Here is a 57,671-nt window from a genome sequence, read left to right on the forward strand (position 1 = left end):
ATCATAGTTGATGACAAGGGAGATATTTTCAATATCAATCCCGCGCGCGGCGACATCCGTCGCCACTAAGTAACGGTACTCGCCACGTTTAAATTCATTCATGACGTCGAATCGGTCTTCCTGAATCATTCCGCCGTGAATTTTATCGCATGGATATCCTAAGTCATCCAATTCATCGGTCAGCTGATTGACGTGCTCTTTCGTTCGGCAGAAAATGATGCAGCTGTCGGGATTCTCCGTCATCAGCACATCTTTCAGCAATGAAAATTTATTCTCTTCTCTTACTTGAATCACCGCATGTTCAATATTTCTTGTGGTAAGCCCGGCCGCTTTGATTTCGATATGCTCCGGGTTTTGCATATATTGACGGCTTAATTTCTCAATGTCCTCTGGCAGCGTCGCCGAAAACAGCATCGTTGTGCGCTCAGTCGGAAGATGCTTGATAATCGCCTCCACCTGCTCAATGAAGCCCATATTCAGCATCTCATCCGCTTCATCAATGACCAAATAAGAGAGACGATCCAACGGCAGCGTGCCTTTTTCGATATGATCCAGAACACGGCCCGGCGTGCCGACAACAATGTGGCTTTTTTGCTTAAGCTCAGCTTTTTGTTTATCAAAGGAGGATTTTCCAAATACGGCTGTCGCTTTGATCCGTTTAAATCGTCCGATGTTCGTGATATCTTCCTTTACTTGCACCGCAAGCTCACGGGTTGGAGTTAAAATAAGCGCCTGCGGCTTGTTTTCATCCCAATCCGCCAGCTCACAGAGAGGAATCCCGAACGAAGCCGTTTTCCCGCTTCCCGTCTGTGATTTGACGACAAGATCCTTTCGTTCAAGGGCAGCGGGGATCACGCTCTGCTGCACCTTGGTCGGTTCTGTATATCCCAGTCCTTCCAATGCTCGTAAAATGTCATGACTGATTTGATAGTTTTTAAAATGACTCATGTATAAACTCCTGTCTCTTGCAGATGTTCTCATTATACTCTAATTGACGAAGGCATATGTGTTTTGACGAAAAATGATGTATTAAAAGCCATCGATTCCCTGGCGTTTTAGCTCCTGAACAGCCAATCGCGCCAGTGCGTCGGCCCCAGCGCGGTTCGGATGCAGCGTATCTCCGTCCATATAAAGCGCGAGTGTTTTTTCCGGACCGATCGATGTAAAGTATGCCGAGCTGAGGACATTTAAGTCAATGAGATGTGTTTTTTCCTCTTCGGCCAAAGCTAAAATAGAGCCCCTGTACCATCTGTTTACAGACGAATGGATGCCTTCAGAAGTAAAATCGGTCGCCCGGCCCTGGGGCGTTGATAGGATGACGTCCGCTCCTTTCGCTTTCACCTGACGAATCATATCACGCATCACCTCTTTAAACTCCGCTTCAGATTCATTATGCTTCGGATTTGTGTCATTAATGCCGAGCTGCAATATAAAATAATCCCCCGGCTTGATGTACTTCAAGATCGCCTCAAGCTGTCCATCATTTCTGAACCCTCTCGCGATCTGCCCGCCAGACGCCATGTTTCTCACTTGAAAGGTGTGTTTATCGATATAGTGAGGCAGCATCTGCCCCCAGCCCGCCTGCTTGCTGCTGTTGAGCGGATAATAATTGCACACCGTCGAGTCGCCGCCGACATAAATGGTTCGGTTCGTCACCGGCTGATCAGACAATTTCTTTATTTTCAAGGCGCTAAGCGTAAAAGCGGTGCCAGCTTTCCCCTCTGTCACCAGCAGATTCAGCTGCCCGTCGGTGACAGGAATTTGGAACGTATCCTCCGCGCCATCCCCTGTCATATTAATGACCTGAAACACGCCCTCCGCCGCAACACTGGCCCTTGCCGTATTGCCAAGCGTCACCTTCACCTCATAAAGGCCATTCGGGAGATCCACATTAAACGTGTTATTGCTTTTCGTCCCATACGCTAAAAACTGAACCGCATCCCTTTTCACACCAGTCCCGGATGCCGCCACATCCCTCATATTCTCCGGTGTTTGAAAACCGTAGCCCTTTGAGCGGTCATACCGATCAGACGCCCTGACGCCAATATAACCAGGCTCCACCGAACCGCTTCCAAAGTCAAACTGATACACCATCTGCTCAGCTGCCTTCACACTCTCAATCCCGCCAAAACACATCATCAACATCATCACAAAAACCGTTGCCATCCATTTTTTCATCAAGACTCCCCCTCTATGAAAACGCATACATTAATGCATACTCGATGATTGTTTCTTTATGATGACTGAATGCAGAAAAAAATGGCGTTGAAAAATAAAATTGATGTGCCATATTTAAAAAGGGGGTCTCAAGCAAAAAAGGGGAAAATCAGTGTGACTTCTTGTCACACTTGATCACATCCCAACCTCCGCAATAGAAACTCATCTGATCTTCTTGATCATACACATAATAACGGAGTCTTTCCCATTGATCGTCAGTCGGTTCAATCTCCAACTCAACTGCATCGATGGATTCAAGGTCATCCAGCCTCGATGCACTAATGTCTTCAAACCACAAATGGATGTCACAGGTTTGAGCAGATAGTTTTCATTCAAACACAGGAATATGGATATAACGATCTTCTTCTTTCATATAGAAAGAAAACTCGTTTAATGTAAATGGACCTGTATCCTCATCAGAAAGATGTTTTTTCAATTTCTCGTATTGTGTGATATTCAAATGAATTCCCCGTATTTTTATGTTTCATCTAGATTTCTCACTTTCACTGCTTACTAAATTTGATGAGTCTACTTGTTAAGCATCCCCTTTTATAAGCTTTGATTATTTAACAGAAAAAGCTTATTATTATGATCAATTCCTGCAACCTTATCTTTATAGGAAGCTACTTGTGTAAAACATAGACTTTCTCCATTGTTTTCATTTGAAATTTCTTGTTCTACATAATTTTGCATGTCATTCGTCTTGAATGCTTTTTCAATATTGTAAGAGTCATCATCACGACGACTGAAAAGATAAATAGATGATCCATTTTTGATGCATGAACTACACTCTATTCCAACCTCAACTCTTTCTAATGTTTCTCCAAGTAAATTCAATTTTTGTAAATAATCTTCACCCATCGATCTGTAATACAAATAGATGGCATCCTCACTTACAAAAGTAGAATAATATTGGTCAATCACATAAGAACTAACACCGTGGGAATACAATTCATATTTCCCATTTTTAAAAACGAATTTATTAATCCCTCTCGTACTTATTTCCTGATCAACGCATGAAAATATACCCATTTCATCATAGCCGACCCATAAATTCTTATTTTGATCTATCATCATTGAATTAATGTACCGCCCCGCATAAAAAGATTGATGGAATCCTTCAATCGGATTCCACAAATATATATTGGGTTCAACGTCTCTAACACTATCCTCGTACTCTTTATCAATCAAAAACAAGAATGAATCATCAACTTTTTGTACATTTATGACTTGTTCGTTTGTTTGTATGCTAAAGCTATTTAAGAATCGTCCATCAGTGTTACAGTAGAGAACAATATGATTTATATATTTAGCACCATAATCGATTTCCTTTTTAGTCAATACAATTATTTCTGATTCAGTCATCGATAGTAATACTGTATCTTCCTCATTTACTTCGACATTCAAATCTCTAAATTTTAGTTCATGCATAGATGACATCCTTTCTATTTTTAAAAGGAAGAAAGAATCATCCCTCTTCCTTTTATTCACTTTTTAATAAGGGTAACTCGTTACAACATACCTTCCAGACTTAACAACCTTTACAGTATAAGTATGCCGACCATTCGTTTTTCTTCCAATAGGCTTTTTAAACTTCTTAAAGTGAACTGTTCTACCATCTTTCTGGACGTATGCCGGTCTAGTTCTTGCTGTTGCCTTAGTTGTTCTTCTTAAAGTTTTAGCACTTCTAAACTTGCTTTTTGGTTGCCCATTTGGCATTCGTGCCTTCGACTTAGGACCATGATCTTTTTTGATATGTTTCCAGTTGAAATTTTTACCTGATTTCGCAAACCTATAAACCCTTTTAGCACCCTTAAATATCTTCCCAGGCCCAAAGTTAGAAGCAGCTGCCCAAGCAGCACCTTTCCACCCTTTACCTGATTTATATGCCTTGTACCCATCATAGGCTGCAAATCCGGCATTTACCACAAGCCAAACCCAATGCCCATCCGGATCAACATTCATCACCGGGTTATTATTTCCATAAGCATACCCATTCTGATCCAGTGAATCTCCGTCACTGCCCGGGTCTGGGTCGAGCGATAGGAACACGCCGTTTCTTGGCTCGTAGTAGCGGGCCATGAGATAGTACAGGCCGGTTTCTTCGTCGTATTGGTAGCCTGCGTAGCGGTAGCGGTTGTCTTTCACTTCGTCGCTTGCTTCGGTTTTTGTTGGATTTCCCCATGCGTCGTACTGATATTTGGCAACCGTTTTTCCGGTGCTGTCTGAGATCGCGATGACGTCGCCGTGTGCGTTGTAGTGATAGAAATATTTCTTGCCATTTTCTGTGTAGGATAACAGCTGGCCGCTGTCCCCGTACGTGTACGATTTTGTGACGTTGTTGTCCGCGTCTGTTTCATACAAGACGTTCAAGCTGTCTCCGTCGTAGAAGTAGTTCGTGACTTTTCCGTTGACGGTTTTTTGGATTCTGTTTCCTTTTTCGTCATACTTATATGTTGCGAATGGCTTGTCTTCGCCTTTTTTGGTAACGGCGGTCAGGTTATCTTCTGCATCCCACGTATATGTGAATTTGCCGTCGGATGTGCGGTTGCCGTTTTTATCGTAAGAGATGCTTTCATCATTGACTTTTGTCAGCTGGTTCATGATGTTGAAGGAAGCGTTCACTGTTTTGCTTGAGCCGTCTTTTACAGTTGTAACGGTTTTCCGGTTCCCGAATCCATCATATGTGTATTCAATAACAGTACCGTCTTCATGGGTTTCTTTGACAAGCTGATTCAGCTTCCCATACTCATATTGCACCTTGCCGCTTGCTGAGCTGTTTATCGTTGTGCGATTGCCGTTGGCATCATATTCATAGCTTTCCGTCAGAATGTTTCCGCCGTTTTTGTCACCGATATGCAGCGAGCTTACAAGGTTTCTTTCGTCATATGAAAAACTTGTTCCACCGCCGTTGCCCGTAATAAAGGTTTGGACGTTGCCATTTTCATCATAATCAAATGAATAGGAAGATGTACTGTCTTTCATCTCAATCATTTGATCCAGCTTGTTATACGTAAATTGATTCGTTCCTTTTTGGTCCCCATGAGTCCACGAGAAGGTTTTCAGCTTATCGGAGTCACTAGGGTATGTCCAAGTTTGACTGCCGCCGCGGTCAGTCAATTCGGTTAAACGGTTTTTATTGTCAAATGTCCGTTTCTTTGTGGTGTTCTGCTCTTTATTAACGACCGACGTTTCATTTCCATTTTTGTCATACGTGAAATTGTACTTTTCTGTACCGTTATACGACTTTGATTTCACCCGGTCTGTTCCATCATAAGAAAGAGATACTTCGTTGCCATTCGGTGAAATGGTTTTGGTCAGATTGCTGTTGGCATCATATTCGCTTGCTAGCACATTGCCCAGAGGGTCAGTTGTTTTGACAAGCTTGCCCATCACATCATATTCGTATTTATAGGTTTGATCTGCTCCCGCCCGGATGGTTTTGCTTACCTCATTGCCTTCCTTATCATAGCTGTGAAGGATAGAAGTGCCGTTGGAGAGCGTCATGTTTGTCAGTTGGTCTGCCTGATCATACGTATAGGATGTTTTTTCACCTTTTGCATCCGTTTCAGACGTTTTCTTACCAGTTTCATCGTAATCAGTTGAAGTAGAGTATCCTAGTTCATCTTCTTCCTTGGTCACATAGTTACCATTACTGTCATACGTGCTTTTTGTCAGAAGGCTTCCTTCAATCAAACGGATATCATCAAACCACGCGGTTCCTGTTGCGCTCTTTTGGAACAGTATGCTAATATCGACTTTATTGATCGGCTTTGTTTTTGGTATAACAACAGCTGCGCGGTTCCATTCCTGTGTTCCAGAAGGGAATTTCGCATTGTATACGCCTGTGCTGCCGTCCGCGTAAGTGACATTAGCCTGCAGAGAATAGTCTTTTTCATCTGTGAACTTGACACTGCTTGCTTTCGACATGCCTGTCAGTGTGAGATAAACCGGTTTGTCATTTGCGCTTTGCCCTAAGACAACGGTTTGTTTTGATACTGATCCGGCTTGGGACGCACTGGTCCGGGCAACTTTTAATGATACTTCATCATTAAAGCCTTCTTCAGAATCAACGGATGCCCCGCTTACATTCCAGTTTTCCGTTGCTGATGTGAAGCTACTGTTTTGAACTGGGTTATAGCTCGATGATACTTCGCCTTTTTCCAGCTGGACTTCATCAAACCATGCTTTTCCTTTGCCATCTTTATCTTTATGATCGACTTCCATATACACAACGGCTTTTCCTGCATTCGCTGGAGTCGTAAAAGTGATTTGCCGTTTTGTCCAGTCATTTTTTCCGGCTAATGCACTGTATTCATTGTGAATCCATTGAATTCGTTTTTGATCTTTGTCTCGCAGATCAATGTTAAAGTAGGCTCTTGATTTCGCTAGATCCGTTTTGATTTTCCCGCTTAATGTATAGGTTGTATTCGGCTCCAGTTCAACTGTTTGAGTCGCTGAGGAATACCCGTGATCGGTTCCTGCAGACGTTGATTGGCTCAAGACTTCCAATGCCTTTGATCCGGAAAGAACTCCGCTTTTATCGGCGATGACTGAAATTTTGCCGCTGTCTTTAGAGGCAGTCAGATTCCAGCCAGATTTTTGCGCTTCAAAGCTTCCATCTTTCAAAATATTAGTTGAAGCTGATAAATCTTTGCTGGATTGAATCTGATTTCCGTATTTATCATAAACGGCTGCTGACGATGATTTTCCGCTCTGATCGGTTTCGGATACAGCATCCAGTCCGTCATAAGCAATATCCGTGACATTGCCCTCGGTATCCTTCATTTTTGTGACATCGTTGTTTTTGTTATATTCGTATGTCTCAGTTCCATATGCGTCTTTAACCGACGTAACGTTGCCATCTTTGTCATATTGATAGCTTTCCGTTGCTTTTCCGGTGCCCACGTCGTTTGGATCGACATCTTCTACGACATTGTTGCCTTCATATTTTGTATTCGTTGTAATTTTTAGCCCTTCAGCATCATCAATGACCTGAATCGGATTTCCCGCTTCATTATAGCCATACTGTACCTTCCGGCCATTTGGCTGTGTCATGAGAAGTGTCTTTTTATCAGCATCATAGCTGTAGACATATGTTTCTTTTTTAGCGTTGATCGCTTTTTCGAGACGGTGTCCGCTATACTGATATTCGGTAAAGACAGGCTTTGCTTCGGTACTGTTGGCTGAATACTGTTTGACAAGGCGCCCTTCACTATCGTAGTCATAGCTTGTGACAGTCCCGTCTGTATCTGTAACCTTCTTCAGCAAATCATTCTCATATGAGTAGGTGACTTTCTTATTCTTAGGTCCTGTGATGGACGTCACATGGCCGTTTTCATCATAGGTAAATGTAAGCTTGCGGCCTGATGCATCTGTAATGGCGGTCAGTTGATTTTTGTCATTGTAAGTATAGACAGTTGCATTGTTATGGCCATCCACTACCTTTTGGAGTTTGCCGCCTTTTTTATTGAAATAAGCGTTGGTTTGATCCTTTGTTTTTAATATGAACTGATCAGCTGTTTCTGTTAATTCAAGATATACACCGGTCGGCGGCTGAAACGTGCCATCGGCTTTTTTCGTGAATCGATGTGTCGTAGCGTCTTCATCGATATACATTGCCCCGCCATCCGTTGAGATGACAGATGTTTCTGCATCAGCATACCAGCCTTGTCCAAATAAGTGATCAGAGCTGTCAAGACTGTTGTAGGTTCTCGATAAGCCAAGTCCCGGACCGCGTCCGTCAATTGACAAATCTTCTTCATTCACAATGACATTGCCTGTCGCACCATTTAACTGGCCGCTTGGGATATCAATGATAGACCAGTATTCTTCTGTCCCAAGGAATTCTGCTCCTTCATGGAACGTTGGGTTAAAGGGCGCCGTTGGAATTGTTTCACCATTCGCATCATAAGCGACAAGCGTGAAAGAATAATTCTTCTTCCCTTTGTAATTCCCATTTGCATTGTTATAGACAGGTGATGGATCGAGGGCTAATTCCCCGCCTTTTCCATCTGTATGAAGCTTATAGCTTCCAGCTTTGATTTCCTCAGAAGTCGGCCAGATGTTTTTATTTTGGGTTGTCCAATGATCCGCGTCACCCACATCAAAGGATTGATATTCTTTACCGTTGTAAATGTTAACTTTATAGCCTTTCGCATTTTGAACCTTTTCCCATATCAAATTCACATAGCCCGTTTGACTCGATTTTGTATTTGTATACAAATAGCCAGTTAAATTCTTTGGCTTAGCGATATCAGGAAGTGCCGGGTTAGCAGCCGGTGATGCAATGGATTCGCCGTCTTTGTTGTATGCGATAATTTTAAACGAGTAATTTCTTTTGGCTCCATCTCCCCCGGCGTTTTTATAAGTTGGGCCGGGATTGATCGGCAGCTCTGCACCATTGCCGTCTTTCAGATGAAGAGCATATTTCCCAGCCTTAATTTCAGCACTTGTCGGCCAAATCTTTTTCCCTTTGGTGGTCCAAGACGTCTGATTTCCCAGATCAAGTGTCTCAAAGCCTTTCCCATTGAACACCTGAATCTTATAGCCGGTTGCACCAGATACAGCTTTCCAAGAAAGATCGAAATAACCTGTGGCATTCCCATTATTGTAGCCCTTTGCTGATGGTGCTTGTGCTTTTCCTACATTAGGGATAACGGGCTTTGCCGGTGCGGACATCGCTCCTTCACCTTGGTCAAATACTGCACTGACGCCAATCCAGTAGTTTTTGCTTGTAGCATAGCTTCCGCCGGAATTCTTATAGACCGGGGATGGATCTAATGCCAATTCAGCTCCACCCTTGCCGTCCAGATGCAGTTTATATCTCTTGGAGGCAATTTCTGCGCTCGTAGGCCAGATTTTTTTCCCTTTTGTGCTCCACGACGTGACGTTGCCTGCAGAAATCGCTTGATATTCCTTACCATTGTAGATCCATACCTTATATCCTTTTGCGCCTTCAACCTTTTTCCAGCTGATATCGAAATAACCTGTGGAATCGCCGTTGTGATAAGCTTTAATTGTAGGGGTGTTTCCCTTTGGTATGGTATACGTCACTTCAATATACGGTTTATTGGCGGAGTTCGCTGAAGAAATTAGTTTTTTCCAATATTCCTTGCCGTTTCCGTTTGTATGAAGCTTAAATCCATAGTTGGCCCCGCCGGAGTTCCATGACTTTACAGCAGCGGTCACATCATAACTCGCCCACTGTCCTTTATGGACGTCTGCTTTTCCGATATTTTTAGATGCCGGTTTGGTGTTCCATGTCACTTTTGCATTATCATAATTGCTGTTGACCGTATCCAGCCAAAGACCGGTTGCCTTTGTTCCATAATAGGAATGGGCTACGTATGTTTTTAATGTAGCTTTAGTGACAGTCATATTTTGAATTGGCTTTAGGTTGTTAAATTTCATGAACGCATAGTTTGTGCCTGTTGTTTTGTCATAATAGCCCGTTTTCAGTACATAGGCCTTTAAATTAGCATCCCATTTTTGTGAGGAGGCCGAATAGTTCGTCGTCGGGTAGGCACTCATGACAAACGTGTCCGATGAAACAGATAAAGAAGTTGACGGGTCGATAGATACTGGATATACGCGTTCTGGGTCTTTCAGCCAGTTCTCGTCTGCCGTAAGATGAAGCAAATACCCTTCTTCATTCTTTTCCAGCTTATAGCTGACTTTGTCTGACCGTTCAACCTCGCCGGAAAGCTCATCTAGTTTTGAATCCGTCATAAAAGGCTTAGGCACAGAAAAAACAACTTTGCCTTTTTCATCAGAAAAATCAATGGATCCATCCTCTTGTTCTTTAGCCTGCAAATCGGTTTTTAACTGAAATGTAAATGTGTTGTATCCATCATACTGATGAAGGACTAAATCTTCTTTTATGTTTTCATTGAATGTGAAAGTCTGAAGATCAATATTCGGAAAAACATCCGGATACACAATCTCATTACTGTCAGTCTTATAATCTGCTGAGGTATCTTTCGGAGTAAGTGAAGTTTTATTCAGGCCTTTCGCTTCTACAAGTGAATATGTAACCTTATGGTCATTATGCTCAAAAGTCGCATAAAGCCCGTTCTTCATTTGCTTTTGAAAATCTGAATTCAAAATAGCGTTCGCTGTCTCGACTTGTTTGCTTGTCGACTCTTTTAACTCAGGAGAAATGTCTTCCCAGTCGGCATCAGGTGTTTCCTTTGTATGAATAGGATCAAGGTATACTTCCTGTTTATAGACACCGTCACCTTCATAATAGAGTTTTGTATTTTCTGTTCTTTCAGAGGTGATCTCACCCTCTTTGTTTATATCTTTTGGATCAAAAGGTACAGCTTTCTCAGTTTGTTCTTTCTGAAGAGTTTCTTCTGGATCATCGGCAGCAATACGATTTCCATTCTCTTCTTCTGTGGATTTTGCCAGTACATCGGCTGGCACTAATGAAATTATTAAAGCCAACACTAAAAATGCTGCTATGAACCTTTTAAAGTTTCGCCTCTTTCTTTTTTTCATTTTCTCTCTCCTTTTGTAATAAAAGTAATATTTACTCAATAATCTTAACTAGACTGAAATATTATTACAATATTTTTCTAGAAAATTTATCTTATTTTAAGGATTAGCGAGAGTCAATTGACCTAAAACAAAAAAAAGGCCGCATAGGCCTTTTTACATTTTTTATTGTATTTGTTCAATCTCCGTACCCTCAGCTGTCACATTCGCCTTCCCCTGCCTCCTGACAAGCGTCAAGGCCATGCCCGCAAAGATCATTACGATGCCAAGCGTTTGATAGAGGTCAGGGCGGAAGCCTGTGAAGACGGTATCGAGCACGATCGCGACAGCGGGGTCGAGAAATACAATGATTGAAATAAATTTCGTTGATAAAAATCGCAAACTGTCAAAAAACAACAAATATACAATACCCGTATGGATGATGCCGGTAGATACCACCATAATCCAGTTTCCCTGAGATAGGTCAGCAAAAGCGCCAAAGTGAATAAACGGAATCAGGATGATAACCCCTAAACCCGTCTGCAAGAAGGTGGTCGTGTAAGGACTGAGATTGTGAATGCCTTTTCCCAATAAAGTGGTGAACGCATAAAACAGTGCGGCGAGAACTGCCCATATGATCCCTGATCCCATCAGCTGTGTCAATGAAGTGCTGCCGTTAATCCCGGAAATCAGCGCAGTTCCCAGAAAGCAGATGATAATGGAGCTGACGGAGATCACATTTAATTTCTCTCTGTAGAAGAAGCTCCCCAGAAGAAGAACAAGCACCGGCGCTAGATGATAAACGGAGATGGCAATTGTAACGGACGTTTCTTCAAAAGACTTAAATAAGAACACCCAGTTGAATACAAGAAAGAAACCGCACGCCAATGTTTGCAGCACGTCTCTCTTGCTCCATTTTTCAGTTTTATACTGGCCGGACGCCAGCCAGCAAAGGCCTAAAAACAGCGTCGCGCAAAGGCAGCGGACAAAGACCAATTCAAATGACGGCAGATTGGTATGCTCTGAGAAAAAGCCGATAGAACCGAAAATCACCATGGAGATGACCATTTTGATTACGGCTGTTGATTTTTGTTTTGACGATATGGAAAGATCCTGTTGCATCAAACGTATTCTACCTCCAGTACTGCATAGCATAAACTGTTTTTTATGAATTCAGAAATCTACACATAGAATTCCTCTTTTTTACATGTAGATATTATAACACTTCTATTCTAAATAAAAAAAAGCGCCCAAGGGCGCTTTTTTTACAAATCTATCGAACAATCAAAACCGGGCATGTTGATAATTGAGACACTTTATGGCTGACGCTTCCAAGCATCATTTCTTTCAGGCCGCTGATCCCCCGGCTGCCAACTACAATCAGGCTGACGCCTTTCTCTTTTGCGTGATTTAGTATCTCATACGCCGGCTCGCCATTCGCGTAAATGGTTTCAGCTTGAACGCCTTTTTCGGCTGCTTTTTCTTTTGCATTCTCAAGGATTTTCAGGCCCTCTTTTTTAACCTCGTTCCTGATTTCATCAATAAAGTGTTCAGGCACATAGACAATTCCCGTCAGAGAAGAAGTCGTGACGACGGCTTCTCTCCCCACATGAAGAATGCTTAGTTCCGCTTGTTGCTCTTTTGCCAAATGCACTGCGGCATCAAGCGCTTTTGCACTCATGTCTGATCCGTCAATCGCTACTAACATTTTGTTAAACATGCTCTTCCCGCCTTTCGGACTGTGGGTGGTTCATCTTTCTCTTTTATTGTCCGCCTGCATTTCGTTATTGTCAATTGAAGCGCATGAGTTTTCAAAAAATTGTCAGAGACTCTCTCCGTTTGTGGCGATAACCTGCTGATACCAGTTGAAGCTTTTTTTCTTGATACGGTTAAATGTTCCATGTCCTTCATTGTCCCGGTCCACATAAATGAAGCCGTAGCGTTTTTTCATTTCCGCAGTAGATGCGCTGACAAGGTCAATTGGCCCCCATGATGTGTATCCGATTAATTCAACGCCGTCCGCAATGGCTTCGCGCGCTTCAATTAAATGATCACGCAGATAGTTGATTCTGTAATCGTCCTGAATCGTGCCGTCCTCTTCAACCTTGTCTACAGCGCCAAGGCCGTTTTCAACGATGAACAGCGGCTTCTGATAACGGTCGTATAAGGTGTTGAGCGTGATGCGCAAGCCTTTCGGATCAATCTGCCAGCCCCATTCTGATGATTTGAGGTAAGGGTTTTTGACTCCGCCCAGCAGGTTGCCCCCTGATTTTGCAAGCTCTTCCGGATCTGTGCTCGCCGCCATCGACATGTAGTAGCTGAATCCAATATAATCCACCGTATGTTCTTTCAAGAGCTCTTCATCGCCTTCAGCCATTTCAATTTCAATATTGTTTTCTGCCAGATAGCGTTTCATATATCCCGGGTATGCGCCTCTTGCCTGAACATCTGAGAAGAAAAGTGTTTTGCGCTCATTCTCCATTGCCGCGAAGACATCCTCCGGCTTAGAAGTCATCGGATAGGTTGTCGTTGCCGCTATCATACAGCCGATTTTCGAATCAGGAATGATGTCGTGGCCCGCTTTGACAGCAAGAGCACTGGCCACAAATTGGTGGTGTGCCGCCTGGTACATCACGTTTAATTTGTTTTCTCCTTCTTCAAAAACAAGACCGCCCCCGGTAAATGGCGCATGGAGCACCACGTTAATTTCATTAAACGTCATCCAATACTTCACTTTGTGTTGATAGCGTTTGAAAACCGTTTTGGCATAGCGTTCATAAAACTCTATGACTTTACGATTCTTCCAGCCGCCATACTTTTTCACTAAACCGAGCGGCATTTCATAATGAGAAATGGTTACGACAGGCTCAATATGATGCTTTAACAGCTCATCAAACAGATCATCATAAAATCTGAGGCCGTCTTCATTGGGCTCCTCTTCATCGCCATTCGGAAAAATTCTCGTCCACGCAATCGATGTGCGGAACGCCTTAAATCCCATTTCTGCAAATAAGGCGATATCCTCTTTATAACGATGATAAAAGTCAATCCCGTTGTGATACAGATTCAAGGAAGTCATTGATTCATCAAATGGAGACATGATCCCGTTCGGCGATACGTCAGCTGTCGAAAGCCCCTTACCACCCTCGTTATAAGCACCCTCCACTTGGTTGGCAGCAACTGCGCCGCCCCATAAAAATCCTTCTGGAAATCGTTTTGCGTTTGAACTCATATAGATCACCCCATTAGTTTTTTCAAGATAAAGCAAGCAGCGCTTCTTTTGTCTGCACTTTACCGATCTCTTTTACCGGCGAAAATGAATATTGGTCTGTATTGGTCACGATCACCGGGGTAATGACGTCATATCCCGCGGCTTTGATTTGCTCCAGATCAAAGGACACGAGCGGATCTCCCGGTGCGACCTTGTCGCCTTCTTTGACGTGAGCCGTGAACCATTGTCCCTCCAGCTTCACCGTGTCCAATCCAATGTGTATGAGTATTTCAGCTCCCTGATCACTCGTAATGCCAATTGCGTGTTTTGTTTTAAAAATGGTGGTAACGCTTCCACGAACAGGCGACACAACTTCTCCTTCTTCAGGCTCAATGGCGAATCCTTTTCCCATGATCCCGGCAGAAAACACTCCGTCTTTGACTTCACTTAATGCTTTCACTTCTCCCTTAATCGGGCTGTGAATGATCTCTCTGCTGCCTTCATGCACTGCCGGCTGCTGGCTGCCGTCAGAAGGCACATCCTCGAATCCAAGCAAATACGCAGCTGCTGTTCCCGCCGCAAACGCAATCACAAGGCCGATCATCGCGTAAATAAACGTTGGGCCGATAAAGACAGGGATGCTCGGGAGACCTGCATTCCCCCCGACGATATAGGAAGCAACACCCGTCATGCCGTAAAACGCGCCACCGGCTGCACCGCCAATCAAAGCGGCCGCAAACGGCTTTTTCAATCGCATATTCACGCCGTACATCGCAGGTTCTGTAATCCCCATTAGCGCCGTGATGCTTGTGGTAAGCGCGAGTGATTTAAATTTTTTGTTTCTGGAGCGAAGGAAGACGGCAAATGATGCTCCCGCCTGCCCCATATTCGCCAAAAACATAGCCGGCAGTAAATAATCGTGGCCGTTTTGAGCGATGTTGTTGATCATGATCGGCACAAAGGCATAGTGCATGCCAGTCATAATGATTAAAGAGAATGTACCCGCCAGCAAAATCATCGCCAAAAGCCCTGCATGATCAAACAAATAATTGACCCCAGTAGACAAGTATTCTCCTAAAATAGCGCCAAGCGGACCGACTGTAATCAATGTCAGCGGGACGACAATCAATAGTGTGAATGTCGGAACCACAATCAATTTGAGAGACGCGTGTGTGAAACGGTCAATCCATTTTTCTACGTATGAAGCAATCCAAATCGCCAGCAAAATCGGGATGACCGTTGACGAATAAGTGGCAGCGGTTACAGGAAGCCCGATAAAGGAAATCGGTTTCCCCGCACCGAGCAGGGCTGTCAAATCCGGATGCAGAATCGCCGCCGCAATGGCTGCCGCTACATACGGATTGCTTCCGAATTTTCTCGCCGCACTCATCGCTAGCAGGAGCGGCAGGAAGTAGAACGCGCCGTCACCGACAGCCGTCAAAATGACATGAACCTGGCTCTTCTCCGCCATCCAGCCAAACGTAACTGCCAGCGCAACAAGCCCTTTGATCATTCCCGCCCCCGCAATCGCAGGCAGAATCGGGGTAAACACACCAGAAATCACATCAAAGACCGCACTCAGCACATTCTTTTTCTTAGAGGATGAACCAGCGCTCCTCTCATCACTGAGATTGCTCTGCCGCACAATCGCCTGATACACCTTCGGCACATCGTTTCCGATAATGATTTGAAACTGCTCGCCGCTGATATTGGTGCCCATCACTCCAGGCAGCTGCTCCAGCTGACTGCGATCCGCCTTCGAATTGTCATGAAGATTAAAACGCAGCCTCGTCATGCAGTGAATCACGCGCTGAACATTGTCTTCACCGCCTACGAGTTGTAATATGTCCTTCGATAATTTATCATAATCCATGTGTATACCTCCTTTTTATGGGGGGACTGCTGGAAGAAAGGTGGCCGCCTTTCACCAGCTTTTTTTGTATCAAATGCTGCATCACCTCCTAAAAGAGAATAAAAAAAACCTAAATGTCACAGATTGCGAGAGTCTCCTCCTGCACCTGCACCATTTAGGTTTTGCCTGCTTTCGCAGTAACAATCCTGACGGGTCGTTTTATTTGTTGTAGGTATACTTTAGCACTAGATTTGCGGGATGTCAACGCTTTCATTTTTGGTGTTGACTAAAGGGAATACTTATTGAGGACTGTTTTGTTATAGAGGGAAGCCATTTTGTATATTTTGTTTTATTTTTCCGAAAATACTATCAAATATATCAGCTGACTTAATATAAAAGTAAAAAACCTTGAAAGGCTATTTAGCCCATCAAGGTATATGTTTTATTTTTGACTATCCCTTTTCCATATACTTTCTCCGTCAGTTAAAAAAACTGCACTTGGCGGATCATCATAAAGTGAAATTTCAACTAATGAACCTTTCTTTTGTATTAACCAATTATATAAACTACTTTCTTCACTAGTAGGATGAGCTAAAATATCATTTACTTGAAATGTAACTGCATAATATTCGATAAAATTCACATCATCGTCATCCAACCCATTGTCTGTTTCAAAGAGTGTGTCTGGTTCACCAATAATCTTTAATCCACTATCCCACTCTATTATCAAGTCACTATCTTTATACTCTTTTAACGCTTTTATTAAAGGATCATATTCCATGTATATCCTCCTCTTATTACTTCTTTAATGGTTCTGAAGGCACTATATGCGCTCCGTCTTTTCCGTAATGAATCATTCCTCTAGTAGTTTCAATGTATTCACCAGTATCACGATCATAGTATTTTCCAATTGGTTTACCAAAGTCTACTCTTTCTTTTTTACCGTTTGGTAGTAGTTGACCTTTTCCTGCAAACTTATCAAGCAATTCCTGTGCTGTTTTATTATCACCATAGAAAATACTCTTGTTTTTACCATTTGCTATTTCTTGTTTGTAATTTGGCGTATTAGGAATATGTTTCTCTTGAGCACCTGGCTTTACTTTAACTGGGAATCCATGTACTTCTCTGTAAGGTCCTTTAGGTACTGACTTCTTTCCATAAGAAGGTACACCATTACCCGTATCCTTAGCAACGTTTTTAACTTCCGCAGCCTTCTTAGCCTTTTTCCCATCATTAATAAGTTTATTAATATCTATTAACTTTTCTAACTTAGCTATTTTGGCAAATGGTACTGAGTTTATGGAGGCAACAACACGGTCTTTCCCTGTGACTTTTTCGCCTGATACCGGATCTCTGCCCGTGGCTGCCTTAAAAAGATCATACACGCCGGTAAGTTCTACAGCTGTCTCTAAAATTTTCACATATCCATTCTCATCCACTTTAATGTCCGAAAGCGAGACGACAGGTTCAAGCTTCATGTCATTACCAGATATGTATACATTGTAAAGTGTATCATTATAAACGACTTGCTTAACCTCTGCATTTGAGAAATCAGTTTTTATATGTTCTCTATGTTCACTCGTATTATACACTTTACCATTGATAACGATGATATTTTTACTTACCTTTTTAGAATGACCCGTTTTGACAACTGAATCCACTTTAGACTTTTCATTCTCGGCTAATTTCTTCAGCATCATCTCCATCGGTGAATCATCCGGCTGCTTCATTTGAGAGTTAATGCCGCCGAAGGTTTGGTTGATGTTTTCTTCTTCCTGTGATTTCAAAATAGAGCCGGTTTTGTAGCCTGTGATTTCAATTTTCGGCCCTGTGTACATCGTTTCGAGCTGATCCATGTATTTTTTCATCGTTTGAAAATCTGATTTTGCGGTTTCTAGTGCTTGGGTTTGCTGGCCGTCAAATTGAAAGAGCTTATTCAGGGTGTCTGAAATCAGTCGCTCAGCCTGTTCTGTTTCCATTCGGAAAAAGGTATCATTGACTGCCGGCAAGCTGACGATGTGGCCGATGGCTGATGTCTGGCGATTGACTGCGTCAGTGAGCTGCTCTGTCACTTCTCGTGCATGCTTGACCCCATGTCTCGCATCGTGTGAGAGAAAAGCCTCTGCGATCATGCCGTGGGAGTCAGATTCTACAGAGGAAATCGCATGCTGTGTTTGTTTCAGCACTTTTTTGTATTCGTCGATAAACATGCCAAAGAAAAGGAGAAAAGGCTTGTGGCACTCCTCGTAAAAGGTCCGGATGGCATCTCCGCCTTTTCCTTTCAGCGCATCCTTCATGCCTGCCAGATGCTCAACGCTTTTTTCCAGCTTCTCCAGCTGTTGTTTTTGCTTGTCCAGTTTCTCAATCGTATGCTGAATGCCCTCGTGAAGAGCGTGGACATCTAATGTTTTCAATCCCTTGTCCTCCCGCGCTTCATTTCATGGAAGATGATATGTTTTCGTCCGTTTCCTTCATGGCGTTTACCGCGCTTTCCGTTTGTGCGATATGCTTGGCCAGAACAGACGCATATGCTTCAGTGAGCTCTTTGATGTCCTTATTTAATTGCTCGATGGACTTCACAACATTCAAATGGTTTCTGCCTGAGAGATGGCCGGGCAAGGAGGACTTGAGTTCAGCTGAATTCTTGAGCTGAGAAAGCCCTTGCTTCACTGTGCCATACACCATTTTAATTTCCTGTGCCATTTGTGCTCACCTCACTTTTTATGTTTTTCCTTCTCTATTTCATGCTCTATCCTCGTAATTTGGCGTCTTATGGAATAGACATCGCCCTCTAATGAGTGGATTTTTCCTTCTATGCTTTCGATGATTCCGCTGACTTGATCGCTTTTGATTTGCTGATATGCTTTGTTCATTCCTTCACGAATATCTTCAAACCGCTGAGCATGTGTTCCTCTCCATGCCTCCCGGTTAAGATGAGGCCGGTGAATGAGATGCTGGGCCTCGGAGAATTCGTGTTTGATTTGCCTAATTTCGTGCAGCACTCGTTTTAATTGATGGATCTGTTCCTGCTTTTCATGTAAGTCGGCTTTTACCGAATGTAACAACATTTCACTATGCATGCCGCAACACCTCGTGTTTCTATCAAACTGTGTCAATTCTTTACAATACAGACTATTTTCATATTACATGATGGGTCATATTGGATAAATAGGTAAAAGGATTGTCTTGAGGAACTTTATCCCGGTTCTAAATAGCTAAAAATTCAATTTCATAACTTTGTAAGAGGGAGAATCATCATAATGGGGACTTTTCGTTTAGGTCTTGAACCCCACTATCACTTCTGTTTTTTCTCTCGCTCAACCATTTCTTATAGTCAATAAAACTCATAAAAAAGCGCCTTCTCTAGAAGGCGCTTCTCCATCTTATTTAGATCCCCAAACAGCCTCACCGTTGCCATTCAACACACTAAACGTCATGACGTTCTTCTCTCTCACCGAATCCCACTGGCGTAAAAATACCCCGTTATACGTCTTGCCCGCTAACGTGATGTCGGCTGTATTTTTTCCGGTTTTCTTCCATGTTCCGGTCATTTCCCCGGAAATGGTGTGGTTTTTGTTGAGCTGGATGTTGATGGTTTGTTTGATGTCGGCTGAGATGTCTTTTCCGTGCTGGATGAGTTTGTATGTTCCTGTGATATCTTTTTGTTTTACTTCTTTCAGTGTTTCGCCCGCATAACGATATGGCGTTGCTACCGGCCAGCCGTCTTTGTTCATGAACAATTGGTGGACTCTGACTTCGTGTTCTTCACCCCTGCCCGGGAAGCGGGTGTGGAAGATTAAATAGGAACGCCCGGTTTTTTCGTCATAGTATGCGGAGTTGTGGCCTGGTGAAACGTACCCGGTGCCTTTTTCATTTTCTGTTTCAAAAGTGTAGCTGCCCATGAGTTTGACGCCGTATGGTTCGATGGAACGGTCGTCGAAGAATGTGCCTTCTTTGCCGCGGACATCAAGCATTGGATTGCCTTCTGCATCATAATAAGGGCCGTCTGGTTTCTTGGAGCGGGCCACACGGATGTTATAGCCGCCTGTTGCATCAAGACCGCCATATGATAGGTATAAGTAGTAGTATTGGGTGTCTGGATTGTAGAGAACATACGGGCCTTCGATTCTGCTATGGTTGCCGCCAAGCAGTTTTTTCCCGTATCCCTGTCCAGGAAGCGGGAAGCCCGTTTTCGGATTCATTTCAAGTATGAAAATGCCGCCTGAGTATGATCCGTACACCATCCACAGCTTGCCGTCTTTATCAAAGAAGGTATGCGGGTCGACGACATTCGGATGTTTGGTTGCGTCATACGGTGTTCCATCGTTGCTTGTGCCTTCCATTCCTGATTTCAAAAAGATGCCTTTGTTTTTGTATGGGCCTTCGATGTTGTCAGCAACGGCAACACCCATGGCGGATCTTGGCGAATCGCCGCGGCAGGCGTTGTAGTACATGTAGTATTTGCCGTCCGCCAGCTGCGTGACGTCAGCCGCCCAAAGAGTATCGGATTGCGCCCATTCGAAGGTTTCTTTTAATTCTTTATAGACATTCGGGATAAGTGGGTTGTCATTGCTTACGCTGGTGGTCAGCTGCTGCCATTGCATGAGGTCATTCGATTTAGCTGAAGCGAGATGAGATCCAAAAACATAAAAAGTGCCGTTTGTTTCAATGATGGAAGGGTCATGGACGCTGACTTCTTTAAATATAGGTTTTTGTGCATAGACGGAGTTTGGGAGGGTGAAGGCCATGATAAGAGCTGCAAGAAAACATACACAGAACAATCGGTTGAACATCTAAACAATTCGCCTCTCTTTTTTATTGAATTTTAAACGCTTACATTTCTCTATGAAGATACCCCGGCCTATTAAAACAGCCGAATGTTTTCATATTCAAACAGATAGGTGATTTCTCACTGTTCTCTTACATAGTCAGACTGATGTCTGTCTGTTTTGCGCGGAACTGCTGCTTGCATATCCTCTCCTTCATAGTTCAACTCTTTTGCTGTTTCTCCTTCTTTCATCACTCTGTTTTTCATTCGCGTACATGTAATAACTGCTTTGTCAGGTTTTGCATCGACTGTGATACAGCCATTTCGTTGTCGGCGGTTTTTAAGATGATGCCTGATTGCCCGTCAACACCGGAGTCATTCGGCTGGCTCTTTATAAAACGCCTTACGAAAAATGCGACTTTGTAAACGCATATTGAGAGTTAGACAGCGGCGCTTGCCTCCTTGTCTGGATATCGTGTGCAATCGCTGAAAAAACCTGTTCTGCTTTCTGCGTCACGCTATTACAATAGCAATCTAACTTGTTAAAGACTGTAAAAAACCTTTTGACTTCTGCTGCTGAACCAATTAATATAATACTCAGTTAATAGTTATCAGAATTTTTAGGAATTGAGTGATTCATATGACACTGCATAAAGAGCGTCGGATCGGCCGGCTGTCTGTTCTCCTGCTGCTGAATGAGGCGGAAGAGAGTACGCAGGTTGAGGAGCTGGAGCGAGACGGATGGAAGGTCTGTCTTGGCAAGGTAGGATCAATGGACGCGCATAAAGTAGTAGCTGCAATTGAAACCGCTTCCAAAAAGAGCGGTGTCATTCAATCTGAGGGTTATCGGGAGTCACATGCGCTTTATCATGCGACGATGGAGGCTTTGCATGGCGTGACCAGAGGTGAAATGCTGCTAGGATCGCTGCTTCGGACGGTGGGCTTGAGGTTTGCCGTTTTGAGGGGAAATCCTTATGAAAGTGAAGCGGAAGGCGATTGGATTGCTGTCTCGCTTTACGGAACAATCGGGGCGCCGATTAAAGGTCTTGAGCACGAGACATTCGGTGTTGGAATTAATCACATATGAAACAGCCCATAGATCTTAGACGATAGGGGGCTATGCGTGAAAACAGATGTTCACAGCATAGCTCCTTTTTGTATGGGCGCTTTACCAAAGTAAAGAAAAAGGAGTTGGGCTTATGGTGACTTTAGACGGTTCTTCATTGACAACAGCCGACGTCGCTCGTGTGCTGTTTGATTTTGAGGAGGCAGCGGCTTCCGAGGAAAGTATGGAGCGCGTGAAAAAAAGCAGAGCAGCAGTGGAACGGATTGTACGCGACGAAAAGACAATCTACGGCATCAACACCGGATTTGGCAAATTCAGCGATGTCCTGATTCAGAAAGAAGACTCGGCGGCGCTGCAGCTGAATTTAATCCTTTCTCATGCCTGCGGAGTCGGCGACCCTTTTCCTGAGTGTGTTTCCAGGGCAATGCTGCTTTTGCGCGCCAATGCGCTGTTAAAAGGCTTTTCCGGTGTACGCGCTGAGCTGATCGAACAGTTGCTTGCTTTTTTAAATCAACGCGTCCATCCTGTCATCCCTCAGCAGGGATCACTTGGCGCAAGCGGAGATCTGGCGCCGCTTTCCCACCTGGCGCTTGCGCTGATCGGGCAAGGAGAAGTCTTTTTTGAGGGGGAAAGAATGCCTGCAATGACAGGCTTGAAAAAAGCCGGTATTCAGCCGGTAACGCTGACATCCAAGGAAGGGCTTGCCTTGATTAACGGGACTCAGGCCATGACTGCAATGGGAGTGGTCGCCTACATTGAAGCTGAGAAACTAGCCTATCAAACAGAACGCATTGCCAGCTTAACGATTGAAGGTTTGCGGGGAATTATCGATGCATTTGACGAGGATATTCACTCAGCCCGCGGCTATCAGGAGCAGATCGATGTCGCAGAACGAATTCGCTTTTATCTATCTGACAGCGGCCTGACAACCTCCCAGGGAGAACTGCGGGTTCAGGATGCCTATTCATTGCGCTGTATTCCGCAAGTACACGGTGCGACTTGGCAGACACTAGGCTATGTCAAAGAAAAATTAGAGATTGAAATGAACGCAGCTACAGACAATCCACTCATTTTCAATGACGGTGACAAAGTGATTTCCGGCGGAAACTTTCACGGACAGCCAATCGCCTTTGCCATGGATTTTCTGAAAATCGCAATATCAGAGCTTGCGAATATCGCAGAGCGCAGGATCGAACGACTTGTGAATCCGCAGCTGAATGACCTGCCGCCGTTCCTGAGCCCTCATCCCGGTCTGCAATCCGGTGCAATGATCATGCAGTACGCCGCGGCATCACTCGTTTCTGAAAATAAAACACTGGCCCATCCTGCAAGTGTGGATTCCATTCCGTCATCCGCCAACCAAGAGGACCATGTCAGCATGGGAACCATCGCCGCTCGGCATGCTTATCAGGTGATCGCAAATACAAGGAGAGTCATTGCGATCGAAGCGATTTGCGCATTACAGGCTGTTGAATACAGAGGCATAGAACATGCAGCGTCCTATACGAAACAGCTTTTTCAGGAAATGAGAAAAGTCGTGCCGTCCATTCAGCAGGACCGTGTTTTTTCCTATGACATTGAACGCTTGACTGACTGGCTGAAGAAAGAATCTTTAATACCTGACCATCAGAATAAAGAACTAAGGGGGATGAACATATGACTGATGTAAAAAAATCAATCCGTGCCAACAGAGGAACAGAGCTTGAATGCTTAGGATGGGAGCAAGAGGCAGTGCTTCGGATGCTTCGAAACAACATTGATCCAGAGGTCGCCGAGAAGCCGGAAGACCTCATCGTATATGGCGGGATCGGCAAAGCCGCACGGGATTGGGACGCTTTTCACGCCATTGAGCATTCCTTGAAAACATTAAAAAATGATGAAACATTGCTCGTGCAATCCGGGAAGCCCGTTGGCATGTTCCGTACACACCCGCAGGCCCCGCGCGTGCTCCTGGCTAATTCTGTTCTTGTTCCGAAGTGGGCAGACTGGGAGCATTTCCACGAACTTGAGAAAAAAGGGTTAATGATGTACGGACAGATGACGGCTGGCAGCTGGATTTACATTGGCTCACAAGGCATATTGCAAGGAACCTATGAAACCTTCGCTGAGCTGGCGCGACAGCACTTTGGGGGCAGCTTAAAAGGAACGTTGACGCTGACAGCGGGTCTCGGCGGAATGGGAGGCGCACAGCCGCTGTCTGTCACGATGAATGAAGGCGTCGTCATTGCTGTCGAGGTTGACGAGAAACGCATCGACAAGCGGATCGAAACAAAATACTGCGATCGAAAAACAGCATCGATTGAGGAAGCCTTAGCTTGGGCTGAAGAGGCAAAGCTGGCAGGAAAACCTTTGTCCATTGCACTTCTCGGAAACGCGGCTGAGGTGCATCACACACTTTTGAACCGAGGCGTCAAAATTGATATTGTGACAGATCAGACATCTGCCCATGACCCTTTAATCGGTTATGTTCCCGAGGGCTACTCCCTTGATGAAGCTGACCGTTTGCGTCAAGACAATCCAGAGCTTTACGTGCGCCTTGCGAAGCAAAGCATGAAAAAACATGTCGAAGCCATGCTGGCCTTTCAGCAAAAGGGCTCTATTGTATTTGACTACGGCAACAATATCCGGCAAGTCGCAAAGGATGAAGGGCTGGAGAATGCCTTCGATTTTCCGGGTTTTGTCCCTGCCTACATCCGCCCCTTATTCTGTGAAGGAAAAGGGCCGTTCCGCTGGGCGGCGCTTTCCGGAGATCCGGCAGATATTTACCGTACGGATGCGTTATTAAAAGAGCTGTTCCCGACAAATAAAGCCCTTCACCGCTGGATTGATATGGCACAGGAAAAAGTCACCTTCCAAGGCTTGCCGTCCCGTATCTGCTGGCTTGGATATGGAGAACGAAAAAAGATGGGTCTCGCCATTAACGAGCTGGTTAGAAGCGGGGAGCTAAAAGCGCCTGTCGTTATTGGGAGAGATCATTTGGACTGCGGGTCTGTCGCCTCTCCAAACCGGGAGACAGAAGCGATGAAGGACGGAAGTGACGCTGTTGGTGACTGGGCTGTGCTAAATGCGCTTGTCAACACGGCGGCGGGTGCAAGCTGGGTTTCCTTCCACCATGGCGGCGGCGTCGGAATGGGCTATTCCCTGCATGCCGGCATGGTTGCAGTGGCCGATGGAAGTGAGCTGGCTGACGAGCGGCTCGCGCGGGTCTTAACGAGCGACCCAGGAATGGGCATTATCCGTCATGCGGATGCGGGTTATGAACGTGCCGTTGAAGTAGCGAAGGAACAGGACATTATCGTGCCGATGCAAAAATAAAGGAGTGATGACATGCCAAAGCAAATTGATACGATTCTCATCAACATCGGTCAGCTTTTGACGATGGAAAGCAGCGGTCCGCGGGCAGGCAAAAGCATGCAGGATCTTCATGTGATCGAAGACGCTGTTGTCGGCATCCATGAACAGAAAATTGTGTTCGCCGGACAAAAAGGGGCTGAAGCCGGTTACGAGGCAGACGAAATCATTGACTGTTCGGGACGCCTTGTAACGCCCGGCCTCGTTGATCCGCACACCCATCTTGTATTTGGCGGATCTCGTGAAAAGGAGATGAACCTTAAGCTTCAGGGCATTTCATATTTGGATATTCTGGCGCAGGGCGGCGGGATTCTGTCTACAGTCAAGGATACCAGGGCGGCTTCAGAAGAAGAGCTGCTGCAAAAAGCCCATTTTCATCTGCAAAGAATGCTGTCCTACGGCACAACCACAGCAGAAGTGAAAAGCGGCTACGGCTTGGAAAAAGAGACAGAGCTCAAACAGTTGCGTGTCGCAAAGAAACTGCATGAAAGCCAGCCTGTTGACCTTGTTTCCACATTTATGGGAGCCCATGCGATTCCTCCCGAATATCAAAACGATCCAGATGAATTTCTGGATCAAATGCTTTCCCTTTTGCCGGAAATCAAAGAGCAGGAGCTCGCCAGCTTTGCTGATATTTTTACAGAAACAGGCGTTTTTACAGTCAGCCAATCCCGCCGTTATTTACAAAAAGCAGCTGAGGCAGGCTTCGGATTAAAAATACACGCAGATGAAATCGATCCGCTTGGAGGTGCTGAATTAGCAGGTGAGCTAAAGGCCGTCTCAGCCGACCATTTGGTAGGTGCATCGGACGAAGGCATAAAGAAATTGGCTGAGGCAAGAACGATCGCCGTCCTCTTGCCGGGCACGACATTTTATCTTGGCAAAAGCACATACGCCAGGGCTAGAGCTATGATTGATGAAGGTGTATGTGTCAGCTTGGCAACGGATTTTAATCCTGGCAGCTCGCCGACTGAAAATATCCAGCTGATTATGTCCATTGCCGCGCTTCATCTGAAAATGACTGCAGAAGAAATTTGGCATGCGGTCACAGTCAATGCCGCATACGCCATAGGGAAAGGAGAGGAAGCCGGTCAGCTCAAAGTCGGCCGCTCAGCTGATCTAGTCATTTGGCAAGCCTCGAACTATATGTATATTCCGTATCACTACGGGGTCAATCATGTACATCAAGTCATGAAAAACGGAACAATTGTTGTCAACAAGGAGGGAGCCATTCTTGGATAAGTACCCTTTTCTCAGAGAGGCCGGATCTTCGTTTAAAGACCGGGATGTCACAAAAATGAGCGACCTGATCGCAACATGGGACGGCCAGGACATTAAGGGACCGGCGTTGATAGGTGTCCCCCTATCAAAATCCTCCATCAGTCATTCAGGCGCTTCCTTTGCACCCGGAACAATACGCCAGGCTCTGAAACATTCATCAGCCTATTCTGCTGAGCTTGGAGAGCACGTCGTATCAGAGCTTCTATATGATCTGGGGGATATCGATATTCATGTCACTGATATCGTAAAGTCACATCATCACATTTTCCAAACCATGCACGCTCTGCTTTCGGATCATCCGGATTGGGTGCCGCTCATACTTGGGGGAGATAACTCTATCAGCTACTCCACAATAAAAGCGATAGCACAAACAAAAGGAACGACAGCGGTGATTCAATTTGATGCCCATCACGATGTTCGCAATACGGAGGACGGGGGGCCGACAAACGGCACCCCCTTCCGCCGCCTTTTGGATGAAGAGATTATTAAAGGTCAACATTTGATCCAGCTGGGTATCAGAGAATTCAGCAACAGCCAGGCCTATGAAGCATATGCAAAAAAACATAGCGTGAACATTCACACGATGGACATGATCCGGGAAAAAGGACTCATCTCCACGATAAAAGAGGTTTTGCCAGCCGTTCAAAATAGAACAGATTTCATTTTTATATCTGTTGACATGGATGTCTTAGACCAGTCCCATGCACCCGGCTGTCCAGCGATTGGCCCGGGCGGCCTCTATACAGACGAATTGCTTGAAGCAGTCAAGTACATCGCACAACAGCCCAATATTGCCGGGATTGAAATTGTTGAAGTCGATCCTACCCTCGATTTTCGAGATATGACAAGCAGAGCTGCAGCTCATGTTCTGTTACACGCATTAAAAGGAATGAAACTCTCCCCATTCAAGTGATCTTCTGGCAGGTTGTATTTTGGGTATAAGAAACTCATCTGCCTAAAGAATGGCAGCTAAAAGGAGGGCGAGACAGTGAATCTTCAGGAGAACAGCAGCCAACAGCTAAAACGCACAATGAAAAGCAGGCACCTATTTATGATCTCATTGGGAGGCGTCATAGGCACAGGACTTTTCCTCAGTACCGGCTATACGCTACATCAAGCCGGACCCGGCGGTACGATACTCGCTTATGTAATCGGCGGGTTGATGATGTACCTCGTCATGCAATGTCTCGGCGAATTGTCGGTTGCCATGCCGGTGACCGGCTCTTTTCAAAAATATGCTACAACATTTATCGGTCCATCTACCGGTTTTATGGTCGGCATCATGTACTGGATCAATTGGGTGGTGACGGTAGGCTCTGAGTTTACCGCATCCGGTATTCTCATGCAGCGCTGGTTCCCTGACAGCAGTGTATGGATGTGGAGTGCGATTTTTGCAGCCCTTCTTTTTATATGCAACGCATTTTCAGTTAAGTTATTTGCGGAAACTGAATTTTGGTTTTCCAGCGTAAAGATTGTCACCATTATTTTATTTATCATTTTAGGAGGAGCCGCCATGTTTGGCCTGATCTCTTTAAACGGAACGGCGGATGCTCCTATGTTGTCAAACTTCACGGACCATGGCGGGCTGTTTCCGAATGGCTTTCTCGCCGTTTTTATCGCGATGATATCTGTGAGTTTTGCCTTTTCTGGTACAGAGTTAATCGGCGTTACAGCAGGAGAATCAGCAAATCCTCAAAAGGATATACCGCGATCCATCCGTAATGTCGCATGGAGAACCGTGATTTTTTTCATTGGCGCTGTCTTCATATTATCCGGGTTGATTTCATGGAAGGACGCAGGCGTGATTGAAAGCCCGTTTGTAGCCGTATTTGCGGAGATCGGAATCCCTTACGCTGCTGATATTATGAATTTCGTGATATTAACAGCCTTGCTGTCTGTCGCCAACTCAGGCTTATATGCTTCGACCCGTATGATGTGGTCTTTAGCAAATGAAAACATGATCAGCTCCCGTTTTAAGAAAGTGACATCTAAAGGCATTCCTTTAAATGCCTTAATGATCAGTATGGCTGTATCTTGTTTATCTCTCGTTTCCAGTATCGTGGCCCCTGGAACTGTCTATGTGGTGATGGTAGCAATTGCTGGATTTGCAGGAGTCGTGGTCTGGATGAGCATTGCCTTGTCCCAACTCTTGTTTCGAAAGAGATTTTTGAAAAAAGGGGGGGATGTAAAAGATCTGACATTTCGCACGCCGCTTTATCCTCTTATGCCTATAGCCGCTCTCTTATTATGTTCTGCTTCTTGTATCGGTCTTGCTTTTGATCCCAATCAAAGAATCGCACTTTTCTGCGGAGTTCCTTGTATCATCCTTTGCTATCTGATCTACCATTTCAAAAGAAATGTTACAAAAGCGAAAAAAATCAGCCAAGAGGAATATCAGGCTGATCACATCCTGTAATCAAAAAAGCACACCCCACTCAGGATGGGATGTGCTTTATTTTTATTCAGTAATCAACGTATGAATCAGCTTCGGCGCCTTCGCTTCCGCGGCGATGCGGATGTTGTCATAGACTTTTGCGATGACTTCATCAACATTTTCGCGGTTGGCGTAAAGCGTCACAAGCGGTTCGCCTTTTTCTACTTTGTCGCCGACCTTTTTGCGGAGCATGATGCCGACGGCTAAATCGATCTCATCTTCTTTTGTGGCGCGACCGGCACCTAACAGCATCGCCGCGACGCCGATTTCGTCCGCAACGATTTCAGAGACGACACCCGCTTCTTTGGCAGGCACATCAATTTGATATGCGGCTTGCGGAAGCTTAGACGGATCGTCAACAATTGAGCTGTCGCCGCCTTGGTTTTTCAGGAAATCCTTGAATTTCTCAAGTGCTTTGCCGTTTTTCATGACTTCTTCCAGCTTCGCTCTCGCTTCGTCCAATGTATCGGCTTTTTTCGCAAGCACAACCATCTGGCTGCCGAGCGTTAAGACAAGTTCATGAAGATCCTCAGGCCCCTCGCCTTTGAGCGTGTCGATCGCTTCTTTGACTTCAAGCGCATTTCCGATCGCAAAGCCGAGTGGCTGGGACATGTCTGAAATGACAGCCATTGTTTGACGGCCGACGTTATTTCCGATGCGTACCATCGCTTTGGCAAGTTCAGCTGCGTCTTCTTCTGTTTTCATGAAGGCGCCCGCTCCCGTTTTTACGTCAAGCACGATGGCGTCCGCCCCGGCAGCGATTTTTTTGCTCATAATCGAGCTTGCAATGAGCGGAATGGAATTGACCGTTCCCGTTACATCACGAAGCGCGTACAGTTTTTTATCAGCCGGCGTTAAATTGCCGCTTTGGCCGATGACCGCAACCTTGTCGCGGTTCACAAGTTTAATAAATTCATCCTTCGTCAGTTCCACGTGGAAGCCGTCGATTGCCTCTAACTTATCAATCGTGCCGCCCGTATGGCCGAGGCCGCGGCCGGACATTTTGGCAACCGGCACGTCAAGAGCCGCAACAAGCGGAGCGAGAACGAGTGTTGTCGTGTCGCCGACGCCGCCGGTGGAGTGTTTATCCACTTTAATTCCTTCAATGGCAGAAAGATCAATCGTTTCACCGGAGTTCACCATAGCCATCGTCAAGTCCGCGCGTTCACGGTCACTCATATCCCGGAAGAAAATCGCCATAGCAAGCGCGCTTGCCTGATAATCAGGAATGCTTCCGTCTGTATAGCCGTTCACGAAAAATTGAATTTCTTCAGTGGTGAGTTCTTTTCCGTTTTGTTTTTTGATGATGATATCTACCATTCTCATGTTTGGTCACCGATCCTTTTCGATTAAGTTCAGTAAATCAAGCCCACAATTGCTGCTGATAAAAAGCTGACAAGCGTAGCACCGTATAATAATTTCAAGCCGAAACGAGCGACGACATTTCCTTGCTTTTCATTCAGTCCTTTTACGGCACCGGCAATGATTCCGATTGAGGAGAAGTTCGCAAAGGACACAAGGAATACCGATACGATCGCTGTTGTACGGCCGCTGAAATGGAAACCGTTTTGCGTAAGCGACGTCATGGCGACAAATTCATTCGATACCATTTTTGTTGCCATAATGCTTCCCGCATTAACAGCTTCATTCCATGGGATACCCACAAGAAAAGCGAATGGAGCAAACACATATCCAAGAATGCCTTGGAACGAAATACCGAATACTGCATTAAAAATGCCATTGATCAAGGCAATAATCGCGACAAATCCAATCAGCATCGCAGCGACGACAACCGCTACTTTGAAACCGTCAAGAATGTATTCTCCGAGCACTTCGAAGAAGGATTGTTTTTCCTCTTCCTCAACACGAAGCATATCCTCTTCTTTTGCAACCTCGTACGGATTAATAATAGAAGCAATTATGAAACCGCCAAATAAGTTCAAAACAAGCGCTGTTACAACATATTCCGGTTTCAGCATTGTCATATACGCGCCGACAATGGACATTGATACAGTTGACATCGCAGATGCACAAAGCGTGTACAAGCGCTGCTGATTTAAAAGACCGAGTTCTTTCTTCAAGGAGATAAATACTTCTGACTGCCCTAAAATCGCAGAAGCCACTGCGTTATACGATTCCAATCTTCCCATACCGTTTACCTTGCTGAGGGCAAGGCCGATATATCTAATAATAAATGGGAGAACTTTCCACTTTTGCAGAATCCCAATCAGAGCAGAAATAAACACAATCGGCAAGAGAACATTCATAAAGAATGTCGTTTGGTCCGCATTCACCAAGCCGCCAAACACAAAATTAATTCCCTCTGCCGCGTATTCAAGCAGGTAACCGAATCCTTTTGCAAATCCTCCCACGAGGAAATTCCCTATCCCGGTATTGAGGAGAATGTAGCCAAGAATAAATTGCAAAATGAGCATAACAACAATTGGGCGGATCTTAATTCTTTTTTTGCCGCTGCTCGCGATCCACGCGAGGCCTAAAAACACGATTAAACCGATAATCCCAATCAAATACTTCATATGTGTTTCTCCTTTATTTGTATTCGCTTACAATCACTGTTTCCTCAGAAAACGGAAAGCAGTCTGCCTTCCGTCAGCTCTTAATAGTTGTCTCCGCCTGATGCATTTTCTCCTTTTACGATAGAAACGCCTGCGCTGGCGCCAATTCGGCTTGCTCCGGCCTCTACCATTGTGTCTACATCTTCTTTCGTTCTGACGCCGCCAGATGCTTTCACGCCGATATCAGGTCCTACTGTTTTGCGCATTAAGGCGATATCTTCCTTCGTTGCGCCGCCTGTAGAAAAGCCTGTTGATGTTTTTACGAAATCGGCTCCCGCAGACACCGCTAAACGGCATGCACGTTCTTTTTCTTCATCAGTCAGAAGGCACGTTTCGATAATGACTTTGACAAGCGCTTTTCCGGCTGCAGCTTCCACTACACCGCGGATATCAGCTTCCACCACATCGTCTTCCTTGTCTTTTAAAGCGGCAATATTAATGACCATATCCACTTCAGTGGCGCCTTTTGAAATGGCGTCTTTTGTTTCGAACGCTTTTGTTTCAGTTGTATTGGCACCGAGCGGGAAGCCGATGACCGTACAAACGTCGACTCCAGTTCCCTTAAGCTCTTTTGCAGCAAGCTCCACCCATGTCGGATTGACACATACTGAAGCAAATTTGTATGTTTTCGCTTCTTCAATTAGTTTTAGAATTTCCGCTTTTTGTGTATGCGGTTTCAAAGCTGTATGATCAATTATGTTGGCTAATGACATCCTTCGCACACTTCCTTTTTTGTTAAGATATTTTTTAGCATAACCGACTTTTGAACATATGTAAATTGGTAATTGAAATTTTGTTCAACGAAAGGTTTGAACGTGTCACAAATCATTAACAAGCGCCCTCGCGGTATGCTGGTCAATGATTAAAACGTTGGCATATTTTCCGGTTAATGCTCCGTGAATGGAAGATACTTTTCTGCTTCCGCCGGCAACTAAAATGGAGCGTTCCTTCAGCCTGAGGTCTTCAAGCTCAACACCGATGGTCCGGTCATTGATGGCACTGCTGCAAATATTCCCTTTCGCATCAAAAAAGCGTGAACAAATATCCCCGACGGCCTGTTTTTTCAGCAGGGCTTTCTCTTCTTCGTTAAAATATCCGAGCCGAAACAACAGCGCTTCATCACGGACAGTCCCGACCGTAAAGAGAGCGATATTCGCCTGCTTGCCCATCTCAATAATCCGCTCAATATGACGGTCTTTCTCCACCATTCGCTTCACATCCGCATTATCAAACACGACGGGAAGCGGGAGATAGCGCGGCATCGTTTGAAAAGCCTCCGCAAACAGCTGAATCGTTTCAGCCGAATACGTGTTTACCCGGGAATGGCTGATACCGCCTTTCAGCTGGACGACCTCGACGCCTTTTACCTGCTTCGGCTGCATGTTTTGCGCGATTTGATACATGGTGGTTCCCCAGCTGACGCCGACAATGTCGCCGTCTTTTACCGTTTCATGCATATATTCTGCACCATAGCGGCTTAGGTCATGTGTAATTCCTGCATAATCGGGTGTCGGGGAAAACACAACATGCGCCTCAAGGAGCCCGTATTTCTCTTCAAGTATGGAACCGAGCGCATCCAAATCCTCAAAAGGGTCCATGACGCGAATCTGGACATACCCTTTTTCCTTTGCATATTGCAGCAGCCGGGAAACGGTTGGCCTTGAAATGTTGAGCTGCTCAGCAATTTGCTGCTGACTGTAGTCAGACTGATAGTAAAGCCTTGCCGCTTCTATGCTTAATTGTTGTTTTTCCCGATCCATTCTGCACCTCCCTGTGGATCAGTCCTGATAAAACTGCTTTTGATTTGCTTTTATTATACAGGCTGGCGCCGGCTTTCATCCACCTGATTTCTAAGAAACTGAAAAACGCTCTGGGCGCGGACCTGCCCAGAGCTTACTTCTCCCAGGTCATATGCTGATAAATGCCTTTCATAATGGCGTACATTCCATATAGGATCAGGCCTAATGCCAATATAGACAGAATCAATTTGCCATGCGGCTGCTGCGCGAGTTCGGCGAGCGCACCGTCAAAGCCTCTTGTGTCGTCGGGATCAGCGGTCATGGCTGTCTTGATGAGAAAATAGCCGATAGCAGAGAAAATAATGGCCCGGGCGATATTGCCTGCGCGTCCGGTGTTTTTCGTGATGCATATCATTTGTTTGTTCATTTTTGACGTATCAAATTCTTTCATAAAAGCAGCCCGAACACCTTTCATAAATTGAACAATCGCAAATACGATAAAACCCGCACCCGTAAGCCCTGTGAGCCATTGGCCGAATGGCTGCGCCAATACATAAGCGGACCACGTCTGTTCTGAAGTGCCGCCGTCCCCTTGGCCAAACACAAATCGCAAGGCATTCCAAGCGATGGATGTGTAAACGGCGGCACTGAAAAAGTTTCCTATTCTCCGTGACAAGCCTCGCCTGCTATTTCCGTGCCCCTCCGTGTCCTTGATCGCGCTTAACACCATCCAGATCACATAGCCGATAAGGCCAATACCTATTAAAAAAAGCAATAGTGACCCATACGGCATGCGTGATAGCGTTTGGAGCGCTCCGCTCGAATCTTTCGCGCGGCCTGCCCCGGCAGCCGTCATAAAGGCCAAAACCCCAAGCAGAATAAAAACGCCGCCGAATGCAAAATAACCAAGCCTCCCGAATCGTTTGATCCAAGGCTTGGTTTCCTGTTTTATTTTTGACATGTACCGGTCTTTCACCGCCATGTGTCCAACCCTCTTTCACAGAAATCTTTACTGTAACATTCCCGATTGGACAAAGTTGAAACAGCTTCTGCCTCAGCTATGGCCGGCTGAGATACGTTTTTGCTGATTAGCTGATTGTGCAGGTGTCATCCAAGCAGCCGCTGCGGCAGCTGTGACTCCGCCTGCTAATTTTCCAATGATCATGGCCGCCGCCATTTCTTTTTTCATTCCAGCCACAAAACCGAGGTGGCTGCCGAGTACAAAAGCGCCGCTGACCGCAAACGCGACATTGATGACCTTTCCTCTCGGCGTCATATCCTTTAATGAAGCCAGCATTGGGATATGGTGCGCCAAAGAGGTCACCAAGCCTGCTGTTGCTGTCTCATCTAAATGAAGGCATTTCCCCAGGGCCTGTAGCGGTTTTTTAAAGGTTTTTGTAATAAAAGCCGTCATCGGAAACGCCCCTGCCAGAGCAATGGCAATGGTCCCTGTCGTTTGTATCCCTGTCTCGACATTCTCCATTCCCGGAATCAGCACAATGCCTGTCAGCGTTTCAACGGAGACAGCCGCAAGCCCGATAATCGCAACCACACTGACCGCTTTCCCGAAGAGATGAAACAACCGAATCATACTGTCGGTATACCGCCATAACCCAAAAGCGATCACAGCAGATAACAGACTCGGGATCAGAAGGTTTTTACCTATCATGCCGATGTCAAAGCCCGCGCATAATCCGCCGATGAAACAACCGATCGGCACTGTGCATAGCCCGATTAATATGCCTTTCGCAAAATACGGATGATCCTCTATTTCGATGATGCCAAGAGCGACGGGAATCGTGAAGACGATTGTCGGCCCCATCATTGTTCCTAAAAACACCCATGAAAACAGCCCGGCCTCCGGATCTTTCGCCATTTCTCCAGCCAGCGCATATCCTCCCATATCAATCGCCAAAATGGTGTTCGCAAAAGAAGAAGGGTCCGCGCCAATCGCTGTATAAAACGGAGCAACAATGGGAATCAGGATTGCTGCCAGCACGGGCGCCAGCGACACAATTCCGATCATGGACAGCGCCAGCGGCCCCATAGCCTTAAAGCCGTCCGCAAACCGCTCGCCTAGCCCCCATCTGTTTCCCAAACAATAATCCGCCGCTCCCCATAGTAAAAAGGCAGCCAAAATGAATACAACCGCGTCATTCACCGTCATGGTTTTCTCCTTTTTCAAACGTATGATTGGTTTGATCATATCATCTGAAATCACCGAATAGAGTTGATCTTATTCAATATGAGCTAAAAATTCTTTTATATCGGCTTTTTCAACGGCTGTTATGATGCTCCGCGCTTTTTCTTGCGGGACCGTTAATGTCAATTTTTCTATTATGTCTTCTTCAGACAGCTTATTTCCTGGCGCCCCTTTTGGGCAGTCCACACGCGCTTCGCAAATCCGGCCGTCTGATAAATAGGCCCGGACAATCGTGAAACGGCCTTTTGGAACGGCATGGGGAGCCGGCTGAGTAGCATTGTCATATACGCGCTGAATATGCCCTATTGTCGTTTGAATGCCGTTTGGGATCGGCTGGCTGTTGAAATGTTCAACGGTCAGGTCGTGTCCATGCAAAGCAAGAGCAATCACATATTCAACGCTGAAACGGCCTTCCTCTCCAGTTTTCGGAGATCTTTCCGTCAATGCAGCATCTCCGCCTGGCGGAAAAATCACTTCAATACGTTCGGTATTGGCAGCAGAAATGGTTTCTTCGGAGATAAGCTGTCGTACCGCATCTGCAGCATGGTGTGCCGCGGAACAAAATGGATAGATTTTAAACCATAGACCCGGCTGCACAATTCTCCACGGTGCCCCCCAATCGTTTAGCAAAGTATGTTGTGCTTTTTCAACGTCACCGTACAGACTGAAGAAACCAGTTTCTCCATCAAGTGCCGTGCGGGACCCGCCAAATTCTGATTGGGCCAGCTTAACGGCCAGCAAGCCAGCCTGAGCCGCCAGACCGGCGTGCAGCGGTTTCATTTCTGTTCCAAATTGCACCCTCATCCCAGCAGATTGCGTAGCCGCAAAACCAATTGCTTTTTCCAGCTTTTCCTGAGTCAGCTCCTCAGCATAACCTACGGCGCAGGCAGCAGCGATGGCACCAAGCGTTCCTGTATTATGCCAGCCCTTCTCATAGTGGCGGCTGCCAATTGATTCTCCCAGCCGTGCCATCACTTCAACACCAACAACATAAGCGCCAAGAAGCCGCTCGTCATGTCCGCGAGCGGCAGAAGCAATAAGGGCCGGTACGATGACTGCACTGGGGTGTCCTCTTACATCGGAGTGGACATCATCAAAATCCAATGCATGGGCGATAAATCCATTGAGCATCGCGGATTGTAATGGCGCGGCCTTTTTGCCCTGTCCGATAACAGGAACAAGGGGCCGGCCTCCTTCATCCTCTATCAGACGGAGGAGCTTTTGAATTCCTTTATCTTCTCTTCCTGCGAATGAAGCGGCAGTAAAATCAAGTAATCCTTTTTTTGCTTCGTGAATCGCGTCAACTGAATGCTCAGGTTGTGACGCTCTCACAGCCTCTGCAAGACCTGCTGTCAGCCCTTGTTTGCTCATTTGATGGTCTCCAATACAATAACCGCCAGCTCCGCAAAGTATTGAGAGGCAACCGTAAGGGCTTCTTCATCCAGTGTAAAGGCCGGATGATGCCACTCCTCCGTCCCGTTCGTTCCCATCCAGACAAAAAATCCCGGAATCTTCTCTTGATACAGAGCGAAGTCTTCTCCGCCCGGAGACTGCTCAGCGTGAACGGTTTGATAGCCAAGCCGTGCCGCAGCTTCGGATGCCGCATTCAAAAATGTGCCGTCATTCTGAACGGAAGGCAAATAAGGAAACCACTTGAATTCTGCTTGTGCCCCATAGCCCGCTGCAATTCCTTCAGCCACTCGTCTCATATGCTCCGGAACAGCCTGCCTCGCTTCTTTTTGAAAGGTTCGAACCGTCCCCTCCATTTCAGCTTGGTCTGGAATCACGTTCCACGACGTGCCCGCCTGTACTCTTGTGATACTGACGACTGCGTTTTGCAGTGAGCTGATATTGCGGCTGACCACAGATTGCAGCCCGCTGATGATTTGCCCGGCTGCAGCGATTGGATCAATACTGTTATTCGGGATGCCGGCGTGTCCGCCTTTCCCTTTGATGACGATCTCAAACCGGTCAACACTTGCCATGAGCGGACCTTCCTTTACACCAATGGTCCCGACAGGCAGATCCGGCTTATTGTGCATGCCGAAAATCGCGGAAACGCCATCAAGTACGCCAGCTTCTATGACCTTTCTTGCTCCTGCGGCGATTTCTTCTGCCGGCTGAAAGATAAAGCGGACTGTACCTTTCAGCTCGGCCCTTCTTTGATTCAGCAACATCGCTGTGCCAATAATAGAAGCAATATGAAAATCGTGTCCGCACGCATGCATTGTGCCATCAACCTTAGATGCAAACGGGAGATTCGTCTGTTCTTGGATCGGGAGCGCGTCAATATCCGCTCGTATTGCTATCACGGGGCCGTCTTCCCGTCCTTTGATTTCTGCAATCACGCCAGTCTCCAATTGAGGAACATCAAGTATTTCGATTTGCTCCTCCTCAAGCCAGCGGCGGATTTTTTTCGTCGTTTCAACCTCTTGAAATGACAGCTCAGGATGTTCATGAAGATCACGCCGCATATTGATTAAACGGGTATGAAACGCTGTGTCGGCCATTGTTCTTCTCCCCTTCTTATATAAGCTCTGCAGGCTCTCCCACCTGCTTGATAAATCGTTTCGTCCGTTCGTTTTTCGGATGGTCAAACAGTTCTTCTGGCGTTCCCTGCTCGATAATATGGCCGTCTGCCATAAAAATCACTTTATCAGCGACCTCTTTTGCAAACGCCATTTCGTGTGTAACAATGATCATCGTTGTTTGCTTTTCCGCAATGGACTTGATGACCTGAAGCACCCCTGTGACGAGCTCAGGGTCAAGCGCTGAAGTTGGTTCATCCAGCAAAATCGCATGCGGATTGACCGCAAGCGCCCGGGCGATGCCGATTCGTTGCTGCTGGCCGCCGGACATTGTGATCGGATAGCTGTCAGCCTTATGCTCCAGACCGACTTGTTTCAGAATCTCCATTCCAATACGTTTCGCTTCGTCGCGTGGTTTATGTTGAGCCACGATTAAAGCTTCTGTAATGTTTTGCAGAGCCGTTTTATTTTTAAACAGATTGTAGTTTTGAAAGACCATGGCCGTTTGCTGGCGAAGCCGATGTGCTTCCTTGCGTGTAAACTTTTCCGCATTCAGTTTGGCTTCTCCGATTTCAATAAGTCCTTGATCCGGACGCTCTAATAGATTTAAGCACCGGAGAAGCGTTGATTTTCCGGAACCGGACGGACCGATGATTGCCACCACTTCTCCGCGTTTCACTTCTAGATCGATTCCGTCGAGCACGACGAGATCTTTAAACGCTTTGCGAATATTTTTTACTGTTATCAACTGATTTCACCTCTAAGTCCGGTATGGCTTGCTCATGGCACGTTCAAACAAGTCCTGCAAAATGCTGTAGATAATGGTAAGAACCCAATAGACGATCGCAACCGCCAAGTACGTCTCAAAATATTTGAGGTTTCCTGAAGCGTACATCTTCCCTTGGGCGAACATCTCCATGACCCCTAATGTAAAGGCCAGTGACGTTTCTTTCAGGAGCCCGATAAATGTATTGCCCGTTGCCGGAATCGCATTTCGGATCGCTTGCGGCAAAATAATCCGTCTGTATGCCTGAAATTTTGTCATACCGACAGACAGGCACGCCTCCAGCTGCCCGTCATCAACAGAATTGAGGGCGGCCCGGAAGATTTCTGCCAAATATGCTGCATTTTTTAAGCTTAACCCGATGATGGCAGCTGTGAGAGCTGTCATTTTGCTCATCTCTGGAAACAGCTGCGGCAGCCCGTAATAGATTAAGAACAGCTGCACCAGTGTCGGCACGCCTCGGAAAAAGGATATATACAGCTTTGACAGCTGATGAAGCACTGGAATTTTGTTCTTTGTAATGAGTGCGAGAATAAGTCCTCCGATAATGGCAAAAATCATAGCCGCTATGGCCATAAACAACGTGATCGGAAGGGCCTGAATTAAAGTCGGGAACGCTGATATCATGAATTCCCAATCAATCGTGTTCATTCTGGTGAGTCACCGCCGTTTCTTAATGCTTCTGTTCTACTGTGATATCTTCATTAAAGTATTTTTCAGAGAGTTTTTTCAGTGTTCCGTCTTTACGCAATTCATCTAGCGCCTTATTGACTTTTTTGCGGAGCTTGTCGTGCGCATCGTCCTTGGCAAATGGGAATGCAACCTGTTCGTAAACAATCGGATCTCCTGCAAGCTTTAATGGCAAACCGGTCTTCTTGATTTGCGCGATCAATACAGTTCGGCTGTTGACATAAGCGTCTACACGGCCGTACGCAACATCCTTCAGCGTACCCTCTTGTGTTTCATACGTTTTGATATTGATTTTTTTATCAGGATCTTTGCTTTCAAGGTTTTTCGCGTGGTTTGAACCGAGAACGGCTGCGACTGTCTTGCCTTTCAAATCGTCTACTGATTTGATGTCTGTATTGTCTTTTTTGACGACAATCTGTGTTCCCGCATAAGCGTATGGTTTCGTAAAGTTATACGTTTCCTTACGTTCGTCTGTCACAGCTACCTGGTTTGAAATGGTATCAAGCTTGCCTGTTTGAAGCTCCCCCATCAGCCCGCTGAATTCAAGCAGCTTCCAGTCCAGTTTCATGTCAATTTTCTTAGCGACCGCTTCCATCACTTCCACGTCAAAACCTGTCAGCTTTCCGTTTTCTTTATAAGCAAATGGGTAACTTTGTCCTGTCGCACCGACATGAAGCACATTGTCATCCTCTTTACTGCTGCTGTTTCCATTGCCGCAAGCTGAGAGCACCGCTAATAATGCAGCAACGACCAGCACAATCCATTTTTTCATTTTCATTTGATTTTCCCGCCTTTTCTTTTTTTATAGATCATGTCGCAATTGTTTTTTCATATAGACTGTGATATGCCCTTTTCCAAGGTCTTGTTCACCTGAGCGGACATACCCTTTTCGTTCGTACATCTCTATCAGCCACGGATGCTTATCCGCTGTTCCGAGTGAGACAAACGGAACCTTTAACGTATCGCGAAGGATTGTTTCCTCCAGCCATTGAAGCAGCTTTGTTCCGATTCCTTTTTTACCGGTGTCGGGGTCCACAGCGAACCACCAGATATGCGGAACGCCATACGGTCCCGGCTGTTTTCCCCAAGGCATTCTCAAGGTGATGGTCGCGATGATCCGCCCGTCTTCTTCCATGACGTAGCAAGCGTTTTTCCGAATATTTTGCAGCACCAAATCTAAATCCGCATGAGCAGCAGCAAAACGAATGCCAAGCTTTCGAATCGGTTCATAAGCCCGCAATGTCAGCGCGAGGAGCTGTTCAGCATCACGTTCAACTGCAAGGCGATATTGTGGCTTCATCTAGCGTTCCTCCTTACTTTGCATAGCGGTTTACCGGCTTTTCCAAACCGAAGTGCTCTCGTAATGTTGTGCCTTCATATTCTTTTCTGAACACGCCGCGCTCCTGTAAAATCGGAACTACTTGATCAACAAACACTTCAATTCCTTCTGGAAGAAGCGGAGGCATGATGTTAAACCCGTCACACGCTTTCTTATCCATCCATTCCTGCATCTTGTCGGCGAGCTGCTCCGGCGTGCCGACGAAGATATGGTGGCCTCTGGAGCCTGCAACGTATTTGTAAAGCTCTCGTATCGTCATATTGTCCCGTTCAGCCATTTCCTGAACAAGCTTGAAGCGGCTCTTCACCGCATTAGAAGCTTCTGCGTCAAGCTTCGGCAGCGGCCCATCAAGCGGATATGCCGACAAATCAATTCCGCCTAAGTAATTTTGGAGAATTTGCAGACCGACAGATGGGATAATCAGACCTTGAAGCTCCTTGTATTTGGCTTGCGCTGCTTCTTCTGTATCGGCAATGATTGGGAAAATACCCGGCATGATGGCAATTTTTTCTGGATCACGTCCGAATTCCGCTGCCTGTTCTTTAATGGATTGATAAAATTCCTGAGCTGATTCCAGGTGGTTTTGTGCTGTGAAGATCACTTCTGCTGTTCTGGCAGCCAACGCTTTTCCGTCTCCTGATGATCCTGCCTGGATAATGACCGGCTGGCCCTGCGGCGTTCTTGAAACGTTCAGAGGTCCGCGAACCGAGAAATATTCTCCTTTGTGGTTCAGCTCGTGCATTTTTTCTTTGTCAAAGAATTCACCCGTTTCTTTATTACGGATAAAGGCGTCCTCTTCCCATGAATCCCAAAGCCCCTTTACAACCTCGACAAATTCCTCTGCCCGCTGATAGCGCAAATGGTGTTCAAGGTGCTTTTCACCGCTGAAATTCAGCGCTGTTGATTCAATAGATGAAGTGACGACGTTCCATCCGGCACGGCCGTTGGACAAATGATCCAATGACGCAAACTGTCTGGCAATATGGAATGGCTCGCTGTATGTAGTGGAGGCTGTTGCTGTCAGTCCGATTTTTGATGTGACCTGCGCCAAAGCAGAGAGCAGGGTGAATGGCTCAAACCTTGTTAATACATTTGGGTGTGATTTGCTGTCAATCGAAAGGCTGTCCGCTAAAAACAGCATATCAAGCTTGCCTCGCTCCGCTGTTTTCGCAAGCTCTTTAAAATAATCCAAATTCATGCTCGCATCTGACGGCGCGTCCGGGTGCCGCCAAGACGCGACGTGATGGCCTGTACCTGCTAAAAATACCCCTAATTTGATTTGTTTCTTTTTGCTTGTCATGACGATACTCCTTTTATCATGTTTTTAGGCTGAATAATCCGAAAAATAAACTCCTATATTCCTAGTCGTTTAATATGAATAAATCAAAATGTACCTTTGTCTTGGACGTTTGTCAATGAGTTAAGATTAATTTTTTCTATTCAAGCGAAAAGACCCTTGCGTGACCATGATGGAACGGCATTGATTCATTCAACTAGTGCAACCTCTATATCGGCAAGAAAACTGAGTCTAATGAAGCAAAGACTCAGTTTTCATCCAAGAATTTCATATAAGATTTCGCCATTTCCTTTGCCTTTTCTTCGCTTTTGCAAACCGCCTATCCATTCAGACGCCGTAACGATTGTATAAAAAAACAGCTGACTCCAGATATTCAAACCGGAATCAGCTGATTGATGTGAATTAATTAAGCTCATGAATACTCTCTTCTGCTTTAGCGGAAAACACTTTAGGCTCCAAACAGTCAAGGTCTTCATGAAATAAATTTACTTTTTGGATTTGCCGATTGTCATAGTGGTGGAAATAGTAGTTTCCAGTTTCGTTGCACATCACGGAAGTATATTGCGTATAATGAATTTCGTCTTCTTCCGTTATCACTGCGCCCTTTGGTATCGTCATATTTGCCAAAATTTGAAAAGCGGCTGTTACACCTTTCGTTTCATCGGCCGCCGGCTCTAGATGTTCTTTCAAATAAACAGCTCTGACAAACCGGGAAGGCGGTGTATAATCCCCCGGCAGACCAACAGTTCCTAAGCCTTGGCCAAAAGCAGAAAGGGCTAATCCGCCCATCTCTTTGCTCTCTAATTGCTTCGGTCTGATTCCTGTATATTGCTGCAGATTGGTTACATGCCATATAAAGTCGGGGCTGTTCGTCATGACACCAGGTTGATTATCATAGACTTTGAGGCCGTCTGCTCTCGGTTCTATCGTCAGGCTTCGGCCCGTCCGGTCTGACAATATCCAGTGAAGCGGTAAAACTGTATCCAATAGATCTAATTTTTTCTCTACAATCGTTAAAGATCGAATCTTTTCTTTTACGTCTTCCAAAGACTTACAGACTGACAGCACCCATGTCACAAACTCATGCGGGGCAATGTGAACGGTATCTTCCCGTATCGTTTTTTCGTACTCCGCATAGCCCGGAAAATAAAGTGCAGCACACGATAAACCGTTTTCATTAACGCCGTCTGCAAATAAAATATTACCAAGTTTTCTTCCCATACCGATAAATGCGTACTGTGTCTGATGGGCCTTTCCGTCAGCTTCACTATTCCAACTGTAACGGCGCGGATAGAGAATCACCTCTGTCCCCAGCTGAAATGCAAAATCCATTGTTCTCGCTAATACATGTTTACGGTCAGCAGTTTCCAATGTAAGACTTGTGCACATTTGATCAGTCCCCTTTTCAATTCAGATTAATATCATACATATTGTGAACGAATTGGTTTTATCAGCATAACGAAAGTCAAATCGGTTCGTCAAAGAATTGACATTACATCAAATAAAACGAAAAAATCCAGCCTTTAGAAGGCTGGATTTTTTATTATTTAGCCAAAACAAGCTCGTGAATCGCATGCGCAACACCATGTTCATTATTGGAGCGTGTTTGAAAGTTTGCGGCTTCCAATACTTCTGGGATGGCGTTTGCCATGGCAACCCCGCAGCCCGCCCATTCGATCATTGTCAGGTCGTTCCCATTGTCGCCTATGCACATGACTTCCGCCTGTTCAATTCCAAGCAGCTGAGCCAGCTGGCGTACAGCATTTCCTTTGCTGGCTTCCGGGTGCAGAATTTCATAAAAGAAAGGCGCACTTCTGACCATTGTATATTTTTCTCTCACGTCTTTTGAAATCGATGTAATGACGCGGCTTAAGTTCTCCGGTTTATCAATAAACATCACTTTCGGGATGAGGATATCTTTTGGCACCTCGTCAATCTTGCGGAAATGAAGCGGCACCTGTGTCACATAGGATTCGTATACGGTAAATTCGCTAATATCCCGGTTAGGCGTATACAGATTAGATGAGTCAAAGAAATGCATCGGCGTCTTCAGCTCTAAGCTCAGGTCATATAATGAAGCCAAATCATCATAACCGAGAGACAGCTCCGAGACCACTTCATTTGTATGCGTATTTTGAACAAGCGCTCCATTATACGCAATAACATAGTCGCCTTCTTCAATTAAATTCAGTTCATCTAAATATCTCTGCACACCCCCGATAGGCCGGCCGGTGCAAAGCACAATTTTGACACCTTCCGCTTTTGCCGCGTGAAGGGCGTCGCGGACCTCCTCTGTTACTTCATGATGATCATTTAAAAGTGTTCCATCCATATCAATTGCAATTAGTTTGTACATCCTGCATCTCCTTCATGTCGTTTTCAGGCTATAGTCCCATCATATCGTTTTTTCTTTTTGATATTCAACCGGAAGAGATGGTTTTCTCCGAATTCTATTTAGACGCCGCCCTTGTCTTCGGATACGCAAGCGCGGTTTCCGCTTTCTTTCTGCCTTGACGCCGTTTTCTGCTTTTTTCTGTTTCATCAGCAGAAAGCCGGCAGCTAAAAATGGAATGCCGGTTATATTCAAGATGGCAAGCTTCACACCCGCAGCGATTAAAAAGAACCCCCATGAAGATGATGGATTCCGCCTGATCATGACGTAAGCCGCCATTTCCAGAACGATCAGGATGGCATGAAGCGCTATGCCATAAATCAGCAATACAAGGGCAAAAAACAAAACATAATTCACGATTGCCCCTGAGTACATCATAGCGCGCATCATTTGTATAAACGATAAGGACTGCATCGATCCGCTGATGACATTAGGGTTATAGATCGTATAGTCACTAAATAACTGTTTGACTTTGAGAAAAGCCCCTAATATAAATATCCACTGAATAATATGTAAAACAAGCCCCGCTGCCACCAGTCTTTCAGCTTTTTGATTTCTCATCTTTCTCCTCCCTGCCGGCCTTTGACTCGATTCTTGTCATCGTTTTTGTCTGGCCATTTTGCTTCCATATCAACGTCCCGTTTTCTCCTCTTATCAGCGTGCTTTTGAGCGGATAATAGGGGCCGAGGTACTGAATCTCGATAGACCCGTCAGTGCTTTGGGAAATCACCTTGTATGCCATAAAAGGCAGCTGTACCTCTCCTCTTCCTTCCATCACTTCCGTTTCCACAACCTCGTCTTCGGTAAATGTGACTGTTGCTGATTTCACACCGTCCGTTGGCCCGGGGGCACGCCCCTCATCCCACGTTCCGTAATAAAACGGCGTCTCTTCTTTTTGCTGCTGGCAGCCCGATACCATGATGCATACAGCAATTAAAAACAAAATGCCATATTTGTTTCTCAAGGGGCTCACCATTCTTTCCTCCTTTTTTGGGCGAATGCCGTGCCACTGTGCCAATGACTACATAAGTTATAAGGAATTCACCCACAAGGAGACTGATCACATGAACCCTTATCAATATTACAGCCCTCAGCTGCCTCAGCAGGAACCTTACTATAGCCACTATGAGTACAATTCTTATCCGCAGCAGGATGTATACGATCCATACCAAATGGACAGACAGCCGGCATTGGAAAGAAGAATCGCAGCACTTGAACGGCAAAATGAACAGCAGTCAAGAGAATTAACCCGTCTGACAAACGAAGACCGCCGTCAAAATCGGGAAATTGCACGGATTGCCGAACAGGTCAATCAGCTAAGCCAGGCTGTTGAACGCCATACACGCCGCCTAAATCGGCTCAATCAGCGCCTCCGCACAGTAGAAAACAGGCTGAATATCCCATTTACTGCAGGGGAAGGCGGTTTCTGAGCAAACAAAGAAAAAAAGCGGAATACGATTCTCCCATTTCAGGGTTTCGTTTTCCGCAATTCTTATATGTTAAAACGGAACATTTACATAAAAAGGGTTTGTACCCAGTATACAATCTTTACCGTTTTCATTCAAAGATAGAGGGGCTGAGGAAAATAATTGTAGTTCCTCTTTGACGGAATTTCTTTTCATTCAAGTTGCATGATAATACCGACTCACGTCAATCGATACATGGAGGGATCATTCATGCATAATACACAACACGGCTTGCAGCAGCTGAACCAATGCCGCCAAACTGCTCAGCAGCTCATTCAGCAAACACAGCAAAGCAGCCAGCAATATCGCCAAATGCTTCATCAGGAACAGCAAAACATCCAAATGCTGCAGCAGATTCTAAACCACGAACAACAAGCTGCACATACCATTCAGCAAGCACTGCACGGGCATGACATGGCGATTCAAAAGTGCCAGCAGGTTGTCAACATGTGCAATCAAATGCAACAGGAACTTACTGGACAATCCAGCGTCATGAATACGAATGTGTCTACACTTCCATTCGGCCAAAACACGCCATTTCAGCAGCAATCCTACCAGCAGTAACATATAAAAAGCTCAACACAATGCGAGTGTTGAGCTTTTTTTCTTACTGTTCTTTGCGAATATGTATATCCTGAATAGACTGTTTCGGTGCATGAAATCTGCTCTCGGCTTCACTTCTTGCCTCGGCAAAAGCCCGCGCCTCCACATGATCTTTGTAGACATCCAGCTGAATCAAATACAGCGGGCGCACTTTAAATCCATGAATAATGGTTACCGCCCATAACGGGACCACAATAAAAACACCGGGCAGATCAGGCAAAACAAAACCAAACGCAAAAATGAAAAAATAAATGATGCCGTACATGATCCACTTTCTATTTCTAACCTTGATGCCAATAAATAAAAAGGCAAAAAAACTGGTAATGGCAAAAGGCATGAAAATAAACAGCATCCACCAGCTATGCAGCCATTCCCAAGCGGCACCTCTTTTTGTAATTCCCATATTTTTCTCCTCCTATTTACCTATAATAATCGATTAGGCATACCGCGTCACCCATAAACGGGAAAAACTTTCTCCCTTAAAAATAGTGATAGACGGAGAACAGGTTTCTTGCTATATTATTAATTGATAATGATAATCATTACTAATCTATTGAGATACATAGTGGGAGGGTTCTTGATGAAAAAGAACATATTGCTCGTGGGCATGCTTGTGCTGCTTCTCATGTTTGTCAGCGCTTGCAGCGGCACGGCTTCTAAAGGGAGCTCAAGCGATTCTGCTTCCGAAAAAACAGAAATGAGAACATACAAATCACCAAAAGGGAACGTCAACATTCCTGCACATCCGAAACGCATCGTCACTGATTTTTATGCCGGTGAATTGCTGTCTGTCGGGGCCAATGTGGTCGGCTCAGGCTCATGGTCATTTGATAATCCGTTTTTAAAATCAAAGCTGAAAAATGTGAAGGATGTCGGTGATCCAATCAGCGTTGAAAAAGTGATGGAGCTTCAGCCTGACTTAATTGTTGTCATGAATGAAGAGAATGTTGATAAATTAAAGAAAATCGCTCCGACTGTTGTCATACCTTATAACACAGCGAAAAACGTAGAGGACACAGTCAGCATGTTCGGAGATATCGCCGGAGCGAAAGACAAAGCAAAATCATTTATGGCTGACTTTAACAAAAAAGCGGAAACAGCTAAAAAGAAAATTGCCGGCGTCATCGACAAAGATGCGACCTTCGGCATTTATGAAAACACAGACAAGGGCGAATTCTGGGTGTTCAATGACAATGGCGGACGCGGCGGCCAAGCTGTATACAATGCACTTGGGTTAAAAGCGCCTGAAAAAATTGAGCAAGATGTCATCAAAAAAGGAGAGATGAAACAGCTCTCTCAAGAGGTTATTCCTGAGTATGCCGCAGATTATATGTTCATTACGGATTACAACCCGAAAGGCGAAAGCAAAACACTCGACAAGCTGGAGAATTCCTCTATTTGGAAGAACCTTGACGCTGTTAAACATAATCGCGTGTTTATCAATGACTTTGACACGTTCTACCCGTACGACCCGATTTCTGTCAGCAAACAGGTGGATATCATCACCGACATGCTGATCAAACGGGCCGAAGAAAATAAAAAATAAAAAAACGGCACAGTCATGACGCTGTGCCGTTTTTTATGATTCACTTTAATTTTGACTGTACAAAGTCCGGCATATCTTCAAACTTGACTTCTTCCCAAGTCTCGACATACTTTCCTTTCGCCTTCACCTTCAAATACGCGTTCTTCCGAAGCTCTTTGCCGGCGAAAAAGGTCACTTCTTCTTTTTTTCCGGATGCATTGTATCCGTCTAATGTATACTCAGTACCGCCTGGGCTAAGATGTTTGCCATCTCGATCAATCTGCACATAGACATCTTGCTGGTGAATAAACGGATTAAATCTGTCTGTAACATCGTTATGAAAAAAGAGAAGCCCGCATATTACGGCAGCAGCCGCCAAGACGGCCAGGATTGCCATTGCTTTTTTCATCTTTGCACTCCCCTTACTTGTTCATTTTTTTCAAATAGCTTGACCGCACCGCGAGGAAGAATAGAAGCTGAAAAATGAAAAACCCTCCGATGGTAAGACTGAGCGGTCCCGCTACATCGGAATATCCTTCCACAGCCAATGTTCTCAAGGCAAACAGTGTATGCATGACGGCAATGACAAATGGAAAGAAGAAAAGAATGGCCAATTGTATTGTCACGCTTTGTGCCATTTCACGCTCGCTCAGGCCGATTTTGGCCAGTGAACGGTAGCGCTCCCGGTCTTCATCTAAATCAGTGAACAGCCTGAAATATAAGAAACTTGCTGCCGCGACAAAGAATACAATTGCGATAAACAGGCCGATAAATAAACTCAGGCTCGGCAGCTGCACCGTATCATAGTAAGTCCCGGCTTTTGAAGCAAAATCAGAATGCACGTCGATATAATTGCCGTAAATCTCATTTTGCAAGGATTGGCTGATCTCAAGACTGTCTTTCCAATGATCATAGCTGTAGCCGTATAATGACGCTTTATCACCGAGTGATTTCAGCTGATCAAAGGTTTGATCATTCACCGCGATGATGGCATTCAATGAGATCAGCGGTTTTTTGACTTCTTTTACCGACAGTTTTTGATCAGACATCTCCCCTTTTTGGTTCAGCAGCTTCAGCTGATCCGGAGCTTTGTTTTTGAAATTGCGGTCATACGTTCCCGGGAAATAGACAGCCTCGTCTTCTTTCAGGCCGTTCACTTTGACATGGAAGTATTTTGCCGCATCCGATTCACTGATCATGTAAACAGGGGGAACAGTTTCTCCTTCCTGATAGCGAACATAGGAAACATCTATTTTGTCTTTCGTATACGTAAAGCCGTGTGTTTTCAATTCATGGTCAATATCTTTCAAATGAGTCTGTTCTTTTGGATTGTTGCTGTAAGATAAATACTCCATTTCATAAGCGGACTCTTCCGCCCCGACGGTCGATTTGTACATCGCGAGCACGCCTGTCGCAGTAAACGCAACCGCGGAAATAATGCTGACAATAAAGAACAGGCGGGCGTTGTCTTTTAAACGATAGACAAGGTCAGAAACCCAGATGACGTTTTTCCCGCGCAGATAAAAGGTTTTCCACTTCTTCAGCGCGCGCAGAATCCATATGCTGCTTTGGCTGAAAAAGAAATATGTTCCGATGACGGTGAGCAGTAAAATGATAAACGGTTCGGCCCCGTGGACATTGCCTTTAAGAACCATGCCGTACCCGCCGCACAGACAGGCGATGCCGAATAAGGACAGAAGCACGGACGGCTTAGGCTCCGGCTTAACCTTGTCAGTGCCCTTTATTAATTTGATAACCGTATTTGATCTGACAAAAAGGATCGTAAACTGCGATAAAAAGAAAAATAAGAGCAGAAATCCGCAGGCCGTAATACCGAGCGCTTTCCAAGGCATATACAAAGGCAGCGCGTCCATTTCTAAAATATAAGCGCCGACCGTAAAGAACGTCTTTGAAAAAATGAATCCTCCGATAATGCCGGCTGCAATTGACATGACGCCGATGATCATATTTTCCGCAGTAATGAGCTTTCTCAGCTGCCCCGGCGTGATGCCCTGCATGAGCAGGATGCCGAATTCTTTATTTCTCGATTTCAAAAATGCGTTAACCGAATACAGAACAAATAAGAAAGAAAAAACAAAGATCATCCATTCCGCAGCGGTTAAGCCTTTTTTGGCGATATTATTCAGGTAGCCTTCCTTTAATGCCGGATGAAACAGGAACATCGCAAAGGTAAAGAAAATCAAAACGGAAAAGGCGCTGCTTAAAAAGAATGCAAGATAGGCCCTTTTGTTTCTCGTGACGTTTTTATAAGCGAACTGAAGAAAGGTCATTTGCGTTTCCCCCCAGCATAGACAGCACATCGAGAATTTGTTCATAAAATACTTGGCGGTTTTCCCCGCGGTAAATCTCATTAAACAGTTCACCGTCTTTTATAAAGATGACGCGGCGGCAGTAGCTTGCCGCAACAGGATCGTGGGTCACCATCAAAGCCGTGACTTGATCATCCTGATTCAGGCTCTGCATCGTTTCCATGACGTCTTTTGACGCTTTGGAATCAAGGTTGCCCGTCGGTTCATCGGCCAGGATGAGTGACGGCTTATGAATGACCGCTCTTGCGATGGCGGCACGCTGGCGCTGTCCTCCGGATACTTCAAACGTCCGTTTGTTGAGCAGGTTTTCGATTCCGAGCTTTGCCGCGATGCCTTGCAGTTTTTCTTCCATTACAGACGGTGCTTCTTTTTCAAGCGTTAACGGCAGCATGATATTTTCACCGATTGTCAGCGTGTCCAGAAGGTTGAAATCCTGAAACACAAATCCGAGCTGCTTGCGGCGGAAATGAGCGAGCTTTGTCCGCTTCAGGCGATGCGGGTTTTCTCCGTGAATCAGGATATCGCCTGAATCCGGACGGTCGATCGTTGAAATGATATTCAAAAGCGTTGTTTTTCCGGACCCGGACGGCCCCATTACCGCCGTGAACTCGCCTTCTTCTATTGAAAATGAAATTTGCTTTAAGGCCTGATAGGACACTTGTCCTTTATAGGTTTTATTTATATGTTTGACTTCAAGCATATTCGCCATGAAAATCCTCCTTATGGTTTTATTCTTGTTGATCTGGGCTGCTTTCATGTAGTGCCGGGACGTTCAACATAAAAATCCCCTTGACATAAATCCATGTTATCAAGGGGAAACAAAGCGGGCTATGTTGTTTTCTTAACGCAGCCTTACATTTTTGTAAGAAATGAAAATCGAACTGATGTCCCTTCACCGGGAGACGAGCTGATGTCCACCGTATGATTGAGCTTATCTGTAATTTCTTTGACGAGATGGAGGCCAATTCCCGTAGATTCTTGGAAACGCCGCCCGTTTTCACCGGTGTAATAAGGGTCAAACACCCGCTTGATGTCTTGCGAGGGAATCCCGACACCGTAATCTTTGACTTCAAGCACCGTCCTGTCTTCATCGCGGAAGACATTCAGCTCAAGTCTGTCACTCTTGCCCGCTGAATACTTGACCGCATTTGTGACCACTTGGCCGATCGCAAATTTGAGCCATTTGGCATCGGTGTAAATTTGATGATCATCGCAAACGTTCATTTTCGGATAAACGCGATATTGAATAAAAAATCGTTTATAGCTTTGAATGACTGATTGGAGAAGCTCGGACAGGGAAACCGCTTCGATTTTAAAATCCCGTTCAAACAGGTCGAGCCTTGAAGAATAAAGAAGCGTCTCCAGCCCGAATTCAATCTGCCGGACTTCTTTTTTGATTTGTTCAAAAACGGGCTCGTCCTCTTCTTGAATGATTAAATTAATGACCGACAGCGGCGTCTTTACTTGGTGCACCCATTGATTCATATACGTCACCCGCGCGTCAAGCTTGGCTTCGGTCTCATGGAGCTTCTGGTGCTGCAGCCGGACCAGCTCCATCTGCTTTTCATACAGCTCTGAACAGAACACTGAAGAACCGAGATACGGGATATCCGTCCCTTCCTGCCCCGAGCTGAGCCAATGATACACTCCGCGGTCTTTGTACCAGCGATAGGCAAGATAGCCCGCCAAAATAAGAAGCTGCACGCCCAATATGTAAAACAAGTGAGAAAAAGAATGAAGACCCGCAAACCAGTAATAAAAGAAGACAAACAGCCCTTGAAGGAGAAAAAGCAGAATCAGCACTGCATGAGACCGGAGAAACAGCTTCATGACTGCGCCCTCAGCTGGTAGCCTTCGCCCCGCACCGCTTCAATAGAAACAGGCGCATTCAGCTCCCGCAGTTTTTTTCTGAGCCGCGTGATATACACGTTAAGTGTATTATCATCGATGAATATGTCGGTGTCCCACGTCTTTTCCATGAGACGGTCCCGACTCGTCACCTTTTCTCCCCGCTCAAGCAGCACTTCCAAAAGCTTGCTTTCTTTTTTAGAAAGCTCGCTTTTTTCATCCTGAAAACGCAGTTCAAACCGTTCCACAAAGAGCTGGACGCCGGCATATTCAACCACTTTCTCTCCCTGCTTTGCGGCGTACTCCCCGTACGCCCTCCGGATCTGGCTTTTGATTTTCGCCAGCACAATATCATAAGAAAACGGTTTTTCGATATAATCGTCTCCCCCGTTTTCAATCGCCATCACCTGATCCATTTCCCCGCTTCTGGCAGAAATAAAGATGATCGGGCTTGTGGAGTGCTGGCGGATCTGCCGGCACCAATAATATCCGTCATATGCCGGCAAATTGATATCAAGCAGCACCACATCGGGCTTTTCCCGCAAAAAGACATCAAGAACAGCTGTAAAATCCGCGGCGACCACTGTTTGATATCCGTATTTTTCAAGGTAATTCTGCAATAGTCCGCGAATGTCTTCACTGTCTTCCACAATCATAATTTTATTCAAACTGAACCACTCCCGTTTCTTACACTGCTGCCATCATCATAATCGTTTTGGGCGTATGGACGCAACACCGCACAAAAAAACCGCCATCTCGGCGGTTTCTGGTCTCTTTAGCCGACCTGCTGCTTAGCTGCTTTACCGGCTGATCCGAACTCTCTCATTTTGCTTCGCACTGTCTCTTCCACGGCTTCAATGCCGGGTGTCAAATAGCCGCGCGGTTCGTACAGATCGCTGTTTTCCTGAAACATGCGGCGTGTTTCGTCTGTCCACGCTACCATACATTCCGTATTGATATTGATCTTCGCATGGCCGAGTGTGATGGCTTTTTTGATCTGATCCTGCGGAATCCCGGATGCCCCATGAAGAACGAGGGGAATATCAGTCATGCGGGAGATAGCCTCCATTTCCTTAAATCCGAGATTCGGCTCACCCTGATATTTGCCGTGTACAGAGCCGAGGGCGGCGGCCAGCGCGTCGATATTGGTTTCTTTAACGATCCGCTCACATTCCATGATATCGGCATAACAGACCCCGCCGACAAGTCCGTCTTCCATTCCGCCGACCGTGCCGACTTCGGCTTCTACTGACACGCCGTGTTTTGCGGCATAATCGGTGACTTCTTTTGTCATCGCGATATTCTCGTCAATCGGCTGATGGGAGCCGTCAATCATCACTGAGCTGAATCCGGCATCAATGGCCTGTCTGCAGCGTTCCGCACTGCTTCCGTGATCGAGATGAAGCACCACGGGAACGGTAATCGCCATGTCCTCCATTAACGCGCCGACCATGGCGGCAATCGTTTTAAATCCGCCTAAATAGTCGACCAGGCGATCGGAAGCCGCGGCGATGACCGGTGATTGCTCCTTTTGCGCCGCCTGCAAAATCGCCTTCGTCCACTGCAGGCCGTTGATATTAAACTGGCCGACTGCGTATTGCTCCTGCTTTGCATCTTCAAGAAGCTCTTTCATCGATACAAAAGCCATATTCACCCCTCCTTTATCCATTACATGTTGAAGTATTTTGATACGACGTCCACTGTTGTTTTTTTCGCTGTTTGAATGGCTTCCTCAGCAGTCAGCTTATAGTATTCAGGCCGGAAGAGCTCAACCGATACAACATCAGAGAAGCCGATTTCCTTCAGTGCTGATAAGTGGGCATCTAAGTCAATTGCCCCTTGTCCCGGCCATACACGATCCTCATCTGTTAAAAAGCCAATTGGGAAATCTTCTGTATCATCGATATGATAGATGAAGATTTTCTTTCCGTCCGCCTGCTTTAAGCTCTCAATATTTGAACCCATTGCATGGAAGTGAAAACTGTCAAGGACAAGCCCGACATTGTCACGGTTAACTGTGTTTACGATCTCATACGCCTGTTCAAACGTATTGACCGTACATTGCGGATGGCCGACAAATTCAAGCGCGATTTTTACGCCGTACGGCTCCGCGATATCTGACAGCTCAGTCAGCACGTCTACACTGCTCTTTTTGATCTCTTCTTTTACAATCTTCTGCTCTGTCACAAGCGGAACGGCCACCACATATTTCACACCGAGGGTTTTGCATGTTTCCATCATGCCTTTAAATTCAGTGATGATCTCGTTGTGACCCTTTTCATCACGGTTGTTGAAGAAAACGAGTGCGTTTAAGGCAAGCGGTTTGATGTGGTGGGTTTGAAAATATTCCGCAAGGTCATCCAATGAATGATCTTTTAAGTACTCCGGCAGCTTATCCATTGTACGGATTTCAATATAATCATAGCCATGCTTTTCGCATAGTTCTAAATCCTGTTTAAGGTTTGAGTTTTCCAATGTTGTCGCTTCATTAAAACAAAGTTTCATGCCAGACTCCCCCATCTGCGTTTTAGATATGAAGGGAGTTCGGCAGGAAGGCTGTCGCCATATCCCGCCGAACTCCATGCTCAGCTTATGCCAGACCTAATTCTTCTTTCATTTTCTTAAGCATAAATCGGCTTGATTCATCCGCTCTTTCATCGACCCAAGCAAATACGGCATTCGTCGCAATTCCGTCGAACTTCATCTCTCTCAGTTTTCTGAAAATCGTATCAAAATCAACCTCGCCTTGGCCAATGTCCAAATGCTGGTGAACCGTTACTTTCGCGTCAGGCGGATTTACGATGTAGCGAAGGCCATGAGCCGCTTTATGATTATAGGTATCTGCAAATAAAACATGTGTGAGGCGGTCACCGGCTTCGTCAAACATGGTCTCGATGTCGCCTTTGCCGTCATCATAGAAGAACGTATGCGCAGTCGAGTAGACAAGATTGATCCAATCCTTGTCAAGCGCGCGGATCATATCCATCGCACCTTTGTGCGTTTCGATAAAATCATATGGATGGGCTTGAAGATTGAGTTTCATGCCTTCTTTTTCAAAGACTGGCAGAAGCTCATCCATGGATTTGATAAATTTTTCTTCACTTGTTAAAGGATCATATTTTGAACCGCTGAATTCGCTGTTCATCAAATCCACTTCAAGTTCAACCGCAATTTCGATTGCCCGTTTCCAGTTGCGCACTGCTGCCTGGCGGCGGTCTTCATCGGGTCCCGCCCAGTGGTAAAGAGGAAGAAGCGATGAAAGCTTAACACCTGTATCTCTTAAAAGGCGCTTTAATTGTTTGATCTTTGCTGAATCGACTTTCGGATATTTATAAAACGGGCAAAAATCCTCGCGCGGAGACAATTCGATATATTCATAGCCAAGCTCCGCCGTTTTATAGACCATTTCCTCTAAAGTTAAATCATCACGATACATGGATGGATCCAATGCTAACTTCATATTTTCACTCCTCTGTTTTCTAGTTTTGAACTGTTGTAAAAGATTGATAGAATTCCGGTTTTTCCTTCAATTCAACCTTTTCTTTTTGTCCAGATTCCTGGGCTTTTACACACGCGTCAGTCGTGACAGCAGCAATATAGCCGTCCCATGCCGTCGGTCCGCTGACCTCGCCTTTCTTTTGAATCGAATCAATAAAGTCTTGGATTTCCACATCATACGCAGCGACAAAGCGTCTCTGCCAATCCATCAAAATATCAGTGCTGAATTTGCCTTCTTTTCTCAAGCTGATGCTTGATGGCTCGGGAAGCTTGATGATGCCGTCTTCTCCGACGATTTCGCATTGAATGTCATAGCCGTATTTACAGTTCACATAGATTTCAGCATTGATGACGATGCCGCCATTTGTTTCAATCACCACGATTTGCGGATCTTTTAAATGCGGAAGCGCGTTTTTTGATTTTTTCGGATAGATGACTTGAACGGACTCGTAGTCATCATTGACGAGCCAGTGGAGCACGTCAATTTCATGAACAAGCGTGTCGACTACAGCCATATCGGTTGTGTAGTTATCTCCCACAGTCGGGTTGCGGTGCGCGCAGTGAATCATAAGCGGTTCGCCAATCACATGGTTATCGAGTGCTTCCTTCAGCTGTACGTAACCGCTGTCATAACGGCGCATGAAGCCGACTTGAACAAGGCGTTTGCCCACTTTGATTTCTTCTTCGACGATGCGCATGCATCCTTCAGCCGTTGTCGCGAGCGGTTTTTCACAGAACACATATTTCTGGGCTTTAATCGCTTTCAGCACGCTTGACTCATGCGCAGGCCCCCAGCTTGTCACTAAGACAGCATCTACATTTTCGTCTGCAAGCAGGCTGTCATCATTCGGATAAACCGTCGCGTTTAATTGGTATTGCTCAACGACCTTTTGTGCAGCTTCTTGATTGACATCCGTTACAGCTACAATTTCTGCGCCGGACAGCTTGTTCGTGATGCGGTTAATATGTTCTTTTCCGATTGCTCCAGTTCCAATTACGCCAATACGTAAACTCATTGACAGCCACTCCTTCTGTTGATTACATAATTTTGCTTTCTGTTTCTTGCTTTACTTGGCTCTGAGGAGATCCGTAGAGTTCCTCTTGAATTTGTTCAAGCGACTTGCCAGACGTATTCGGCGCAAAGAGCAGCCCGATGATCATACTGGCCGTCACACATCCGAGAAGAATTGCAGCCATCGTTCCAATGCCGAAATTGGTGATAATCATTGGGACAAACAGACTCCAAATCCCTATTGAAATACGGACAAGGAAAAACATCAGTCCTTGTGCGGAAGCACGATATTGCGTAGGAAAGATTTCGCTGGCCCATAACTGATAGTTCGCTTGCTGCCCGGCTCCGTTATTGATGCCGATCACGACAATAAACAGGAGCAGAATCGGCAGGCCTTCAACTGGCAGCAGAAACAGTGTCCACCCGATCACCGCCATGAAAGCGGCGATTCCAAATACGGTTTTTCTATATTTGTCGGCAAAGGGCATGAAGATCAAGGCGACCCCCAATCCTGTGAAGATAAACAGCCCCATTTGCAAAAGGTTGGCCATGTTGGCAGATACACCGCCGACCTGCTGATAAATGTATGGCATAAAGAAGCCCATGACCCCGGCGGCTAGGTTCCAAACCAAGTACACACCCATCAAAAACAGTATGCTTTTTAGATACATAGGCTTGAGCAAATCAAAATACGATGTCTTATTCAATACAGCCGGCTTCTCTGCCTGAGCTTCCTCCGGCTGATTTTTTGTCTGCCAGGCGTCTGATTCCGGAAGCCTGATTCTCAGGATGTACGTAATCAGCGCAATCACAAGCAGATGGGCAAATACGATTTTATTCCCCAAGAGTCCCAAGTCACCGGCCAGTACGGAGAGGAGCAGTACAACGACAGCGCCCGCGGCCCAAGCGACTTGTGCTACGCCGCAATGCCTGGCCCGATTCTTCTTTGGCGCATTTTCCGCAATAATGGTCCATGACGCGGTTATGTCAGCCCCTACTGATAAACCGATAATGATGTAACCGCTTAACAACATGGGGAAATTAACCCCGAACAAAACCAAACAAATCCCTAGTGCATAAACCAGCATACTATTGGTATAAACAGCCTTCCGTCCGACTTTATCAGCCAGAAACCCGCCAAGCAGCGCGCCGACAGCGGCAGAAATCGCATTTGCGCTCAGCG

At 45.6% G+C, this 57,671-nt stretch carries 50 protein-coding genes and 3 pseudogenes (2 of these 53 running past the window's edge); 9 read left to right on the plus strand and 44 right to left on the minus strand.

Annotated features, from left to right (window positions below):
* From dbpA to CW370_RS12820, 15 genes and pseudogenes are all read right to left on the minus strand, one after another.
* A protein-coding gene (dbpA, locus tag CW370_RS12745) for an ATP-dependent RNA helicase DbpA (protein ID WP_101169679.1) crosses the window boundary here: on the minus strand, window positions 1-948 show its 5' portion. The gene continues 492 nt to the left of window position 1, outside the view; the window shows 948 of its 1,440 coding nt (coding positions 1-948); it begins with the start codon at window positions 946-948; its stop codon lies beyond the left edge, outside the window.
* Between the two features lie 81 nt (window positions 949-1,029).
* Window positions 1,030-2,178: a rhamnogalacturonan acetylesterase gene (locus tag CW370_RS12750; RefSeq protein WP_101169680.1), complete on the minus strand. Its 1,149-nt coding sequence runs from the start codon at window positions 2,176-2,178 to the stop codon at window positions 1,030-1,032.
* A gap of 367 nt (window positions 2,179-2,545) precedes the next feature.
* Window positions 2,546-2,677, minus strand: coding sequence for a hypothetical protein (locus CW370_RS12760; protein WP_101169682.1), 132 nt, complete (start codon window positions 2,675-2,677; stop codon window positions 2,546-2,548).
* Between the two features lie 89 nt (window positions 2,678-2,766).
* A pseudogene (gene wapI, locus CW370_RS12765) lies at window positions 2,767-3,689 on the minus strand (immunity protein WapI).
* A gap of 22 nt (window positions 3,690-3,711) precedes the next feature.
* Complete coding sequence (gene wapA, locus CW370_RS12770; RefSeq protein WP_101169684.1) at window positions 3,712-10,719, minus strand: tRNA nuclease WapA; 7,008 nt, start codon at window positions 10,717-10,719, stop codon at window positions 3,712-3,714.
* Between the two features lie 162 nt (window positions 10,720-10,881).
* Window positions 10,882-11,817, minus strand: coding sequence for a DMT family transporter (locus CW370_RS12775; protein ID WP_101169733.1), 936 nt, complete (start codon window positions 11,815-11,817; stop codon window positions 10,882-10,884).
* A gap of 151 nt (window positions 11,818-11,968) precedes the next feature.
* Window positions 11,969-12,415, minus strand: coding sequence for a universal stress protein (locus CW370_RS12780; RefSeq protein WP_015714985.1), 447 nt, complete (start codon window positions 12,413-12,415; stop codon window positions 11,969-11,971).
* Window positions 12,416-12,517: 102 nt separating this feature from the next.
* Window positions 12,518-13,927 (minus strand): aryl-phospho-beta-d-glucosidase, encoded by a 1,410-nt coding sequence (gene bglH / locus CW370_RS12785; RefSeq protein WP_101169734.1) that lies wholly within the window; start codon window positions 13,925-13,927, stop codon window positions 12,518-12,520.
* A 22-nt stretch (window positions 13,928-13,949) separates the two neighbouring features.
* The gene (bglP, locus tag CW370_RS12790) at window positions 13,950-15,779 is read right to left on the minus strand and encodes a PTS beta-glucoside transporter subunit IIABC (protein WP_101169685.1); all 1,830 of its coding nucleotides are present in this window, start codon (window positions 15,777-15,779) and stop codon (window positions 13,950-13,952) included.
* Window positions 15,780-16,200: 421 nt separating this feature from the next.
* Window positions 16,201-16,539 (minus strand): hypothetical protein, encoded by a 339-nt coding sequence (locus CW370_RS12795; protein WP_015250873.1) that lies wholly within the window; start codon window positions 16,537-16,539, stop codon window positions 16,201-16,203.
* Between the two features lie 16 nt (window positions 16,540-16,555).
* Window positions 16,556-18,172, minus strand: a complete 1,617-nt coding sequence (locus CW370_RS12800; RefSeq protein ID WP_101169686.1) for a T7SS effector LXG polymorphic toxin — start codon at window positions 18,170-18,172, stop codon at window positions 16,556-16,558.
* A gap of 19 nt (window positions 18,173-18,191) precedes the next feature.
* Window positions 18,192-18,461 (minus strand): YwqI/YxiC family protein, encoded by a 270-nt coding sequence (locus CW370_RS12805; RefSeq protein ID WP_003218942.1) that lies wholly within the window; start codon window positions 18,459-18,461, stop codon window positions 18,192-18,194.
* Between the two features lie 11 nt (window positions 18,462-18,472).
* Window positions 18,473-18,838, minus strand: a complete 366-nt coding sequence (locus CW370_RS12810) for a YwqH-like family protein (protein ID WP_003218945.1) — start codon at window positions 18,836-18,838, stop codon at window positions 18,473-18,475.
* A gap of 303 nt (window positions 18,839-19,141) precedes the next feature.
* Window positions 19,142-20,551, minus strand: coding sequence for an arabinan endo-1,5-alpha-L-arabinosidase AbnB (abnB, locus tag CW370_RS12815; RefSeq protein WP_101169687.1), 1,410 nt, complete (start codon window positions 20,549-20,551; stop codon window positions 19,142-19,144).
* Between the two features lie 135 nt (window positions 20,552-20,686).
* Window positions 20,687-20,849, minus strand: a pseudogene (locus CW370_RS12820) (hypothetical protein).
* 317 nt (window positions 20,850-21,166) lie between these two features.
* On the opposite strand from CW370_RS12820, the gene hutP reads away from it, so the two are divergent.
* From hutP to CW370_RS12850, 6 genes are all read left to right on the plus strand, one after another.
* The gene (hutP, locus tag CW370_RS12825; RefSeq protein ID WP_003243875.1) at window positions 21,167-21,613 is read left to right on the plus strand and encodes a hut operon transcriptional regulator HutP; all 447 of its coding nucleotides are present in this window, start codon (window positions 21,167-21,169) and stop codon (window positions 21,611-21,613) included.
* Between the two features lie 112 nt (window positions 21,614-21,725).
* Window positions 21,726-23,252, plus strand: a complete 1,527-nt coding sequence (gene hutH, locus CW370_RS12830) for a histidine ammonia-lyase (protein WP_101169688.1) — start codon at window positions 21,726-21,728, stop codon at window positions 23,250-23,252.
* Entirely contained in the window at window positions 23,249-24,907 is a 1,659-nt protein-coding gene (gene hutU / locus CW370_RS12835; protein ID WP_029946507.1) for a urocanate hydratase, read from the plus strand. Before hutH ends, hutU begins: the two co-directional genes overlap by 4 nt.
* 12 nt (window positions 24,908-24,919) lie before the next feature.
* Window positions 24,920-26,185, plus strand: coding sequence for an imidazolonepropionase (hutI, locus tag CW370_RS12840; protein ID WP_024571659.1), 1,266 nt, complete (start codon window positions 24,920-24,922; stop codon window positions 26,183-26,185).
* Entirely contained in the window at window positions 26,178-27,137 is a 960-nt protein-coding gene (gene hutG / locus CW370_RS12845; RefSeq protein WP_024571658.1) for a formimidoylglutamase, read from the plus strand. Before hutI ends, hutG begins: the two co-directional genes overlap by 8 nt.
* 75 nt (window positions 27,138-27,212) lie before the next feature.
* Window positions 27,213-28,640, plus strand: a complete 1,428-nt coding sequence (locus CW370_RS12850; protein ID WP_015385089.1) for an amino acid permease — start codon at window positions 27,213-27,215, stop codon at window positions 28,638-28,640.
* A 42-nt stretch (window positions 28,641-28,682) separates the two neighbouring features.
* Here CW370_RS12850 and CW370_RS12855 read toward each other — a convergent pair whose 3' ends face one another.
* The 18 genes and pseudogenes from CW370_RS12855 to CW370_RS12940 all read right to left on the minus strand — a co-directional run bounded on the left by CW370_RS12855 (window position 28,683) and on the right by CW370_RS12940 (window position 45,182).
* Window positions 28,683-29,984 (minus strand): pyrimidine-nucleoside phosphorylase, encoded by a 1,302-nt coding sequence (locus CW370_RS12855; protein WP_029946389.1) that lies wholly within the window; start codon window positions 29,982-29,984, stop codon window positions 28,683-28,685.
* 29 nt (window positions 29,985-30,013) lie between these two features.
* The gene (gene nupC / locus CW370_RS12860; protein WP_003244143.1) at window positions 30,014-31,195 is read right to left on the minus strand and encodes a nucleoside permease NupC; all 1,182 of its coding nucleotides are present in this window, start codon (window positions 31,193-31,195) and stop codon (window positions 30,014-30,016) included.
* An 80-nt stretch (window positions 31,196-31,275) separates the two neighbouring features.
* Window positions 31,276-31,947 (minus strand): deoxyribose-phosphate aldolase, encoded by a 672-nt coding sequence (gene deoC / locus CW370_RS12865; RefSeq protein WP_015385091.1) that lies wholly within the window; start codon window positions 31,945-31,947, stop codon window positions 31,276-31,278.
* A 105-nt stretch (window positions 31,948-32,052) separates the two neighbouring features.
* A complete protein-coding gene (gene deoR / locus CW370_RS12870) occupies window positions 32,053-32,994 on the minus strand; it encodes a DNA-binding transcriptional repressor DeoR (protein ID WP_014478458.1) in 942 nt (313 codons plus the stop codon).
* Between the two features lie 133 nt (window positions 32,995-33,127).
* On the minus strand, window positions 33,128-33,955 hold the full coding sequence (locus CW370_RS12875) for a DUF1206 domain-containing protein (RefSeq protein ID WP_015385093.1): 828 nt from the start codon (window positions 33,953-33,955) through the stop codon (window positions 33,128-33,130).
* 72 nt (window positions 33,956-34,027) lie between these two features.
* Window positions 34,028-35,140, minus strand: coding sequence for an ethanolamine utilization protein EutH (eutH, locus tag CW370_RS12880; RefSeq protein ID WP_101169689.1), 1,113 nt, complete (start codon window positions 35,138-35,140; stop codon window positions 34,028-34,030).
* 69 nt (window positions 35,141-35,209) lie between these two features.
* A complete protein-coding gene (locus CW370_RS12885; protein ID WP_101169690.1) occupies window positions 35,210-36,547 on the minus strand; it encodes an MmgE/PrpD family protein in 1,338 nt (445 codons plus the stop codon).
* On the minus strand, window positions 36,544-37,686 hold the full coding sequence (gene sndB / locus CW370_RS12890; RefSeq protein ID WP_101169691.1) for an N-acetyl-sulfur-metabolite deacetylase SndB: 1,143 nt from the start codon (window positions 37,684-37,686) through the stop codon (window positions 36,544-36,546). Before sndB ends, CW370_RS12885 begins: the two co-directional genes overlap by 4 nt.
* 16 nt (window positions 37,687-37,702) lie before the next feature.
* Window positions 37,703-38,452, minus strand: a complete 750-nt coding sequence (locus tag CW370_RS12895; protein ID WP_014478463.1) for an amino acid ABC transporter ATP-binding protein — start codon at window positions 38,450-38,452, stop codon at window positions 37,703-37,705.
* A gap of 12 nt (window positions 38,453-38,464) precedes the next feature.
* Window positions 38,465-39,139: an amino acid ABC transporter permease gene (locus tag CW370_RS12900; RefSeq protein WP_003243465.1), complete on the minus strand. Its 675-nt coding sequence runs from the start codon at window positions 39,137-39,139 to the stop codon at window positions 38,465-38,467.
* Between the two features lie 22 nt (window positions 39,140-39,161).
* Complete coding sequence (locus CW370_RS12905; protein WP_101169692.1) at window positions 39,162-39,956, minus strand: amino acid ABC transporter substrate-binding protein; 795 nt, start codon at window positions 39,954-39,956, stop codon at window positions 39,162-39,164.
* Between the two features lie 24 nt (window positions 39,957-39,980).
* Window positions 39,981-40,478, minus strand: a complete 498-nt coding sequence (gene snaB, locus CW370_RS12910) for a sulfur-containing aminoacid acetyltransferase SnaB (protein WP_014478464.1) — start codon at window positions 40,476-40,478, stop codon at window positions 39,981-39,983.
* Window positions 40,479-40,491: 13 nt separating this feature from the next.
* A complete protein-coding gene (locus CW370_RS12915; RefSeq protein ID WP_101169693.1) occupies window positions 40,492-41,817 on the minus strand; it encodes an LLM class flavin-dependent oxidoreductase in 1,326 nt (441 codons plus the stop codon).
* A gap of 185 nt (window positions 41,818-42,002) precedes the next feature.
* A pseudogene (locus CW370_RS12920) lies at window positions 42,003-42,230 on the minus strand (hypothetical protein).
* On the minus strand, window positions 42,217-43,203 hold the full coding sequence (gene yxeI / locus CW370_RS12925) for a penicillin V amidase (protein WP_024572308.1): 987 nt from the start codon (window positions 43,201-43,203) through the stop codon (window positions 42,217-42,219). The pseudogene CW370_RS12920 and the gene yxeI overlap by 14 nt, the downstream one beginning before the upstream one ends.
* A 154-nt stretch (window positions 43,204-43,357) precedes the next feature.
* Window positions 43,358-44,170 carry a sugar-phosphatase gene (gene yidA / locus CW370_RS12930; protein ID WP_101169695.1) on the minus strand — a complete coding sequence of 271 codons (813 nt, stop codon included), beginning with the start codon at window positions 44,168-44,170 and terminating at the stop codon, window positions 43,358-43,360.
* 39 nt (window positions 44,171-44,209) lie between these two features.
* Window positions 44,210-44,767, minus strand: a complete 558-nt coding sequence (locus CW370_RS12935) for a hypothetical protein (protein WP_101169696.1) — start codon at window positions 44,765-44,767, stop codon at window positions 44,210-44,212.
* On the minus strand, window positions 44,748-45,182 hold the full coding sequence (locus CW370_RS12940; protein ID WP_101169697.1) for a DUF3255 family protein: 435 nt from the start codon (window positions 45,180-45,182) through the stop codon (window positions 44,748-44,750). Before CW370_RS12940 ends, CW370_RS12935 begins: the two co-directional genes overlap by 20 nt.
* An 88-nt stretch (window positions 45,183-45,270) precedes the next feature.
* On the opposite strand from CW370_RS12940, the gene cotNE reads away from it, so the two are divergent.
* Window positions 45,271-45,636, plus strand: a complete 366-nt coding sequence (cotNE, locus tag CW370_RS12945; protein ID WP_003236354.1) for an inner spore coat protein CotNE — start codon at window positions 45,271-45,273, stop codon at window positions 45,634-45,636.
* A gap of 246 nt (window positions 45,637-45,882) precedes the next feature.
* Window positions 45,883-46,236: a hypothetical protein gene (locus CW370_RS12950; RefSeq protein WP_003236356.1), complete on the plus strand. Its 354-nt coding sequence runs from the start codon at window positions 45,883-45,885 to the stop codon at window positions 46,234-46,236.
* 43 nt (window positions 46,237-46,279) lie between these two features.
* Here the strand turns inward: CW370_RS12950 and CW370_RS12955 are convergent, their stop codons facing one another.
* On the minus strand, window positions 46,280-46,678 hold the full coding sequence (locus tag CW370_RS12955; protein WP_003243293.1) for a hypothetical protein: 399 nt from the start codon (window positions 46,676-46,678) through the stop codon (window positions 46,280-46,282).
* 177 nt (window positions 46,679-46,855) lie between these two features.
* On the opposite strand from CW370_RS12955, the gene CW370_RS12960 reads away from it, so the two are divergent.
* Window positions 46,856-47,821, plus strand: coding sequence for an iron-hydroxamate ABC transporter substrate-binding protein (locus CW370_RS12960; RefSeq protein WP_015385106.1), 966 nt, complete (start codon window positions 46,856-46,858; stop codon window positions 47,819-47,821).
* A gap of 40 nt (window positions 47,822-47,861) precedes the next feature.
* Here CW370_RS12960 and CW370_RS12965 read toward each other — a convergent pair whose 3' ends face one another.
* From CW370_RS12965 to iolF, 10 genes are all read right to left on the minus strand, one after another.
* Complete coding sequence (locus tag CW370_RS12965) at window positions 47,862-48,209, minus strand: YxeA family protein (protein ID WP_024572303.1); 348 nt, start codon at window positions 48,207-48,209, stop codon at window positions 47,862-47,864.
* A 13-nt stretch (window positions 48,210-48,222) separates the two neighbouring features.
* Window positions 48,223-50,091, minus strand: coding sequence for an ABC transporter permease YxdM (gene yxdM / locus CW370_RS12970; protein WP_101169698.1), 1,869 nt, complete (start codon window positions 50,089-50,091; stop codon window positions 48,223-48,225).
* Window positions 50,066-50,839: an ABC transporter ATP-binding protein YxdL gene (gene yxdL, locus CW370_RS12975; protein WP_024572301.1), complete on the minus strand. Its 774-nt coding sequence runs from the start codon at window positions 50,837-50,839 to the stop codon at window positions 50,066-50,068. Before yxdL ends, yxdM begins: the two co-directional genes overlap by 26 nt.
* Before the next feature lie 143 nt (window positions 50,840-50,982).
* Window positions 50,983-51,960, minus strand: a complete 978-nt coding sequence (yxdK, locus tag CW370_RS12980; protein ID WP_024572300.1) for a two-component system sensor histidine kinase YxdK — start codon at window positions 51,958-51,960, stop codon at window positions 50,983-50,985.
* Window positions 51,957-52,646: a two-component system response regulator YxdJ gene (gene yxdJ, locus CW370_RS12985; protein ID WP_003243527.1), complete on the minus strand. Its 690-nt coding sequence runs from the start codon at window positions 52,644-52,646 to the stop codon at window positions 51,957-51,959. Before yxdJ ends, yxdK begins: the two co-directional genes overlap by 4 nt.
* A 107-nt stretch (window positions 52,647-52,753) precedes the next feature.
* Complete coding sequence (iolJ, locus tag CW370_RS12990; RefSeq protein ID WP_024572299.1) at window positions 52,754-53,626, minus strand: 6-phospho-5-dehydro-2-deoxy-D-gluconate aldolase; 873 nt, start codon at window positions 53,624-53,626, stop codon at window positions 52,754-52,756.
* 20 nt (window positions 53,627-53,646) lie between these two features.
* Complete coding sequence (gene iolI, locus CW370_RS12995) at window positions 53,647-54,483, minus strand: 2-keto-myo-inositol isomerase (RefSeq protein ID WP_015250853.1); 837 nt, start codon at window positions 54,481-54,483, stop codon at window positions 53,647-53,649.
* A gap of 85 nt (window positions 54,484-54,568) precedes the next feature.
* Complete coding sequence (locus tag CW370_RS13000; RefSeq protein ID WP_014478480.1) at window positions 54,569-55,438, minus strand: sugar phosphate isomerase/epimerase family protein; 870 nt, start codon at window positions 55,436-55,438, stop codon at window positions 54,569-54,571.
* Between the two features lie 19 nt (window positions 55,439-55,457).
* Window positions 55,458-56,492, minus strand: coding sequence for a bifunctional inositol 2-dehydrogenase/D-chiro-inositol 1-dehydrogenase (gene iolG / locus CW370_RS13005; RefSeq protein ID WP_101169699.1), 1,035 nt, complete (start codon window positions 56,490-56,492; stop codon window positions 55,458-55,460).
* A 22-nt stretch (window positions 56,493-56,514) separates the two neighbouring features.
* Window positions 56,515-57,671 carry the 3' portion of a myo-inositol transporter IolF gene (gene iolF / locus CW370_RS13010; protein WP_032676943.1) on the minus strand. The gene runs 160 nt beyond the window's last position, so only the last 1,157 of its 1,317 coding nucleotides appear in the window; its start codon lies beyond the right edge, outside the window — the gene reads right to left on this strand; the stop codon is at window positions 56,515-56,517.

Source organism: Bacillus sp. SN32, from assembly GCF_002837495.1.
GTDB lineage: Bacteria > Bacillota > Bacilli > Bacillales > Bacillaceae > Bacillus > Bacillus subtilis.

What these genes read in the sequence shown, in the direction of transcription:
- CW370_RS12900 (WP_003243465.1), bottom strand. Translation starts at nt 39,139, where the DNA reads ATGAACACGATTGATTGGGAATTCATGATATCAGCGTTCCCGACTTTA.
- CW370_RS12905 (WP_101169692.1), bottom strand. Translation starts at nt 39,956, where the DNA reads ATGAAAATGAAAAAATGGATTGTGCTGGTCGTTGCTGCATTATTAGCG.
- CW370_RS12775 (WP_101169733.1), bottom strand. Translation starts at nt 11,817, where the DNA reads ATGCAACAGGATCTTTCCATATCGTCAAAACAAAAATCAACAGCCGTA.
- eutH (WP_101169689.1), bottom strand. Translation starts at nt 35,140, where the DNA reads ATGACGGTGAATGACGCGGTTGTATTCATTTTGGCTGCCTTTTTACTA.
- yxeI (WP_024572308.1), bottom strand. Translation starts at nt 43,203, where the DNA reads ATGTGCACAAGTCTTACATTGGAAACTGCTGACCGTAAACATGTATTA.
- iolI (WP_015250853.1), bottom strand. Translation starts at nt 54,483, where the DNA reads ATGAAACTTTGTTTTAATGAAGCGACAACATTGGAAAACTCAAACCTT.
- CW370_RS12875 (WP_015385093.1), bottom strand. Translation starts at nt 33,955, where the DNA reads ATGGCGGTGAAAGACCGGTACATGTCAAAAATAAAACAGGAAACCAAG.
- CW370_RS12805 (WP_003218942.1), bottom strand. Translation starts at nt 18,461, where the DNA reads ATGGCACAGGAAATTAAAATGGTGTATGGCACAGTGAAGCAAGGGCTT.
- CW370_RS13000 (WP_014478480.1), bottom strand. Translation starts at nt 55,438, where the DNA reads ATGAAGTTAGCATTGGATCCATCCATGTATCGTGATGATTTAACTTTA.
- CW370_RS12915 (WP_101169693.1), bottom strand. Translation starts at nt 41,817, where the DNA reads ATGACAAGCAAAAAGAAACAAATCAAATTAGGGGTATTTTTAGCAGGT.
- CW370_RS12795 (WP_015250873.1), bottom strand. Translation starts at nt 16,539, where the DNA reads ATGGAATATGATCCTTTAATAAAAGCGTTAAAAGAGTATAAAGATAGT.
- hutP (WP_003243875.1), top strand. Translation starts at nt 21,167, where the DNA reads ATGACACTGCATAAAGAGCGTCGGATCGGCCGGCTGTCTGTTCTCCTG.
- bglP (WP_101169685.1), bottom strand. Translation starts at nt 15,779, where the DNA reads ATGGATTATGATAAATTATCGAAGGACATATTACAACTCGTAGGCGGT.
- CW370_RS12855 (WP_029946389.1), bottom strand. Translation starts at nt 29,984, where the DNA reads ATGAGAATGGTAGATATCATCATCAAAAAACAAAACGGAAAAGAACTC.
- bglH (WP_101169734.1), bottom strand. Translation starts at nt 13,927, where the DNA reads ATGAGTTCAAACGCAAAACGATTTCCAGAAGGATTTTTATGGGGCGGC.
- hutI (WP_024571659.1), top strand. Translation starts at nt 24,920, where the DNA reads ATGCCAAAGCAAATTGATACGATTCTCATCAACATCGGTCAGCTTTTG.
- CW370_RS12950 (WP_003236356.1), top strand. Translation starts at nt 45,883, where the DNA reads ATGCATAATACACAACACGGCTTGCAGCAGCTGAACCAATGCCGCCAA.
- CW370_RS12955 (WP_003243293.1), bottom strand. Translation starts at nt 46,678, where the DNA reads ATGGGAATTACAAAAAGAGGTGCCGCTTGGGAATGGCTGCATAGCTGG.
- hutH (WP_101169688.1), top strand. Translation starts at nt 21,726, where the DNA reads ATGGTGACTTTAGACGGTTCTTCATTGACAACAGCCGACGTCGCTCGT.
- CW370_RS12965 (WP_024572303.1), bottom strand. Translation starts at nt 48,209, where the DNA reads ATGAAAAAAGCAATGGCAATCCTGGCCGTCTTGGCGGCTGCTGCCGTA.
- hutU (WP_029946507.1), top strand. Translation starts at nt 23,249, where the DNA reads ATGACTGATGTAAAAAAATCAATCCGTGCCAACAGAGGAACAGAGCTT.
- CW370_RS12885 (WP_101169690.1), bottom strand. Translation starts at nt 36,547, where the DNA reads ATGAGCAAACAAGGGCTGACAGCAGGTCTTGCAGAGGCTGTGAGAGCG.
- iolG (WP_101169699.1), bottom strand. Translation starts at nt 56,492, where the DNA reads ATGAGTTTACGTATTGGCGTAATTGGAACTGGAGCAATCGGAAAAGAA.
- CW370_RS12960 (WP_015385106.1), top strand. Translation starts at nt 46,856, where the DNA reads ATGAAAAAGAACATATTGCTCGTGGGCATGCTTGTGCTGCTTCTCATG.
- yxdK (WP_024572300.1), bottom strand. Translation starts at nt 51,960, where the DNA reads ATGAAGCTGTTTCTCCGGTCTCATGCAGTGCTGATTCTGCTTTTTCTC.
- deoC (WP_015385091.1), bottom strand. Translation starts at nt 31,947, where the DNA reads ATGTCATTAGCCAACATAATTGATCATACAGCTTTGAAACCGCATACA.
- CW370_RS12935 (WP_101169696.1), bottom strand. Translation starts at nt 44,767, where the DNA reads ATGAGAAATCAAAAAGCTGAAAGACTGGTGGCAGCGGGGCTTGTTTTA.
- abnB (WP_101169687.1), bottom strand. Translation starts at nt 20,551, where the DNA reads ATGTTCAACCGATTGTTCTGTGTATGTTTTCTTGCAGCTCTTATCATG.
- CW370_RS12780 (WP_015714985.1), bottom strand. Translation starts at nt 12,415, where the DNA reads ATGTTTAACAAAATGTTAGTAGCGATTGACGGATCAGACATGAGTGCA.
- snaB (WP_014478464.1), bottom strand. Translation starts at nt 40,478, where the DNA reads ATGAAGCCACAATATCGCCTTGCAGTTGAACGTGATGCTGAACAGCTC.
- deoR (WP_014478458.1), bottom strand. Translation starts at nt 32,994, where the DNA reads ATGGATCGGGAAAAACAACAATTAAGCATAGAAGCGGCAAGGCTTTAC.
- iolJ (WP_024572299.1), bottom strand. Translation starts at nt 53,626, where the DNA reads ATGGCTTTTGTATCGATGAAAGAGCTTCTTGAAGATGCAAAGCAGGAG.
- CW370_RS12750 (WP_101169680.1), bottom strand. Translation starts at nt 2,178, where the DNA reads ATGAAAAAATGGATGGCAACGGTTTTTGTGATGATGTTGATGATGTGT.
- yxdM (WP_101169698.1), bottom strand. Translation starts at nt 50,091, where the DNA reads ATGACCTTTCTTCAGTTCGCTTATAAAAACGTCACGAGAAACAAAAGG.
- CW370_RS12810 (WP_003218945.1), bottom strand. Translation starts at nt 18,838, where the DNA reads ATGCATAGTGAAATGTTGTTACATTCGGTAAAAGCCGACTTACATGAA.
- wapA (WP_101169684.1), bottom strand. Translation starts at nt 10,719, where the DNA reads ATGAAAAAAAGAAAGAGGCGAAACTTTAAAAGGTTCATAGCAGCATTT.
- nupC (WP_003244143.1), bottom strand. Translation starts at nt 31,195, where the DNA reads ATGAAGTATTTGATTGGGATTATCGGTTTAATCGTGTTTTTAGGCCTC.
- cotNE (WP_003236354.1), top strand. Translation starts at nt 45,271, where the DNA reads ATGAACCCTTATCAATATTACAGCCCTCAGCTGCCTCAGCAGGAACCT.
- sndB (WP_101169691.1), bottom strand. Translation starts at nt 37,686, where the DNA reads ATGGCCGACACAGCGTTTCATACCCGTTTAATCAATATGCGGCGTGAT.
- yxdL (WP_024572301.1), bottom strand. Translation starts at nt 50,839, where the DNA reads ATGGCGAATATGCTTGAAGTCAAACATATAAATAAAACCTATAAAGGA.
- yidA (WP_101169695.1), bottom strand. Translation starts at nt 44,170, where the DNA reads ATGTACAAACTAATTGCAATTGATATGGATGGAACACTTTTAAATGAT.
- CW370_RS12940 (WP_101169697.1), bottom strand. Translation starts at nt 45,182, where the DNA reads ATGGTGAGCCCCTTGAGAAACAAATATGGCATTTTGTTTTTAATTGCT.